This window comes from Parageobacillus sp. NEAU-HV-2, from assembly GCF_059115485.1.
In genome coordinates, this window is sequence record NZ_JBXUJJ010000001.1 from 513332 (window position 1) to 570106 (window position 56775).

General features: G+C 47.1%; 63 protein-coding genes (2 of these 63 only partly in view). 62 read left to right on the plus strand and 1 reads right to left on the minus strand.

The window, feature by feature from the left end; translation table 11 throughout:
- The 10 genes from def to spoVM form a co-directional block, all read left to right on the plus strand.
- Window positions 1-459, plus strand: partial view of a peptide deformylase gene (gene def / locus AC1WMD_RS02795; protein ID WP_494255900.1) — the 3' portion only. The gene continues 15 nt to the left of window position 1, outside the view; only the last 459 of its 474 coding nucleotides appear in the window; its start codon lies beyond the left edge, outside the window; the stop codon is at window positions 457-459.
- Window positions 460-469: 10 nt separating this feature from the next.
- Window positions 470-1438, plus strand: coding sequence for a methionyl-tRNA formyltransferase (fmt, locus tag AC1WMD_RS02800; RefSeq protein ID WP_494255901.1), 969 nt, complete (start codon window positions 470-472; stop codon window positions 1436-1438).
- Complete coding sequence (rsmB, locus tag AC1WMD_RS02805) at window positions 1416-2759, plus strand: 16S rRNA (cytosine(967)-C(5))-methyltransferase RsmB (protein ID WP_043904069.1); 1344 nt, start codon at window positions 1416-1418, stop codon at window positions 2757-2759. Before fmt ends, rsmB begins: the two co-directional genes overlap by 23 nt.
- Before the next feature lie 5 nt (window positions 2760-2764).
- Complete coding sequence (gene rlmN, locus AC1WMD_RS02810; protein ID WP_043904070.1) at window positions 2765-3859, plus strand: dual-specificity RNA methyltransferase RlmN; 1095 nt, start codon at window positions 2765-2767, stop codon at window positions 3857-3859.
- Between the two features lie 4 nt (window positions 3860-3863).
- Window positions 3864-4613, plus strand: a complete 750-nt coding sequence (locus AC1WMD_RS02815; protein WP_043904071.1) for a Stp1/IreP family PP2C-type Ser/Thr phosphatase — start codon at window positions 3864-3866, stop codon at window positions 4611-4613.
- 5 nt (window positions 4614-4618) lie between these two features.
- Entirely contained in the window at window positions 4619-6568 is a 1950-nt protein-coding gene (pknB, locus tag AC1WMD_RS02820) for a Stk1 family PASTA domain-containing Ser/Thr kinase (RefSeq protein WP_043904072.1), read from the plus strand.
- Between the two features lie 4 nt (window positions 6569-6572).
- Window positions 6573-7460, plus strand: coding sequence for a ribosome small subunit-dependent GTPase A (gene rsgA / locus AC1WMD_RS02825; RefSeq protein WP_494255902.1), 888 nt, complete (start codon window positions 6573-6575; stop codon window positions 7458-7460).
- Window positions 7457-8119, plus strand: a complete 663-nt coding sequence (gene rpe / locus AC1WMD_RS02830; protein ID WP_494255903.1) for a ribulose-phosphate 3-epimerase — start codon at window positions 7457-7459, stop codon at window positions 8117-8119. The genes rsgA and rpe overlap by 4 nt, the downstream gene beginning before the upstream one ends.
- A gap of 47 nt (window positions 8120-8166) precedes the next feature.
- Window positions 8167-8817, plus strand: a complete 651-nt coding sequence (locus AC1WMD_RS02835; protein WP_043904075.1) for a thiamine diphosphokinase — start codon at window positions 8167-8169, stop codon at window positions 8815-8817.
- An 81-nt stretch (window positions 8818-8898) separates the two neighbouring features.
- Window positions 8899-8979 (plus strand): stage V sporulation protein SpoVM, encoded by an 81-nt coding sequence (gene spoVM, locus AC1WMD_RS02840; protein WP_043904076.1) that lies wholly within the window; start codon window positions 8899-8901, stop codon window positions 8977-8979.
- A 45-nt stretch (window positions 8980-9024) separates the two neighbouring features.
- Here spoVM and rpmB read toward each other — a convergent pair whose 3' ends face one another.
- Window positions 9025-9210 carry a 50S ribosomal protein L28 gene (gene rpmB / locus AC1WMD_RS02845; protein ID WP_043904077.1) on the minus strand — a complete coding sequence of 62 codons (186 nt, stop codon included), beginning with the start codon at window positions 9208-9210 and terminating at the stop codon, window positions 9025-9027.
- A 238-nt stretch (window positions 9211-9448) separates the two neighbouring features.
- Between rpmB and AC1WMD_RS02850 the strand changes: the two genes are divergently transcribed.
- From AC1WMD_RS02850 to AC1WMD_RS03105, 52 genes are all read left to right on the plus strand, one after another.
- Entirely contained in the window at window positions 9449-9811 is a 363-nt protein-coding gene (locus AC1WMD_RS02850; RefSeq protein WP_017437126.1) for an Asp23/Gls24 family envelope stress response protein, read from the plus strand.
- 17 nt (window positions 9812-9828) lie between these two features.
- Window positions 9829-11505 (plus strand): fatty acid kinase ATP-binding subunit FakA, encoded by a 1677-nt coding sequence (gene fakA / locus AC1WMD_RS02855; RefSeq protein ID WP_494255904.1) that lies wholly within the window; start codon window positions 9829-9831, stop codon window positions 11503-11505.
- 64 nt (window positions 11506-11569) lie between these two features.
- Entirely contained in the window at window positions 11570-12232 is a 663-nt protein-coding gene (gene sdaAB / locus AC1WMD_RS02860; protein ID WP_494255905.1) for an L-serine ammonia-lyase, iron-sulfur-dependent subunit beta, read from the plus strand.
- 31 nt (window positions 12233-12263) lie between these two features.
- A complete protein-coding gene (gene sdaAA / locus AC1WMD_RS02865) occupies window positions 12264-13142 on the plus strand; it encodes an L-serine ammonia-lyase, iron-sulfur-dependent, subunit alpha (RefSeq protein WP_043904080.1) in 879 nt (292 codons plus the stop codon).
- A 2-nt stretch (window positions 13143-13144) separates the two neighbouring features.
- Window positions 13145-15193 carry an ATP-dependent DNA helicase RecG gene (gene recG, locus AC1WMD_RS02870; protein ID WP_494255906.1) on the plus strand — a complete coding sequence of 683 codons (2049 nt, stop codon included), beginning with the start codon at window positions 13145-13147 and terminating at the stop codon, window positions 15191-15193.
- 120 nt (window positions 15194-15313) lie between these two features.
- Window positions 15314-15910: a transcription factor FapR gene (gene fapR, locus AC1WMD_RS02875; RefSeq protein ID WP_043904082.1), complete on the plus strand. Its 597-nt coding sequence runs from the start codon at window positions 15314-15316 to the stop codon at window positions 15908-15910.
- A complete protein-coding gene (plsX, locus tag AC1WMD_RS02880) occupies window positions 15894-16883 on the plus strand; it encodes a phosphate acyltransferase PlsX (RefSeq protein ID WP_043904083.1) in 990 nt (329 codons plus the stop codon). The genes fapR and plsX overlap by 17 nt, the downstream gene beginning before the upstream one ends.
- 15 nt (window positions 16884-16898) lie before the next feature.
- Window positions 16899-17840, plus strand: coding sequence for an ACP S-malonyltransferase (gene fabD / locus AC1WMD_RS02885; RefSeq protein WP_494255907.1), 942 nt, complete (start codon window positions 16899-16901; stop codon window positions 17838-17840).
- Between the two features lie 4 nt (window positions 17841-17844).
- Window positions 17845-18585, plus strand: coding sequence for a 3-oxoacyl-[acyl-carrier-protein] reductase (gene fabG, locus AC1WMD_RS02890; RefSeq protein WP_494255908.1), 741 nt, complete (start codon window positions 17845-17847; stop codon window positions 18583-18585).
- Window positions 18586-18643: 58 nt separating this feature from the next.
- The gene (locus AC1WMD_RS02895) at window positions 18644-18877 is read left to right on the plus strand and encodes an acyl carrier protein (protein ID WP_003251806.1); all 234 of its coding nucleotides are present in this window, start codon (window positions 18644-18646) and stop codon (window positions 18875-18877) included.
- A gap of 131 nt (window positions 18878-19008) precedes the next feature.
- Window positions 19009-19749 carry a ribonuclease III gene (gene rnc, locus AC1WMD_RS02900; protein WP_043904086.1) on the plus strand — a complete coding sequence of 247 codons (741 nt, stop codon included), beginning with the start codon at window positions 19009-19011 and terminating at the stop codon, window positions 19747-19749.
- Window positions 19750-19829: 80 nt separating this feature from the next.
- Window positions 19830-23393: a chromosome segregation protein SMC gene (gene smc, locus AC1WMD_RS02905; RefSeq protein ID WP_494255909.1), complete on the plus strand. Its 3564-nt coding sequence runs from the start codon at window positions 19830-19832 to the stop codon at window positions 23391-23393.
- A 20-nt stretch (window positions 23394-23413) separates the two neighbouring features.
- The gene (ftsY, locus tag AC1WMD_RS02910; protein WP_043904087.1) at window positions 23414-24415 is read left to right on the plus strand and encodes a signal recognition particle-docking protein FtsY; all 1002 of its coding nucleotides are present in this window, start codon (window positions 23414-23416) and stop codon (window positions 24413-24415) included.
- A gap of 165 nt (window positions 24416-24580) precedes the next feature.
- The gene (locus AC1WMD_RS02915) at window positions 24581-24913 is read left to right on the plus strand and encodes a putative DNA-binding protein (RefSeq protein ID WP_043904088.1); all 333 of its coding nucleotides are present in this window, start codon (window positions 24581-24583) and stop codon (window positions 24911-24913) included.
- 14 nt (window positions 24914-24927) lie between these two features.
- On the plus strand, window positions 24928-26268 hold the full coding sequence (ffh, locus tag AC1WMD_RS02920; protein ID WP_043904089.1) for a signal recognition particle protein: 1341 nt from the start codon (window positions 24928-24930) through the stop codon (window positions 26266-26268).
- A gap of 94 nt (window positions 26269-26362) precedes the next feature.
- The gene (gene rpsP, locus AC1WMD_RS02925; protein ID WP_043904090.1) at window positions 26363-26635 is read left to right on the plus strand and encodes a 30S ribosomal protein S16; all 273 of its coding nucleotides are present in this window, start codon (window positions 26363-26365) and stop codon (window positions 26633-26635) included.
- Window positions 26636-26649: 14 nt separating this feature from the next.
- Window positions 26650-26886: a KH domain-containing protein gene (locus AC1WMD_RS02930; protein ID WP_043904091.1), complete on the plus strand. Its 237-nt coding sequence runs from the start codon at window positions 26650-26652 to the stop codon at window positions 26884-26886.
- A gap of 49 nt (window positions 26887-26935) precedes the next feature.
- Window positions 26936-27322, plus strand: a complete 387-nt coding sequence (locus tag AC1WMD_RS02935) for a YlqD family protein (RefSeq protein ID WP_043904092.1) — start codon at window positions 26936-26938, stop codon at window positions 27320-27322.
- Window positions 27323-27337: 15 nt separating this feature from the next.
- On the plus strand, window positions 27338-27856 hold the full coding sequence (gene rimM, locus AC1WMD_RS02940; RefSeq protein WP_043904093.1) for a ribosome maturation factor RimM: 519 nt from the start codon (window positions 27338-27340) through the stop codon (window positions 27854-27856).
- Window positions 27856-28590 (plus strand): tRNA (guanosine(37)-N1)-methyltransferase TrmD, encoded by a 735-nt coding sequence (trmD, locus tag AC1WMD_RS02945; RefSeq protein ID WP_186003950.1) that lies wholly within the window; start codon window positions 27856-27858, stop codon window positions 28588-28590. The genes rimM and trmD overlap by 1 nt, the downstream gene beginning before the upstream one ends.
- A gap of 137 nt (window positions 28591-28727) precedes the next feature.
- Window positions 28728-29078, plus strand: a complete 351-nt coding sequence (gene rplS, locus AC1WMD_RS02950; protein ID WP_043904095.1) for a 50S ribosomal protein L19 — start codon at window positions 28728-28730, stop codon at window positions 29076-29078.
- Window positions 29079-29191: 113 nt separating this feature from the next.
- Window positions 29192-29743 (plus strand): signal peptidase I, encoded by a 552-nt coding sequence (lepB, locus tag AC1WMD_RS02955; RefSeq protein WP_043904096.1) that lies wholly within the window; start codon window positions 29192-29194, stop codon window positions 29741-29743.
- A 15-nt stretch (window positions 29744-29758) separates the two neighbouring features.
- On the plus strand, window positions 29759-30616 hold the full coding sequence (ylqF, locus tag AC1WMD_RS02960; RefSeq protein WP_409994227.1) for a ribosome biogenesis GTPase YlqF: 858 nt from the start codon (window positions 29759-29761) through the stop codon (window positions 30614-30616).
- A 76-nt stretch (window positions 30617-30692) separates the two neighbouring features.
- Complete coding sequence (gene rnhB / locus AC1WMD_RS02965) at window positions 30693-31475, plus strand: ribonuclease HII (protein ID WP_494255910.1); 783 nt, start codon at window positions 30693-30695, stop codon at window positions 31473-31475.
- Between the two features lie 22 nt (window positions 31476-31497).
- Window positions 31498-33087, plus strand: a complete 1590-nt coding sequence (locus AC1WMD_RS02970; protein WP_494255969.1) for a hypothetical protein — start codon at window positions 31498-31500, stop codon at window positions 33085-33087.
- The gene (locus AC1WMD_RS02975) at window positions 33084-33356 is read left to right on the plus strand and encodes an EscU/YscU/HrcU family type III secretion system export apparatus switch protein (protein ID WP_494255911.1); all 273 of its coding nucleotides are present in this window, start codon (window positions 33084-33086) and stop codon (window positions 33354-33356) included. Before AC1WMD_RS02970 ends, AC1WMD_RS02975 begins: the two co-directional genes overlap by 4 nt.
- Before the next feature lie 141 nt (window positions 33357-33497).
- On the plus strand, window positions 33498-34658 hold the full coding sequence (gene sucC, locus AC1WMD_RS02980) for an ADP-forming succinate--CoA ligase subunit beta (RefSeq protein ID WP_494255912.1): 1161 nt from the start codon (window positions 33498-33500) through the stop codon (window positions 34656-34658).
- Window positions 34659-34675: 17 nt separating this feature from the next.
- Window positions 34676-35578: a succinate--CoA ligase subunit alpha gene (gene sucD / locus AC1WMD_RS02985; RefSeq protein ID WP_043904101.1), complete on the plus strand. Its 903-nt coding sequence runs from the start codon at window positions 34676-34678 to the stop codon at window positions 35576-35578.
- A 76-nt stretch (window positions 35579-35654) separates the two neighbouring features.
- On the plus strand, window positions 35655-36536 hold the full coding sequence (dprA, locus tag AC1WMD_RS02990) for a DNA-processing protein DprA (protein ID WP_043904102.1): 882 nt from the start codon (window positions 35655-35657) through the stop codon (window positions 36534-36536).
- A gap of 102 nt (window positions 36537-36638) precedes the next feature.
- Entirely contained in the window at window positions 36639-38714 is a 2076-nt protein-coding gene (gene topA / locus AC1WMD_RS02995) for a type I DNA topoisomerase (RefSeq protein WP_494255913.1), read from the plus strand.
- A 16-nt stretch (window positions 38715-38730) separates the two neighbouring features.
- The gene (trmFO, locus tag AC1WMD_RS03000) at window positions 38731-40056 is read left to right on the plus strand and encodes an FADH(2)-oxidizing methylenetetrahydrofolate--tRNA-(uracil(54)-C(5))-methyltransferase TrmFO (RefSeq protein WP_186003917.1); all 1326 of its coding nucleotides are present in this window, start codon (window positions 38731-38733) and stop codon (window positions 40054-40056) included.
- Window positions 40057-40095: 39 nt separating this feature from the next.
- On the plus strand, window positions 40096-40998 hold the full coding sequence (gene xerC / locus AC1WMD_RS03005) for a tyrosine recombinase XerC (RefSeq protein ID WP_043904104.1): 903 nt from the start codon (window positions 40096-40098) through the stop codon (window positions 40996-40998).
- Window positions 40999-41026: 28 nt separating this feature from the next.
- Complete coding sequence (gene hslV, locus AC1WMD_RS03010; protein WP_043904105.1) at window positions 41027-41569, plus strand: ATP-dependent protease subunit HslV; 543 nt, start codon at window positions 41027-41029, stop codon at window positions 41567-41569.
- Between the two features lie 19 nt (window positions 41570-41588).
- On the plus strand, window positions 41589-42986 hold the full coding sequence (hslU, locus tag AC1WMD_RS03015; RefSeq protein ID WP_494255914.1) for an ATP-dependent protease ATPase subunit HslU: 1398 nt from the start codon (window positions 41589-41591) through the stop codon (window positions 42984-42986).
- A gap of 25 nt (window positions 42987-43011) precedes the next feature.
- Entirely contained in the window at window positions 43012-43791 is a 780-nt protein-coding gene (codY, locus tag AC1WMD_RS03020) for a GTP-sensing pleiotropic transcriptional regulator CodY (RefSeq protein ID WP_043904107.1), read from the plus strand.
- A 205-nt stretch (window positions 43792-43996) separates the two neighbouring features.
- Window positions 43997-44389 carry a flagellar basal body rod protein FlgB gene (gene flgB / locus AC1WMD_RS03025; protein ID WP_043904108.1) on the plus strand — a complete coding sequence of 131 codons (393 nt, stop codon included), beginning with the start codon at window positions 43997-43999 and terminating at the stop codon, window positions 44387-44389.
- 3 nt (window positions 44390-44392) lie between these two features.
- A complete protein-coding gene (flgC, locus tag AC1WMD_RS03030; protein ID WP_043904109.1) occupies window positions 44393-44845 on the plus strand; it encodes a flagellar basal body rod protein FlgC in 453 nt (150 codons plus the stop codon).
- A 20-nt stretch (window positions 44846-44865) separates the two neighbouring features.
- Window positions 44866-45162, plus strand: a complete 297-nt coding sequence (fliE, locus tag AC1WMD_RS03035) for a flagellar hook-basal body complex protein FliE (RefSeq protein WP_494255915.1) — start codon at window positions 44866-44868, stop codon at window positions 45160-45162.
- Window positions 45163-45194: 32 nt separating this feature from the next.
- On the plus strand, window positions 45195-46778 hold the full coding sequence (gene fliF / locus AC1WMD_RS03040; protein ID WP_494255916.1) for a flagellar basal-body MS-ring/collar protein FliF: 1584 nt from the start codon (window positions 45195-45197) through the stop codon (window positions 46776-46778).
- Window positions 46779-46790: 12 nt separating this feature from the next.
- A complete protein-coding gene (gene fliG, locus AC1WMD_RS03045; RefSeq protein ID WP_494255917.1) occupies window positions 46791-47810 on the plus strand; it encodes a flagellar motor switch protein FliG in 1020 nt (339 codons plus the stop codon).
- Window positions 47794-48576 (plus strand): flagellar assembly protein FliH, encoded by a 783-nt coding sequence (gene fliH / locus AC1WMD_RS03050; protein ID WP_494255918.1) that lies wholly within the window; start codon window positions 47794-47796, stop codon window positions 48574-48576. The genes fliG and fliH overlap by 17 nt, the downstream gene beginning before the upstream one ends.
- Window positions 48554-49864 (plus strand): flagellar protein export ATPase FliI, encoded by a 1311-nt coding sequence (gene fliI / locus AC1WMD_RS03055; RefSeq protein WP_494255970.1) that lies wholly within the window; start codon window positions 48554-48556, stop codon window positions 49862-49864. Before fliH ends, fliI begins: the two co-directional genes overlap by 23 nt.
- A gap of 5 nt (window positions 49865-49869) precedes the next feature.
- Complete coding sequence (fliJ, locus tag AC1WMD_RS03060) at window positions 49870-50316, plus strand: flagellar export protein FliJ (RefSeq protein WP_494255919.1); 447 nt, start codon at window positions 49870-49872, stop codon at window positions 50314-50316.
- Between the two features lie 2 nt (window positions 50317-50318).
- A complete protein-coding gene (locus AC1WMD_RS03065; protein WP_494255920.1) occupies window positions 50319-50930 on the plus strand; it encodes a MotE family protein in 612 nt (203 codons plus the stop codon).
- Window positions 50927-52186 (plus strand): flagellar hook-length control protein FliK, encoded by a 1260-nt coding sequence (locus tag AC1WMD_RS03070; protein WP_494255921.1) that lies wholly within the window; start codon window positions 50927-50929, stop codon window positions 52184-52186. The genes AC1WMD_RS03065 and AC1WMD_RS03070 overlap by 4 nt, the downstream gene beginning before the upstream one ends.
- A 10-nt stretch (window positions 52187-52196) precedes the next feature.
- Window positions 52197-52622, plus strand: coding sequence for a flagellar hook assembly protein FlgD (gene flgD, locus AC1WMD_RS03075; protein ID WP_494255922.1), 426 nt, complete (start codon window positions 52197-52199; stop codon window positions 52620-52622).
- A 23-nt stretch (window positions 52623-52645) separates the two neighbouring features.
- Complete coding sequence (locus AC1WMD_RS03080; RefSeq protein WP_494255923.1) at window positions 52646-53659, plus strand: flagellar basal-body rod protein FlgG; 1014 nt, start codon at window positions 52646-52648, stop codon at window positions 53657-53659.
- 47 nt (window positions 53660-53706) lie between these two features.
- On the plus strand, window positions 53707-53934 hold the full coding sequence (locus AC1WMD_RS03085) for a flagellar FlbD family protein (protein WP_043904119.1): 228 nt from the start codon (window positions 53707-53709) through the stop codon (window positions 53932-53934).
- Complete coding sequence (fliL, locus tag AC1WMD_RS03090) at window positions 53921-54349, plus strand: flagellar basal body-associated protein FliL (protein WP_494255924.1); 429 nt, start codon at window positions 53921-53923, stop codon at window positions 54347-54349. Before AC1WMD_RS03085 ends, fliL begins: the two co-directional genes overlap by 14 nt.
- 28 nt (window positions 54350-54377) lie before the next feature.
- Window positions 54378-55382 (plus strand): flagellar motor switch protein FliM, encoded by a 1005-nt coding sequence (fliM, locus tag AC1WMD_RS03095; protein WP_494255925.1) that lies wholly within the window; start codon window positions 54378-54380, stop codon window positions 55380-55382.
- Window positions 55372-56589, plus strand: coding sequence for a flagellar motor switch phosphatase FliY (fliY, locus tag AC1WMD_RS03100; protein WP_494255971.1), 1218 nt, complete (start codon window positions 55372-55374; stop codon window positions 56587-56589). Before fliM ends, fliY begins: the two co-directional genes overlap by 11 nt.
- Before the next feature lie 22 nt (window positions 56590-56611).
- Window positions 56612-56775: the 5' portion of a response regulator gene (locus AC1WMD_RS03105; protein WP_017437076.1), read on the plus strand. 196 nt of this gene lie beyond the right edge of the window; only the first 164 of its 360 coding nucleotides appear in the window; it begins with the start codon at window positions 56612-56614; the stop codon falls past the right edge of the window.

Consider the following 56775-nt stretch of genomic DNA (forward strand, 5'->3'; position numbering starts at 1 on the left):
ATTGTGACATATCCAGCGGACATTTTAGAAAAAGAGTGCGAGCCGGTAAAACGGTTTGATCGCCAGCTTATTAAGCTGTTGAATGATATGTATGATACGATGATAGATGCCGACGGGGTCGGCTTAGCCGCCCCGCAAGTCGGCATTGCCAAGCAAATCGCCGTCGTCGATGTCGGCGATGAACATGGCTGCATTGAACTCGTTAATCCGGTTATTCTCGAAGCGCGCGGCGAACAAATCGGTCCGGAAGGCTGCTTAAGTTTTCCGGGGCTGTTTGGCGAAGTGAAACGGGCCGATTATGTCAAAGTCCGTGCCCAAGACCGCCGCGGCCGGCCGTTTATGCTTGAAGCGACAGGATTTTTGGCGCGTGCGCTCCAGCACGAGATCGATCATTTGCATGGAATATTATTTACCTCGAAAGTAATCCGTTATTATGATCCCGAAGAAATAGAAGGGTAGATGATCAAGGATGACAAGAATGGTATTTATGGGAACCCCGGACTTTGCCGTCCCGATATTAAGACAACTCATTGACAATGGATACGATGTCGTCGGTGTCGTCACCCAGCCTGACAAACCGAAAGGAAGAAAGCAGGAGCTGACGCCGCCGCCGGTGAAAGTGGAAGCACAAAAGCATGGAATCCCGGTATTGCAGCCGACAAAAATCCGCGAAAAAGAACAATATGAACAAGTGCTAGCGTTAAAACCAGATTTAATTGTGACGGCAGCATTTGGACAAATTTTGCCAAAAGCGTTGCTTGAGGCGCCGAAATACGGCTGCATTAATGTCCATGCCTCCTTGCTTCCGGAATTGCGCGGAGGCGCGCCGATTCATTATGCGATTTTGCAGGGGAAAACAAAAACAGGCGTCACGATTATGTATATGGTAGAGAAACTCGATGCCGGCGATATTTTAACCCAAGTAGAAGTACCGATTACGGAAACCGATACGGTCGGCACCTTGCATGATAAATTAAGCGTCGCCGGGGCAAAACTGTTATCAGAGACAATTCCGCAGCTGCTTGCCGGAAAGCTGACTCCGGTCAAGCAGGACGAGGAAAAAGCGACGTTTGCCTACAATATTAAACGCGAACAAGAAAAAATCGATTGGGCAAAATCGGGGGAAGAGATTTATAACCATATCCGCGGCTTAAACCCATGGCCGGTCGCTTATACGACGCAAGAGGGAAAGGTATGGAAAATTTGGTGGGGGGAAAAACTTCCTGCACCGAAAAAAGCAGAGCCAGGGACGATCATCGATATTACCGATGACGGAATCGTTGTGGCGACCGGCAATGAAACAGCAATAAAAATTACAGAGCTGCAGCCGGCCGGCAAAAAGCGGATGGAGGCAGCGCAGTTTTTGCGCGGCGCCGGCAATCATCTCACCATCGGAATGAAGCTAGGAGAGGAACATGAAAGCGAAAAACGTGCGTGAAATTGCGTTAGAAACGCTGTTAGCAATCGAAGAAAAAGAAGCGTACAGCAACTTGCAACTAAATAAAGTCATTGAGGAACATCATCTTTCTGCAAGAGATGTCGGGCTGCTGACAGAAATCGTATATGGGACGGTGCAGCGGCGCGACACGCTCGATTATTATTTGACTCCTTTTTTGGCAAAAGCGCGCAAGCTCGAACGGTGGGTCCGCATCCTGCTCCGCTTGACCCTTTATCAAGTATTATATTTAGACCGCGTTCCCGACCGCGCCGCGATTTTTGAAGCGGTGGAAATCGCGAAAAAACGTGGGCATAAAGGAACGGCTTCGCTTGTAAACGGAGTGATGCGTTCGATCCAGCGCCAAGGTGTGCCGCCGCTCGAGAACATTGAAGATGAAGTCAAGCGGCTGGCTGTTGCGACAAGCCATCCGTACTGGCTTGTCAAGCGCTGGGTCGGGCAATACGGTTTTGCTGAAGCAAAACGGATGTGTGAAACAAACCTGCTTCCGCCAAAGCAAACGGCAAGAGTGAATACGACGCGGATCACGGTGGAGGAAGCGATGGAGCGGCTCCGCCAGGAAGGAATGGAAGTCGCGCGCGGCGAAGTCGCCGTGGAGGCGATTCGTTCAGAAAGAGGAAATCTTGCCCACACCGCCGCGTTTCGCAAAGGACTCATCACGATTCAAGATGAAAGCTCGATGCTAGTGGCAAGAGCGCTAGGTCCGAAAGAACAGGAGCGCGTGCTTGACAGCTGTGCGGCTCCGGGCGGAAAATCGACCCATATCGCCGAATTAATGGATAACACGGGTCAAGTTATATCGGTAGACATTCACGACCATAAGGTGAAGCTGATCGAAGAACAGGCAAAGCGCCTGCAGCTGACCAACATTTCTACCTGTGTGCTCGACAGCAGGCGCTTAGGCGAGCGGTTTGAAAAAGAATCGTTTGATAAAATTTTAGTCGACGCGCCGTGTTCCGGATTTGGCGTCATCCGCCGCAAACCGGATATTAAATATGCAAAAACGGAAGAAGATATTCCTTCCCTCGCTAGGCTGCAACAAGAAATTTTGCGGGCAGCGGCGCCACTATTAAAAAGAGGCGGAACGCTTGTATACAGCACTTGCACGATTGACCGAGCGGAAAATGAGGAAGTCATCGCCCAATTTTTAAAGGATCACCCGGAATTTGCGCCCGATGAAACGATGCCGGAGCGGCTGCCGGAAAAAGTGCAGCCATACGTCCGCAACGGGCAGTTGCATCTCCTCCCTCACTATTTTGGCTCGGACGGATTTTTTATCGCATCATTACGAAAGAAGGTGTAGCTCCATTGGAAACAACAAAGACGACCGTACGAAAACAAAAGGAAACACCGCCGCATTTGCCATCGGTTTATTCGTTGACGTTAGAGGAGCTGAAAAATTGGCTCATCGAGCGCGGCGAAAAACCGTTTCGCGCGACGCAAATATATGAATGGCTCTACCAAAAACGGGTAACCGATTTCTCGGAAATGACGAACTTGCCAAAAGCGCTACGCGAACAATTAAGCGAGCATTTTGCTATCACGACGTTAAATACGATTGTGAAACAGACATCGAAAGACGGCACGATCAAGTTTTTGTTTGAACTGCACGACGGGTATTCGATCGAGACGGTGCTCATGCGCCATCATTACGGAAATTCGATTTGTGTGACGACACAAGTCGGCTGTCGCATCGGCTGCACGTTTTGCGCTTCAACGCTTGGCGGATTGAAGCGTCATTTAGAAGCGGGAGAAATTGTGGCGCAAGTCGTCCAAGTGCAAAAAGCGCTCGATGAGTACGGCGAGCGGGTAAGCAGCATCGTCGTGATGGGAATCGGCGAGCCATTTGACAACTACGATGAACTGATCAAGTTTTTAAAAATCGTTAATCATTCCAAAGGATTGAATATTGGCGCCCGCCATATAACCGTATCGACGAGCGGAATTATCCCGAAAATTTATCAATTTGCCGAGGAAGGAATGCAAGTCAATTTTGCCATTTCATTGCACGCCCCGACGACTGAGCTGCGCACGAAGCTCATGCCGATCAACAAGGCGTACCCGCTGCCGAAGCTGATGGAGGCGGTCCGCTATTACATTGAAAAAACGGGGCGCCGCGTTACGTTTGAATACGGACTGTTTGGCGGGGTCAATGACCAAATCGAACACGCCGAGCAGCTCGCGGAGCTGCTTAAAGGATTAAAGTGCCACGTCAACCTGATTCCGGTCAATTACGTACCAGAGCGGAATTATGTGCGCACGCCGCGCGATCAAATTTTTGCCTTTGAACGGGCGCTAAAAAAACATGGAATTAATGTGACCATTCGCCGCGAACAAGGACATGATATCGATGCAGCATGCGGGCAGCTTCGCGCGAAGGAGAGAAAAGAAGAGACGAGGTGAAAGAATGAGAGCCGTTTTTCAAACCGATATCGGTAAAATTCGCGCTCACAATGAAGACAGCGGCGGTGTTTTTCAAAATAAAGATGGTCATTATTTAGCGGTTGTCGCCGATGGAATGGGGGGGCATCTCGCTGGAGACGTTGCAAGCGAAATGACGATTTCGTATTTAAAACAGCAATGGGAGCAGTCCGAACATATTTCATCGCCCGCAGTCGCCGAACAATGGCTGAAAGATCATGTGGCAGCGGTCAACCGCATTTTGTTTGAACATTCCTTGCAGCATGAAGAATGTCAAGGAATGGGAACAACAATTGTCAGCGCGATCTGTACGGATCAGTTTGCCACCGTCGGCCATATTGGCGACAGCCGCTGCTATCTTTTCAATAAAAACGGGTTTCAACAAATAACAGAAGACCATTCACTGGTTAATGAATTGGTAAAAAAGGGACAAATTTCCAAGGAGGATGCGGAGCATCATCCGCGGAAAAATGTGTTGTTGCGCGCGCTTGGCACGGAAAGAGAAGTGAAGCTGGATATGAAAACGGTCAGCATCGATGAGCATGATATGCTGCTGTTATGTTCGGACGGTTTATCGAACAAAGTTTCCGAGGAAATGATGCTGCATATTTTGAATTCGGACGACCCGCTCGAGCATAAAGCACAGGCGCTAATTGATTTAGCTAATGAACGGGGAGGAGAAGATAATATTACGCTGGTAATTATCGATTTTTCATTGGAATGTGAAAGTAGGTGATCCGCGTGCTCATCGGCAAACGATTAAACGATCGCTATAAAATCATTAGCTTAATCGGCGGAGGCGGCATGGCCAACGTCTATTTGGCCAGAGATATGATATTGGAGCGGGATGTCGCTGTAAAAGTATTGCGTTTTGATTTTGCCAATGATGAACAGTTTATTAAGCGGTTCCGCCGCGAAGCGCAAGCGGCAACGAGCTTGAATCATGAAAACATTGTTTCCATTTATGATGTCGGTGAAGACGAGGATGTTTATTACATTGTTATGGAGTATGTGCGCGGATGCACATTAAAGCAGTATATTCATCAGCACGCCCCTTTGCCAGTTCCAAAAGCGCTTCATATTATGGAGCAATTGACTTCTGCGATTGCCCATGCTCATGAAAATGGCGTCATTCATCGCGATATTAAACCGCAAAATATTTTGATTGATGAAAACGGCGATGTGAAAGTGACCGACTTCGGTATTGCCGTGGCTCTTAGTTCGACAACCATTACGCAAACGAATTCCGTGCTTGGCTCCGTTCATTATTTGTCGCCGGAGCAAGCGCGCGGCGGAGTGACAACGGAAAAATCGGACATTTATTCTCTTGGCATTGTCATGTTTGAGCTCGTCACCGGCCGGCTTCCATTCTCCGGAGAGTCCGCCGTGTCGATTGTGCTTAAGCATTTGCAGGCGGAAACTCCCTCGCCTAAAACCTGGAATCCTAGTATTCCGCAAAGCGTCGAGAATATTATTTTAAAAGCGACGGCGAAAGATCCGTTTTATCGCTACCGTTCAGCGCGGGAAATGAATGAAGATATCCGCACCGCTTTAGATCCGGAACGGGTGAATGAGGAGAAATTCACCATTCCTGCCGATGATGAGGAAGCGACGAAAGCGATCCCAATTATAAAAGACACCCCTGTTAGTGCCGGGCTTGAGCAGGAAACGATCGTATACGAAGAAAAACCAAAAGCGGAAAAGCCAAAAACAAAACGGAAGTGGCTTGTCTGGCTTACGGCCGCCTTTTTATTTCTCGCGGCGGCTGGAGTGAGTGCGGTTACGTGGATTCCGGACTTGATTTTCCCGAAAGAAGTGACGATGCCAAACGTTGTTAACAAAGATTACGATGAGGCAATCGAGCAGTTGTCGTCGCTAGGGTTAGAGATTAAAGATACGATTGATGTCGAGGATGATAAAATAGAAGAGGGAAAGGTCGTACGTACGAAACCGGAAGCGGGCATGACTGTCAAACAAGGCTCAGGGGTGATTATTTATAAAAGCGCCGGCAAAAAGAAAATCGAATTTGGCAACTTTATCGGCGAAAATATCGACACGGCCGAGGAGCAGCTGCGCAACGAAGGTTTTACGAACATTAAGCGCAATGAACGTTATAGTGATAAACCATCTGGCACGATTATCGATCAATTTCCGTATGCTGGGGACAAAGTAGTGGCTGATGAAACGGAAGTCATTTTTACTGTCAGTATCGGTCCGGAACAAATTGTGTTAAAAGATTTGACGGGATATACGGAAAAGAGCGTGCGTGACTACGCGAACGATCAACAATTGCAGGTGGAGATAAAATACGAATATTCCGACGAGGTGCCGCAAGGGCTCGTGATTTCACAAACGCCAGCAGCGAATGAAAAAGTCGAGAAAGGGGATACGATTACGGTCGTGATTTCCCGCGGCAAAGAGCCGCTCCCGACAAAAACAGTGATCAAAGAGATTGTTATTCCATATGATCCCGCAGAAGCGGGACAGGTGGTGGAAGCACAGTTGTATATTCAAGATGCGAAACATAATATGACAACGCCGTATAAAACGTACCGTTTAACGAAGCAGGTTACAGAAACGGTGGAATTTGAAATTCCGTATAAGGAAACGGCATACTATCGAGTCATTGTCAACAATGTCGTCAAAGACGAAGGAACGATTCCATATCCAGACGATCGCGCAAAGGAGTGAGGCTATGGCAGAAGGAAAGATTATTAAGGCATTAAGCGGATTTTATTACGTATTGTCAGAAGGAAATGTGTTTCAATGCCGGGGCAGAGGAGTGTTTCGCAAACAGAAAATCACTCCTCTTGTCGGCGATCATGTTGTCTTTCAGGCGACGAGCGAGAACGAAGGATATATTTTGGAAATACACGAGCGGAAAAACTCGCTCGTCCGTCCGCCGATCGCCAATGTCGAGCAGGCGATTTTAGTGTTTTCCGCCGTGGAACCGGATTTTAGCCCGAAACTCCTCGATCGCTTTCTCGTCCTTGTCGAATCAGAGCAAATTGCCCCGATTATCGTCGTAAATAAAATGGATTTAGTGGATGACAAAGCAAAGCCGCTGATCGAACAATATATCCGTGACTATCAGCGCATAGGCTATGACGTTATTGAAACCTCTACCGTCACCAAGGAAGGAATAGAGCGGCTGCTTTCCTATTTGGAAGGAAGGATTTCCGTGGTTGCCGGACAATCCGGCGTCGGCAAATCGTCGCTGCTAAATGCGCTTCGTCCTGATTTGCAATTAAAAACAAACGATATTTCCACACATTTAGGGCGCGGTAAACATACGACCCGCCATGTCGAACTGCTGGAAATTGGCGGCGGCCTCGTCGCCGATACGCCTGGCTTTAGCGCGCTCGAACTCGATGACATCGAAATCGAGGAACTGCCGCTTTATTTTCCAGAGTTTCGCGAGCGCAGCGATGGCTGCAAATTTCGCGGCTGCCTGCATGTCGCCGAGCCGAAATGCGCCGTAAGAGAGGCGGTGGAAGCGGGGCAAATCCCTTCTTACCGGTATGAGAACTATCTGAGTTTTATCGAAGAAATGAAAGAACGAAAGCCGAGGTATGAACGATGATCAAAATTGCACCATCCATTTTATCTGCGAATTTTGCTTCTTTAGGGGAGGAAATCCGCGATGTCGAACAAGGAGGGGCCGATTATATTCATGTTGATGTGATGGACGGCCATTTTGTTCCGAATATCACGATCGGCCCGCTCATTGTCGAGGCGATACGCCCGGTTACGAATTTGCCGCTTGACGTTCATTTAATGATCGAGCAGCCGGACCGCTACATCCCTGCTTTTGCCAAAGCAGGTGCCGACTACTTATCCGTTCATGTAGAAGCGTGCCCGCATTTGCATCGCACGATCCATCTCATTAAAGAGCATGGAGTCAAAGCGGGGGTTGTGTTAAATCCGCACACGCCGGTGGAAATGATTCAACATATTATTGAAGATGTGGATTTAGTGTTATTGATGACCGTCAATCCCGGATTTGGCGGGCAGAAGTTTATTCCGTCCGTATTGCCGAAAATTCGCCAAGTAGCGCAGTATGTCAAAGAGCGGAATTTATCGGTGGAGATTGAGGTAGACGGCGGGATTAACGCGGAAACGGCGAGCCTGTGCGTAGAAGCGGGGGCAAACGTGCTTGTGGCAGGATCGGCCATTTATAATGAACAAGACCGCGCCGCGGCGATTCGCGCGCTTCGCGGACCTCATAAAGCGGAAGGGTAAATGCCTTCTGCTTTTCTTTCCGTTGAAGGAGGGAGGGGGAGAAACATATGTGGATTCACATTGTCGGCGGTGGACCAAGTGAACAGCTTCCTTCTTTGCCCGAATATGACGGCAAGCAGGTGCGGTGGCTGGGGGTGGACCGGGGGACAAAGACGCTGCTTGAGGCAGGCATCCGTCCCGTCAAAGCGTTTGGCGACTTTGACTCATTGACCGAGGAAGAAATTGTATCGCTGCAAAAAACATTAAACGATATGGACATATGGCCGGCGGAAAAAGATAAAACCGATATGGAAATTGCCCTTGACTGGGCGGTCGAGCAAGGAGCGGATAAAATCCGGATTTTCGGAGCGACCGGCGGCAGGCTTGATCATTTATTTGGCAATGTGCAATTGCTGATCAAATATGCCGATCGAGACATTGAAATCATTGACCGACAAAACGTGCTGACCGTCCATCTTCCCGGCGCGTACACCGTTTCTTATGACGAACGGTATCGCTACGTTTCTTACATTCCGATTTCCCGTGATATTAAAGGGCTGACGCTAAAAGGATTTAAATATCCGCTAACAAATTGTCATATTTTTCGTGGTTCAACATTATGTATTAGTAATGAACTTATCCAATCTTCCGGTACTTTTTCCTTTTCTGAAGGCATATTAATGATGATAAGAAGCAGTGATTTTCACCGCTGCTTGTAGGTACGATTTGCGGTTTGCAGAATATACTTAATAAAGAGATGAGGGAAAGTTCGTTACGACGGCTGTGAGGAGGGAATCGGAATGAAATTTTATACGATTAAACTGCCAAAATTTCTCGGCGGGATTGTACGCGCCATGTTAAACACCTTTAAAAAAGGATAAGAAAAAAGCACCATTCTTTGGTGCTTTTTTGTTTTAAGGAATTTATTACACGCGTTGTACTTTTCCTGATTTTAATGCGCGCGCAGAAACCCAAACACGTTTCGGTTTTCCGTCGACTAAAATACGAACTTTTTGCAAGTTAGCTTTCCATGTGCGTTTATTTGCATTCATCGCGTGAGAACGCGAATTGCCGAAAGATTTTTTCTTTCCCGTTACAAAGCATTTTGCCATCCTTTTTCCCTCCTTACTCGTCCTGCTTTCCATTGTGCGTCTAAAAACACTATTATAATTTATCATACAAACGGTTAGATTGCAATAGATGCCTTTTTCTCTTTCAAGAAAATATCCTTGACATATAATATTATTTTCGGCTAAATAATACTAGTGGGTGATGGGGGAACTTTTAAAACGGAAAGCGTTATAGTACAATGTTGGTAGCTATGCGAACTATTGCAAAGGGGGAACGAGCATGTCCATCGAATTGCAAACGAAATATGGACGAATTGAAATATCCAATGATGTTATTGCGATGATTGCTGGCGGCGCTGCGGTCGATTGCTATGGCATTGTTGGAATGGCGTCGAAAAACCAAATTAGAGATGGAATTTCGGAAATTTTGCGGAGAGAAAACTTTTCCAAGGGTGTAATCGTCCGCGAGGAAAACGGCGAAGTACATATCGATATGTACATTATTGTCAGCTATGGCACGAAAATTTCAGAGGTAGCTCATAATGTGCAAACAAAAGTAAAATATACGCTTGATCAAACGTTGGGCCTTTCTGTCCAATCGATCAATATTTACGTTCAAGGGGTTCGGGTGACGAATCCGTAGTAAGGAGGAGTTAGTTGGTGACAATTAGGACACTTGATGGAAGACGTTTTGCCGAAATGGTTTTTCAAGGGGCGGCGCATTTATCGAATAATGCAAAGGCCGTCGACGCGCTGAACGTCTTTCCAGTTCCAGACGGTGACACGGGCACAAATATGAACTTGTCGATGACTTCCGGTGCGAAGGAAGTAAAAAATAACCTTTCCGACCATATAGGCAAAGTCGCAGGCGCGCTGGCGAAAGGATTGCTGATGGGCGCACGTGGAAACTCGGGCGTCATTTTATCGCAATTGTTCCGCGGATTCGCCAAAGCGGTGGAAGCGAAAAAGGAAATTAACAGCGTCGAATTCGCTGCGGCGCTTGAAGCAGGTGTCAATACCGCTTATAAGGCGGTGATGAAGCCGGTTGAAGGAACGATTTTGACCGTGGCGAAAGATGCAGCAAGACGGGCGGCCGAAGTGGCGAAAAAAGAACGGGATATCGCTGTTGTCATGGAGGAAGTCGTGAAGGAAGCGAAAGCATCATTGCGGCGCACGCCGGAGTTGCTGCCGGTATTAAAAGAGGTAGGCGTTGTGGACAGCGGCGGTCAAGGCCTTGTTTACGTGTATGAAGGGTTTTTAAGCGAACTAAAAGGAGAAAACGTGGTCGAACGGAAATCGGCAGAAGTTTCGATGGAAGAATTGGTGAAAGCGGAACATCATAAAAGCGCGCAAAGCCATATTCATACCGATGAAATTGAGTTTGGCTACTGCACGGAATTTATGGTGCGGCTCGAGCCGGAAAAATTGCAGAAACATCCGTTCTCGGAAGATGTGTTTCGTCAAGATTTAAGCCGATTCGGCGATTCATTGCTCGTCATAGCAGATGACGAGCTCGTTAAAGTTCACATTCATTCCGAGCAGCCTGGCGAAGTATTGACATACGGACAGCAATACGGCAGCTTAATCAACATTAAAATTGAAAATATGCGCCAGCAGCACGCCAACATTATAAACGAAGACCGCCAGACCGCTTCCGGTGCAGAAAAGCCAAAACGGACGGAAAAATACGGAATCGTGACCATCGCAATGGGATCCGGCGTTGCCGAGTTGTTTAAAAGCATCGGCGCTCACGCCGTCATTGAAGGCGGGCAAACGATGAACCCGAGCACGGAGGAGATCGTAAAGGCCATTGAAAGCATCAACGCGGAAGTCGTATTTGTGCTGCCAAATAATAAAAACATTATTATGACAGCAGAGCAAGCGGCGACGGTCGTCAGCCAAAAAGTGGTCGTCATTCCGTCGAAAACCGTTCCGCAAGGCATGGCGGCACTGCTAGCGTTTAATCCGACGCTTTCCGAAGAGCAAAATGAAAAAGCGATGACTGCTGCTTTAGCGCGCGTGAAAACAGGGCAAGTAACGTTTGCCGTGCGCGATACGACTATCGACGGAGTAGAAATTGAAAAAGACGATTACATGGGGTTGGCGGACAATAAAATTATTATCGCAGAAAAAGACAAGCTTTCCGTAACGAAGCAATTGCTTGATGCGTTAATCGATGAAGAAAGTGAAATCGTTACGATGATCTACGGGGAAGAGGCGACGGAAGAGGAAGTGGAAGCGATCGTTTCCTATATTGAGGAAACGTATCCGGACGTTGAAGTGGAAGTGCATGACGGAAAACAGCCGCTATATCCGTTTATCTTTTCTGTTGAATAATATGTTAGAATAGTAGAAGGGAGTTTCCCTTCTATTTTATTGTGAAGTGAAGGAGCAGAGAAACATGAAATATAAAAGCGTTTTCGATATTATTGGACCGGTTATGATCGGACCGTCGAGCTCCCATACAGCGGGAGCGGCGCGCATCGGGCGGGTGGCGCGCAGTTTATTTGGCAGAAAGCCAAAGTGGGCGCAAATTTCGTTTTATGGCTCGTTTGCGCAAACGTATAAAGGACATGGGACGGATGTCGCCATTGTCGGCGGCCTCCTTGATTTCGATACATTTGATGAACGAATTCCGCGTTCGCTTGAAATTGCGAAAGAAGAAGGAATGGAAGTCGTTTTTCACGAAGAAGATGCGATTCCGAATCACCCAAACACCGCACGGGTGCGGATTGGGGATGAACGGGGAGAGCTAGAGCTTGTCGGAATTTCGATCGGCGGCGGGAAAATTGAAATTACCGAACTCAATGGATTCGAACTGAAATTGTCGGGCCATCATCCAGCACTTTTGATTATGCATAATGACCGGTACGGAACGATCGCCGCGGTAGCTAACGTGCTGGCAAAATATGCGATTAATATCGGACATATGGAAGTGTCGCGGAAAGAAAAAGGAAAAGAGGCGCTGATGACGATCGAGGTTGACCAACCGCTGGACGATCATGTGATCAGCGAGCTCGAAACATTGCCGCATATTATTCAAGTAACAAAGCTTGTCGACTAACGAAAGCGTTTGCAAAAAAGGAGGACGTCGAATGTTTCGCAACGTTGCAGAACTAGTGGAATTGGCGGAAAGCCAAAACATTAAAATTGCCGAAGTAATGATTCGCCAAGAAATCGAGGTGACGGGGAGAAGCCGTGAGGACATTTTCGCACAAATGGATAAAAATTTACAGGTAATGGAGCAGGCGGTGGAAAAAGGATTAGCCGGCGTCGTTTCGCGGTCAGGGCTGACCGGCGGGAGTTCAGTATTATTGCAGCAATATATTAGCCAAGGAAACTTTTTATCAGGAGAAACGATTTTAGATGCCGTCAGCAAAGCGATGGCCACGAACGAAGTGAACGCGGCGATGGGTGTGATTTGCGCGACGCCGACGGCGGGGTCGGCCGGAGTCGTTCCTGGCACGCTTTTTGCCGTAAAAGAGAAATTAAAACCGACGCGTGAGGAAATGATCGAATTTTTGTTTACCGCTGGCGCGTTCGGCTATGTAGTGGCCAATAACGCTTCGATTTCCGGCGCTGCCGGAGGCTGTCAGGCGGAAGTCGGCTCCGCTGCCGGAATGGCGGCGGCCGCGCTCGTTGAACTGGCCGGCGGAACGCCAAGCCAGGCGGCAGAAGCGATGGCGATTGCCTTAAAAAATATGTTAGGATTAGTATGTGACCCTGTTGCTGGTTTGGTGGAAGTGCCATGTGTGAAGCGAAACGCCATGGGGGCGGCAAATGCGATGGTGGCGGCGGATATGGCGCTTGCCGGCATTAAAAGCCGCATTCCGTGCGACGAGGTGATTGAAGCGATGTACCGCATCGGCGAAACGATGCCGACCGCATTAAAGGAAACTGCACAAGGGGGGTTAGCAGCAACGCCGACGGGCCGCGTCTTAGCGGCGAAAATTTTCGGCGTTTCCGCGAAATAACGGTGAATCGTGAGTTGCAACAGCCTGTAACAGCGATTAAAGGAATTGGCGAAGAGACGGGTGCGGCGCTCGAGGAAATGGGAATTACGACGATCGAGCAACTGCTTATGCATGCTCCATATCGCTATGAAGATTATGAACGAAAAGATTTGGCAGAGGTCCAGCATGACGAAAAAGTAACAGTCGAAGGGAAGGTTCATAGCGAGCCTTCTCTTACGTATTATACGAAAAAAAAATCGCGCCTAGCGTTTCGCCTTCTTGCCGGACGGTATTTAATCACGGTCGTTTGTTTCAACCGCCCTTATTTAAAAGAAAAAATCGCGATGGGCGATACGATAACAGTCATTGGCAAGTGGGATCAGCACCGCCAGACGATTACCGCTTATGAAGTGAGGCTTGGGCCGCTCCCGCAAGCAAAAGAAATAGAGCCGGTTTACTCCGTGCGCGGCTCGCTTACGGTGAAAGGAATGCGGCGCTTCATCAAGCTAGCACTTGCGCAATACGGCGCGGCGATCGTCGACCCGCTTCCGCTCTCTATAAGGCGCGCCTACCGGCTCATTTCGAAGCAGGAAGCGGTTCGCGCCATCCACTTCCCGCGTTCTCATGAAGAGTTAAGACAGGCGAGACGGCGGTTGGTATATGAAGAATTTTTGCTGTTTCAATTAAAAATTCATGCGCTGCGCAAAGTAGCACGCGAATATTCGCAAGGAATCGCCCATTCGTTTTCCAAAGAGAATCTAGACGCTTTTATAGGGCAGTTGCCATTTTCGCTAACGAATGCGCAGCGGCGCGTCATTGCGGAAATTCTCGCCGATATGCGCTCGCCGTACCGCATGAATCGCCTGCTTCAGGGGGATGTCGGTTCAGGAAAAACGGCCGTAGCCGCCGTCGTCTTATACGCCACTGTTCTTTCCGGCTACCAAGGGGCGCTGATGGTGCCTACGGAAATTTTGGCGGAACAGCACGCCCGCTCGCTGCAGCAGTTGTTCGCTGCCACCGACGTCACGGTTGCGCTGTTGACGAGTTCGGTGAAAGGAAAGAAACGAAGAGAAATTTTAGAGCAGCTCGCCGTCGGCGACATTGATATTATGATCGGCACCCATGCGCTTATTCAAGAAGAAGTGAATTTTAAGAAACTTGGTTTAGTCATTACCGATGAACAGCATCGGTTTGGTGTGGAACAGCGCCGCATTTTGCGCGAAAAAGGACAATCGCCCGATGTATTGATGATGACGGCCACTCCGATTCCGCGCACCCTCGCCATCACCGCGTTTGGCGAAATGGATGTGTCGGTGATTGATGAAATGCCGGCAGGAAGAAAAAAGGTGAAGACGTATTGGGTCAAACATCATATGTTCGAGCGGGTGCTTGATTTTATCGAAAAGGAAATTCAAAAGGGGCGGCAGGCTTATGTCATTTGTCCGCTGATTGAAGAATCGGAAAAGTTAGATGTGCAAAATGCGATTGATGTCCATAGCATGCTCACGCATTATTACAGAGGAAAATACAACATCGGACTGATGCACGGGCGGCTTTCCGCGGAAGAAAAAGAAGGAGTGATGAAGGCGTTTAGCGAAAACCGCGTGCAAGTGCTAGTTTCCACCACGGTCGTAGAAGTAGGTGTCAATGTGCCGAACGCCACCGTGATGGTCATTTATGATGCCGAACGCTTTGGCTTGGCGCAGCTCCACCAATTGCGAGGCCGGGTCGGCCGCGGCGACGAGCAGTCGTATTGTATTTTAATCGCTGACCCGAAATCGGAAATCGGAAAAGAGCGCATGCGCATTATGACGGAAACGACAGACGGATTTGTGCTGTCGGAAAAAGATTTAGAGCTGCGCGGCCCGGGCGATTTTTTTGGCACCAAACAAAGCGGCATGCCGGAGTTTCAATTTGGGGATATTGTGCACGATTATCGCATTTTAGAAGTCGCCCGCAGCGATGCGGCGAAACTGATTGAATCGAAAGCGTTTTGGCACGATGAGCCGTATCAATGCTTGCGCCTTTATTTGCAAGAGTCGGGCGTATTGGACGGCGAAAAATTAGATTAATAGAAAAAGCGAGCGGTCTGTCTTTTATGCGGCAGGCCGCTTTTTTTGCTTGCATTCTTTTTTTTGATATTATATATTACTTTTAGTACCTAGTCATAAAACTGGACGGTGTAAACATAGATGAGAAAAAGCAAACGGGAGAGACAACGGCTTTTGCAAGAGACGATTCGCGAAAATCCGTTTATTACCGATGAAGAATTAGCAGAAAAATTTTCGGTCAGCGTCCAGACGATCCGTTTGGACCGGCTCGAGCTATCGATACCGGAGCTGCGCGAGCGGATCAAGCATGTTGCCGAGCAGTCGCTGGCAGATAAAGTTAGGGCGCTTCCGCTGGAGGAAGTGATTGGCGAAATTATTGATATCGAGCCAGATCATAGCGCGATTTCCATTTTTGATGTGAAAACGGAACATGTGTTTAGACGAAACCGCATTGCCCGCGGCCATCATTTGTTTGCCCAGGCCAACTCGCTTGCCGTTGCCGTCATCAACGATGAGCTTGCCTTGACGGCTAAAGCAAATATCCGCTTTACGAGACAAGTAAAAGAAAATGAACGGGTAGTTGCAAAAGCGAAAGTGGTCGGGAAAAAGGAGAATGGCCGGACGATCGTCGAAGTCAACAGCTATGTCGGGCAGGAGCTTGTTTTTTCCGGAACGTTTGAAATGTATCGTTCCAACAATGAGAAAAGGGATGGAGACAGCTATGAAGATCGCAATTGATGCAATGGGAGGAGACCACGCTCCAAAAGAAATCGTGCTCGGGGCGATAAAAGCGGTGCAGCATTTCACCGATGTACATATTACGCTGTTTGGCGATGAAGCGCAAATTCGCTCGCACCTTACGAATGATGAACGAATTACGATCATTCACACCGATGAAGTGATTGAGGCGACCGATGAACCGGTGCGAGCGGTGAGAAGAAAGAAGAACGCGTCGATGGTGCTGATGGCGCAAGAAGTGAAAGAAGGGCGAGCCGACGCCTGCATCTCGGCTGGCAATACGGGCGCATTAATGGCGGCAGGGCTGTTTGTCGTCGGACGGATCGCCGGAATTGATCGGCCGGCGCTCGCTCCGACGCTTCCGACCGTCGGCGGTGAAGGATTTTTATTTTTAGATGTCGGCGCCAACGTCGATGCCCGTCCGGAACATTTGCTGCAGTATGCGTTAATGGGACATGTATACGCCCAAAAAGTAAGAGGCATCTCCCAGCCGCGCATTGGCTTGTTAAATGTGGGAACAGAAGATCAAAAAGGAAACGATGTCGCCAAACGCGCATTTCAGCTCCTAAAAGAAACGAACCTTCATTTTATCGGCAATGTCGAAGCGCGCGATTTATTGCAAGGTGTCGCTGATGTCGTCGTCACCGACGGGTTTACCGGCAACGTCGCGCTCAAAACGATCGAAGGCACGGCGATGTCTGTATTTTCACTGTTAAAGCAGGCGATGACAAGCAGTTTATCAAGCAAATTAGCGGCAGCCGTGTTAAAGCCGAAACTCGTTCAATTAAAAAAGATGATGGATTATTCCGAATATGGCGGAGCGGCGTTGTTTGGCTTAAGCGCTCCGGTGATTAAAGCGCACGGTTCGTCCGATGCCAACGCGATCTTTCACGCGGTGCGCCAGGCGCGGGAAATGGTGGCCAACGACATCATCGCTACCATCAAAGCGGCGGTTGAACAAAATCATTCGTAAAGGAAGGGAAAACGTATGGGGAAAATCGCTTTTATTTTTCCAGGACAAGGATCGCAAACGGTAGGCATGGGAAAAGATATTGCCGAAAGCGATGCCAATGCGCGGGCTCTGTTTCAAGCCGCCGATGAACGTTTAGGCTTTTCGCTTTCCTCGCTTATTTTCGAAGGCCCGCAGGAAACGCTGACGTTAACGTACAACGCCCAGCCGGCTTTATTGACGACAAGCATCGCCCTGCTTGAAAAAGTAAAAGAGGCAGGGATTACAGCCGATTATGTTGCCGGCCATAGTTTAGGAGAATATACAGCGCTGGTGGCGGCAGGTGCGCTTTCGTTTGCCGATGCGGTCTATGCGGTGCGAAAACGCGGCGAGTTTATGGAAGAAGCGGTGCCGGCCGGCGAAGGAACGATGGCGGCCGTATTAGGAATGGACGCCGCGGCGCTTGAAGCGGTGACAAACGAAGTATCAGCGCAAGGAGACCCAGTACAGTTGGCCAATTTAAACTGCCCGGGCCAGATTGTTATCTCCGGGTCGAAAGCAGGCGTGGAAAAAGCCGGTCAGCTGGCGAAAGAACGCGGCGCCAAACGGGTGATTCCGCTTGAGGTAAGCGGGCCGTTTCATTCGTCTTTAATGAAACCGGCAGCTGGCAAATTGCAAGAAGTGCTAAACGGCATTACTATTGGCGATGCGAAAATTCCGGTTATCGCCAATGTGACTGCGGAGCCGGTTGTGAAAAAAGAAGAGATTTCGCGCTTACTAATCGAGCAGTTATATTCCCCGGTACGTTGGGAAGAATCGGTGCAAACGATGATCGCTCTAGGAGTGGATACGTTTATTGAAATCGGTCCAGGGAAAGTGCTATCCGGGCTAGTGAAAAAAATTGACCGCAACGTGCGCGTGCATGCCGTCAATGATCTAGAAACACTGAAATCAACCGTTGCGGCAGTGAAAGGAGAATAAAAGAATGTTGCAAGGAAAAGTAGCGCTTGTCACGGGAGCGTCGCGCGGCATCGGTCGGGCGATTGCGCTCGAACTTGCCCGCCAAGGGGCAAAAGTAGCCGTCAATTACGCCGGCAGCGAAGCAAAAGCGAATGAAGTGGTCGAAGAAATCAAAAAGATGGGCCAAGAGGCGGTGGCGATCCAAGCGGACGTTTCCAGCGCCGAAGCTGTCGAGCGCATGGTAAAAACGGTGCTAGAGCAGTTTAGCCGCATCGATATTTTAGTGAACAATGCCGGCATTACCCGCGATAATTTATTGATGCGCATGAAAGAGGAAGAATGGGATCAGGTGATTAATACGAACTTAAAAGGGGTATTTCATTGTATAAAGGCGGTGACACGGCCGATGATGAAACAGCGCTATGGCCGCATCGTCAACATCGCCTCCATCGTCGGCATTAGCGGCAATCCGGGACAAGCAAACTATGTCGCCGCTAAAGCAGGGGTCATCGGATTGACGAAAACGGCGGCACGGGAACTCGCCAGCCGCAACATTACGGTTAATGCCGTCGCCCCAGGGTTCATCACGACGGACATGACCGACAGTCTTAGCGACGAATTAAAAGCGGAAATGTTAAAACAAATTCCGCTCGCTCGCTTCGGCGAGCCGGAAGACATCGCCAAAGTCGTTGCCTTTCTCGTATCGGATGCAGCCAGCTACATGACCGGACAAACGCTCCGTGTCGACGGCGGAATGGTAATGTAAATTTCAAGCTAGTATTTTCTAGCTGAATCTACTATAATCATGAAGGGAGGTGAATCAAATGGCAGACGTATTAGAACGCGTAACAAAAATCATCGTAGACCGTCTAGGTGTCGAAGAATCGCAAGTAACGCTGGATGCATCTTTCAAAGATGATCTTGGCGCTGACTCCCTAGATATCGTTGAACTCGTAATGGAATTAGAAGATGAATTTAATATGGAAATTTCCGATGAAGAGGCGGAAAAAATTGTCACAGTAGGAGACGCTGTGAACTACATAAAAAGCCACATGTAATATCTAGAAAAGTCCCGTTGCCTAGACGGGGCTTTCTCTGCTTTTTTATCTGTGTAACGCACGGATGAGCGGATATAATAAAGAAGTATACGATTGATTTTTTCGTCGAATGAAGTCGGAGGGCTTTCTATATGTCAAAACCAAAAGATAAAGAGCGAACCCATGAAAAAAGGAGAGCGAAATTTAAAGAGTTGCAGGAAAAAATCGGGATTTTTTTTACGAATGAAAAGCTTCTCATTCAGGCTTTTACTCATTCATCGTATGTGAATGAGCATCGGAGACGGCCGCAGGCAGACAACGAACGGCTCGAATTTTTGGGCGATGCGGTGCTTGAGCTTACCGTTTCGCAATATTTGTTTAAAAAGTTTCCGCATATGAGCGAAGGGGAACTAACGAAATTGCGGGCCGCGATTGTTTGTGAGCCTTCGCTTGTCAAGTTTGCCAACGCTTTGTCGTTCGGCGAGCTCGTTTTGCTAGGAAAAGGAGAAGAACTGACAGGCGGACGGACGAGACCGGCGCTGTTGGCAGATGTATTCGAGGCGTTTATCGGCGCGCTCTATTTAGACCAAGGAATGGATGCGGTCGTCCAATTTTTGGGACAAACGATTTTCCCGAAAATTGATGAAGGTGCTTTTTCTCATGTGATGGATTTTAAAAGCCAATTGCAGGAGCTTGTGCAGCGCGATGGCATCGGTGTGCTGGAATATACGATTTTAGAGGAAAAAGGTCCAGCGCATAATAAAGAATTTGTTTCGCGCGTTTCGCTAAACGGAAAGGAGCTTGGCATCGGCGTTGGCAAGTCGAAAAAAGAGGCCGAGCAGCATGCGGCGCAGATGGCGCTCGAAACATTAAGAACACCAGAGAAGCAATAAAGGGTTGGCTCTTACAATAGTCAGCCCTTTTTGCGGCTATGTATCGCACAACATAGGAAAGATTGTGAGGCGTGGTATGGATGTTCCTCAAACGTTTAGATATTATCGGATTTAAATCGTTTGCCGATCGCGTATCGATCGAATTTGTTCCCGGAGTGACGGCGGTTGTCGGTCCAAACGGGAGCGGAAAAAGCAACATTACCGATGCGATCCGCTGGGTGCTTGGCGAACAGTCCGCAAAATCATTGCGCGGGGCGAAGATGGAAGATATTATTTTTGCCGGCAGCGATTCGCGCAAACCGCTTAATGTTGCGGAAGTGACGATCACTCTTGATAATGAAGACCAGTTTCTGCCGCTTGATTATCAAGAAGTGAGCATTACGCGCCGGGTGTATCGTTCAGGAGAAAGCGAATTTTTTATTAATAAGCAGCCTTGCCGTTTAAAAGATATTGTCGATTTATTGATGGATTCCGGGCTTGGAAAAGAAGCGTTTTCGATTATCGGCCAAGGCCGCGTCGAAGAAATTTTAAGCAGCAAGCCGGAAGAACGGCGCACGATTTTCGAAGAGGCAGCCGGCGTGCTAAAGTATAAAATCCGCAAGAAAAAGGCAGAAACAAAGCTTGCCGAAACGCAGGAAAACTTGCATCGCGTCAGCGACATTTTACACGAACTTGAACAGCAGCTTGAGCCGCTGAAAATGCAGGCGTCGATCGCGAAAGACTATTTGGAAAAACGCGATGAGCTGGAACGGTTTGAAGTCGCGCTGATGGTGCATGATATTGAGCAGCTTTATGGGCAGTGGACATCGCTAAAACAGCAGCTTGAGCAGCATCAAAACGAAGAAATCGAGCTCTCTAGCACGCTGCAAAAAGCGGAAGCGGACATCGAACAGCTCCGCGACCACATTACCGCGCTCGATGAATCAATTGACGGGCTGCAGCAAGTGCTGCTTGTCGCGAGCGAGGAATTAGAAAAACTTGAAGGAAAGAAAGAAGTGTTAAAAGAGCGCAAGAAAAATGCGGCCCAATACCAGAAACAGCTCGAAGAGGCGATTGCCTCCCTTGCCGAGAAAAAGGAACGCATCGAACAAGCATTAAACCGCGAACAGACGCAGCTTGCCGAGCTGCAAACGGCAGCGTCCAAGCTGCAGGCCGAACTAAAGGAAAAACAAGCTTCCCTTTCGGCCTATGATGTGAATATTGAAGAAAAAATCGAACAATTAAAAAGCGATTATATTGAATTAGTCCATGAACAAGCCGCCTTAAAAAACGAGCGCGCCCATCTGCAAACGCTGCTAGAAAAGTTGCGGGCCAAACAAGCGGCGCTTGCTGAAGCAAACCGGAAATATTTGGACGAACGGAAAAAACTGCGGCAACAATATGCGTCGTTAGATGAAAAGCGTATGCAGCTCGAGAAGGAACTCGGGCAGGCGGAAGCGCTGCTAAGGCAAAAAACAAACGAAATGGCGGTGCTGAAGTCCGATTTGGAAAAGAAAGAAGCGATGCTGTACCAAGCGTACCAATATTTGCAGCAGACAAAGTCGAGAAAAGAACTGCTTGAGGAAATGCAGCAAGACTATGCGGGATTTTTCCAAGGGGTAAAAGAAGTGTTAAAAGCGCGCGCGCAGTTCCCGGGAGTTCATGGTGCAGTGGTGGAGCTGATCCAAGTTCCCGACCGCTACGAAACAGCGATCGAAATTGCGCTTGGCGGCGCGATGCAGCATATTGTCGTCGAAAATGAAGAAGTGGCGCGCAAGGCCATTCACTATTTAAAAACGAATGCGTACGGCCGTGCGACTTTTTTGCCGATGAATGTCATACAGGCGAAAACGGTTCCGGCCGAACAGCTTGCCTTGGTGAAAAGCCATCCGGCATTTGTCGGAATCGCCAGCGAGCTGATTCATTATGAAAACATCTACCATTCTGCCATCGCTAACTTGCTTGGAAACGTCATCATTACGACCGACTTAAAAGGAGCGAATGAATTGGCGCGCCTGCTTCACTATCGCTACCGCCTTGTCACGCTCGATGGCGATGTCGTCAGCCCCGGCGGCGCGATGACTGGCGGCGGCGTTGCGAAAAAGGCGAATTCGCTGTTAAGCCGAAATCGCGAGCTGGAGACGATTGCGGCGAAATTGCGCGAAATGGAGGAAAAAACGGAGCAGCTCGAACAGTTTGTGCAAGCGAAAAAGAAACAAATTCACCAGGAAGAAACGAATTTGGCCGCGCTCCGTGAGCAAATAGAAGAGCAGCGTTTTGCGCTTCAGGACGTAAAAGGCGAATTGCGCGAACTGCAATTGCAAGAAAAAAATATGAACGAACGCCTCGCCCTTTATGACCATGAAAAAGCGAATGATGAACAAGAAGCAAAACAGATGACAGAGCGGCTCGCCGTCATCAGAGAGCAGCTTGACCATCTTGAAGGGAAACTGCGGGAAATGGATGAGGAAATCAATAAGCTGCAAACGCAAAAGCAAACGGAACAAACGTCAAAAGAAGCGTTGCAGACGGCGATGACCGAGCAAAAAATCGCCCTTGCCGAAACGCAGCAGCGGTTGAAAAACGCGCAAGAAAAAGTAGAGCAGCTTACCAGTGAGCTTGCCGATACGAAAAAGCAGCTGCAGACGGCCAAGCAAGAACTTGCCGTTTTAATAGAGGAGATGAATTCCAGTCATTCTAGCGAAGAAGAATTAGAAGAATTGCGGAACAAAAAGCTAGAGGATAAGCAAAAAACGGTCGATCTCATCGCAAGCCGCCGCGAACAGCGACTTCAGTACCAGGCACAGCTAGAACATTTAGAGCGGGAATGGAAGGAAAAGAAGCGGCAGCATAAACAGCTCACCGACATCGTGAAAGATGAGGAAGTAAAGCTAAACCGCCTCGATGTCGAGCTCGAAAATTTATTAGCCCGCCTTCGCGAAGAATATACCCTTTCGTTCGAAGCGGCGAAAGCAGCCTATCCGTTGACAGTCGATGTCCAGGAAGCACGCAAACGAGTTAAGTTAATCAAGCTGGCGATCGAAGAGCTCGGCACGGTAAATTTAGGCGCGATTGATGAATATGAGCGGGTATCGGAGCGCTATCAGTTTTTAAGCGAACAAAAAGCCGATTTGCAGCAGGCAAAAGAAACGCTCCATCAAGTGATCGACGAGATGGACCAAGAGATGAAAAAACGGTTTTTATCAACGTTTGAACAAATTCGCGCCCATTTTGGCGACGTCTTCTGCCAGCTGTTTGGCGGCGGCAATGCCGATTTGCGCCTGACCGATCCAAATGATTTGCTTGAGACCGGCATTGATATTGTCGCACAGCCGCCAGGGAAAAAGCTGCAGCATTTAAGTCTGCTTTCCGGCGGGGAACGGGCGCTGACAGCCATCGCCTTGCTGTTTTCCATTTTAAAAGTGCGCCCGGTGCCGTTCTGCGTGCTCGACGAGGTCGAAGCGGCGCTCGATGAGGCGAACGTGTATCGCTATGCGCAATATTTAAAACAGTTCAGCAACCAGACGCAATTTATCGTCATCACCCATCGAAAAGGCACGATGGAAGAGGCGGATGTGCTGTATGGGGTGACGATGCAAGAATCGGGCGTGTCGAAGCTCGTTTCCGTCCGTTTGGAAGATTCGAAACAACTCGTTAAGTCATGACAAGAAAGGATGGCGTCGATATGAGTTTTTTCAAAAAGCTAAAAGAAAAAATTACAAAGCAAGCCGATTCGGTTACCGAAAAGTTTAAGCAAGGGCTTTCGAAAACGCGTGATTCGTTTGCAGGGCGCGTCAACGACTTAATCGCCCGTTATCGCAAAGTTGATGAAGAGTTTTTTGAGGAACTGGAAGAAATTTTAATTAGTGCCGATGTCGGTGTGACGACGGTCATGGATTTAATTGATGAGCTAAAAATGGAAGTGAAGCGCCGCAATATACAGAACCCGCAAGAAATGCAAGAAGTGATTTCCGAAAAGCTTGTCGAGATTTATCGCGGCGATGACGAAGAATATGGAAAGTCAGCGGCGTTAAATATCCAGAAAGACGGTTTGACGGTCATATTGTTTGTCGGAGTGAACGGCGTCGGAAAAACGACGACAATCGGCAAGCTTGCTCATAAGCTGAAAACGGAAGGAAAAACGGTGATGCTCGCGGCCGGCGATACGTTCCGCGCCGGTGCGATTGAACAGCTCGAAGTTTGGGGCGAGCGCGTCGGCGCCGAAGTGATTAAGCAATCGGCCGGCTCTGACCCGGCAGCGGTTGTTTATGACGCTATCCAGGCGGCGAAAGCGCGCGGGGTGGACGTGCTTTTATGCGATACGGCCGGACGCTTGCAAAACAAAGTCAATTTAATGAAAGAACTTGAAAAAGTAAAACGTGTCATTGAACGGGAAGTTCCGGGAGCGCCGCATGAAGTATTGCTCGTGCTTGACGCGACAACCGGACAAAACGCCATGAGCCAGGCGAAAATTTTTAAAGAAGCAACGAACGTCACTGGCATCGTGCTGACGAAACTTGACGGCACGGCAAAAGGCGGCATCGTGCTGGCGATTCGCAACGAGCTTCATATTCCGGTGAAGTTTGTCGGCCTTGGCGAAAAAATGGATGATCTGCAGCCGTTTGATCCAGAAAAATATGTATATGGATTGTTTGCCGATTTATTTGAGGAGAAAAGCGGGCAATAAGGCGGCTTAGATTGGCGAAAAATGCGACAGGCTGGCTGAAGGCGGAGATGGCGCCTTTTTAGCCAGCCTTGTTTTTGTAAAGATAAAATCTTGACAGAAATAAGAAAAAAAGCTACACTAATCATCTGTAAAGGTGTTTCACTTAACAAGAGAGGAGGGAGTTTCATGCTCGAAAAAACGACGCGAATGAATTATTTGTATGATTTTTATCAGGCGTTGCTGACGCCAAAACAGCGCAGCTATATGTCGCTTTACTACTTAGATGATTACTCCCTCGGCGAAATTGCAGAGCAGTATGAAGTCAGCCGCCAGGCTGTTTATGATAATATCAAAAGAACGGAAGCAATGCTAGAAGAATACGAGCAAAAATTGGCGCTCTTTCAGAAGTTTCAAAAACGAAAGCAGCTTATGAATCAATTAAAAGAATATATTTTACAAAAATACGGGAAAGATCAGCCGCTTTTGGATCTTATTCAACAACTAGAGGAATTAGAATAAGGAGGTGAAAACAGATGCCGTTTGAAGGGTTATCGGAACGTTTGCAAAACGTGATGAACAAAATCCGCGGCAAAGGAAAAGTAACGGAGGCGGATGTTAAGGAAATGATGCGCGAAGTTCGCCTTGCCCTTCTCGAAGCGGACGTAAACTTTAAAGTCGTCAAAGACTTTGTCAAGCGGGTCAGCGAACGCGCAGTCGGGCAGGAAGTGTTAAAAAGCCTGACACCAGGACAGCAAGTCATTAAAGTTGTCAAAGAAGAGCTGACCGAGCTGATGGGCGGCGAACAAAGCAAAATTGCCGTCGCCAGCCGTCCGCCGACCGTTGTGATGATGGTTGGGTTGCAAGGTGCCGGAAAGACGACGACAACGGGAAAATTAGCGAATTTGCTGCGAAAACGGTACAATCGCAAGCCGCTTTTAGTCGCGGCCGATATTTATCGTCCGGCGGCAATTAAACAGCTTGAAACGCTCGGAAAACAGCTCAATATGCCGGTTTTCTCTTTAGGCGATCAGGTCAGTCCGGTGGAAATCGCCAAACAGGCGCTCGAAAAAGCAAAAGAAGAACATTACGATTACGTGCTCATTGACACCGCCGGCCGCCTTCATGTTGACGAGGCGTTAATGGATGAGTTAAAACAGATGAAAGAAGCAGCAAAGCCGGATGAAATTTTCCTCGTCGTCGATGCGATGACCGGTCAAGACGCGGTAAACGTCGCGCAAAGCTTCCATGAACAGCTCGGCATTACCGGCGTCATTTTAACAAAGCTCGACGGCGACACGCGCGGCGGGGCGGCGCTGTCGATTCGGGCGGTTACGAACACACCGATCAAATTCGTCGGGATGGGCGAAAAGTTAGACGCGCTCGAGCCGTTTCATCCGGAGCGCATGGCTTCGCGCATTTTAGGAATGGGCGATGTATTGACCCTCATTGAAAAAGCGCAAGCCGCCGTTGACGAAGAAAAAGCGAAAGAGCTCGAGCAAAAAATGCGTACGGCGACATTTACGCTCGATGACTTTTTAGAGCAGCTCGGGCAAGTGCGCAAGCTTGGGCCGCTTGATGAAATTTTAAAAATGCTGCCGGGTGCCAATAAAATCAAAGGATTGAACAACATCCAGATCGATGAAAAACAAATTAGCCGCGTCGAGGCGATTATTCGCTCGATGACGAAAGAAGAAAAAATGCATCCGGAAATTATTAACGGCAGCCGGAAAAAGCGGATTGCCAAAGGAAGCGGCACGTCCGTGCAGGAAGTCAACCGGCTGTTAAAGCAGTTTGACGAAATGAAAAAGATGATGAAAATGATGACCAATATGCCAAAAGGCAAGAAAAGAGGGTTTAAATTCCCATTTATGTAGGAAATGATGTGTTAAGAAAAAACCCTTTACAAACTACACAATTATTGTTAATATACTATCTTGTGTGAACTATTTACGGAGGTGCGAAATTAACATGGCAGTAAAAATTCGTTTAAAACGCATGGGTGCAAAGAAAAAACCTTTCTACCGTATCGTAGTTGCGGACTCTCGTTCTCCGCGCGACGGCCGTTTCATCGAAACGATCGGTACGTATAATCCGGTTGCGGAACCAGCAGAAATCAAAATTGATGAAGAGCTTGCACTGAAATGGCTGCAAAACGGCGCAAAACCATCTGATACGGTCCGCAATCTTCTATCCAAACAAGGAATTTTAGAGAAATTCCATAACTTAAAATACGGCAAATAAAGTTTGGGATGCGCATGAAACAATTAATTGAAACGATCGTTCAAGCGCTTGTCGATCATCCGGAAGAGGTATCAGTGACGAACAGCGAAGATGAACAGTCCATCACGTATGAATTATCGGTGCACAAAGAAGATATCGGAAAAGTGATTGGCAAACAAGGTCGCACGATTCATGCCATCCGCACGGTCGTTTACGCTGCTTCGGCGAAGCAGCCAAAAAGAGTGATCGTGCAAGTGAAAGAAAAAGGGTGAGGTCATTTCCTCTCCCTTTTTCTATATCCTTTTTGTTAGGAGTGACGCTATGAAAATCATTCAAACGATTGAAGTGCGGCAAATCGTCACAGAAAAAAGCAAACAGGCGCTCGCGAAAGCGTTCATGGCGCAAAAACAGCAGCTTATGCGCGAATGTGACCAATTGCGGTTTGAACAGAAACGTCTTGAAAAAACCGGAAAATATTCCTCTTCCCTTCTAAAGCAGTATTTTGCGAAAGAAATGGATGCGAGGCTGGAGAAGATCAAGCTTCTTGATTTTCAACTTGAACAATTACACATTCTACCGTTAGGAAGCGAATTAAAAGAGCGCGAAGTGCAGGCGCTCGTTGACGTACAGGTTGGTGACAATTGGGAAAGCGTCATGTCCAAACGTGCGATTATCATTGAAGACGGTATTGTCAAAGAAATTCGTTAAGAAGGGATGGATGAGATGGAAAGATGGTTTAACGTCGGCAAAATTGTCAACACGCATGGAATTCGCGGCGAAGTGCGCGTCATTTCACGGACCGATTTTCCAGAGCAGCGCTATAAAAAAGGAAATACGCTTTATATTTTTACCGAACAATCCAAAGAGCCGATTGCGGTGACGGTCAAAAGCCACCGCGTCCATAAATCGTTTGATTTACTTTCTTTTGAAGGATATGACGACATTAATCTTGTCGAGAAGTTTAAAGGAGCGATGTTAAAGGTGCCGGAAAGCCAGCTTGGCGAGCTGGATGAAGGAGAATATTATTTTCATGAAATTATCGGCAGTACGGTCGTTACTGAAGAAGGAGAAACGATCGGAATCGTGAAAGAAATTTTAACTCCGGGCGCCAACGATGTATGGGTGGTAAAACGGAATAACGGAAAAGAAGTGCTTATTCCGTATATAGAAGACGTTGTGAAAAATGTCGATGTAGAAACGAAAACCATTACCATTCGCCCGATGGAAGGGCTGCTCGAATGATGAGAATCGATATATTAACGTTATTTCCAAATATGTTTACAGGCGTGTTGAATGAGTCGATTTTGAAAAAAGCACAAGAGAAAAAGGCTGTTTCGCTTAATGTGATTAATTTTCGCGATTTCGCGGATAACAAGCATAAAACAGTGGATGATTATCCGTATGGCGGCGGAGCGGGAATGGTATTAAAGCCGCAGCCGATTTTTGACGCTGTCCATCATGTCACAAAAGATTCCCCGCATCCGCGCATCATTTTGCTTTGCCCGCAAGGTGAGCGCTATACGCAAAAAAAGGCGGAAGAGCTGGCGAAAGAGGAGCATTTGGTGCTCATTTGCGGCCATTATGAAGGCTATGATGAGCGCATTCGCGAATATTTAGTGACAGATGAAATTTCCATTGGAGACTACGTATTAACAGGCGGAGAACTAGGAGCGATGGTCATCGTGGACAGCGTTGTTCGTTTGCTTCCCGGTGTGCTTGGCAACGAAGCTTCCCCTGTTCATGATTCGTTCAGCTCAGGACTTTTGGAGTACCCACAGTATACGCGTCCCGCTGATTTCCGCGGCATGAAAGTCCCTGATGTGCTTTTGTCGGGCAATCATCGCCTGATCGAAGAATGGCGGGAGCAACAATCGCTAAAGCGTACGTTTTTGCGCCGCCCTGATTTATTGGAAAACTATCCGTTAACGGAAAAACAAAAACGATGGCTTGAACAGTGGAAAAAAGAGAAACGGTAACTATTGCACACGATGCGAGTTTATGTTAGTATATTCCTTGTGTGACTTAAGCAGTTCGCTTAAGGCAGGAAAACGATGTTCCGCTGCAATGATGGATAAGCATTGTCATGAACATCTGTTGGAAGGAGTGGAAAATGATGCATCATTTAATCCAAGAAATCACGAAAGAACAATTGCGGACTGATTTGCCAGACTTCCGCCCTGGCGATACGGTGCGCGTTCACGTGAAAGTTGTCGAAGGAAACCGTGAACGTATCCAAGTGTTTGAAGGCGTAGTAATTAAACGCCGCGGTGCTGGCATCAGCGAAACATTTACCGTCCGCAAAGTGTCTTACGGGGTTGGCGTAGAGCGCACGTTCCCAGTGCATACGCCGAAAATCGCGAAGTTAGAAATTGTTCGCCGCGGTAAAGTACGCCGTGCGAAATTGTACTACTTGCGTCAACTTCGCGGTAAAGCAGCACGCATTAAAGAAAAAACGGTTCAATAATGGACATAGCGGGTTAGTTTTCATTGCGGAAAAGGAGCTTGATGGCAAGCTCCTTTTTTCACATATGTATATATGTCATAATAGATAAAAAAAGATGTTTAGGTGGGAGAAAAATGGAAACGAAAAAAAGCGAATTGAAGGAATGGATGAAAGCAATCGTGATTGCCGTGTTGCTGGCGGGAGGCATTCGTTATTTTATTTTCGCGCCGATTATTGTCGACGGCCAGTCAATGATGCCAACCCTGCACAATCACGACCGTATGATTGTCAATAAGCTCTCTTATAAAATCGGTACGCCTCATCGTTTTGACATTGTTGTTTTTCATGCCGAAGAGGGAAAAGACTATATTAAGCGGGTCATCGGCTTGCCCGGCGACCATATTGAATACAAAAACGATACGCTATATGTAAACGGAAAGCCGTACGAGGAACCGTACCTAGAAGAATATAAAAAACAAGTGGTCGATGGTCCATTGACCGAACCGTTTACTTTAGAGGAAATTACCGGCCGGAAGACAGTACCGGAAGGCCATCTGTTTGTGATGGGCGATAACCGCCGTTTTAGCAAAGATAGCCGCCATATTGGGTTTATCCCAATGGACAAAATTGTTGGCAAGGCCAGCATCGTCTATTGGCCGCTGTCTGACGCACGGATTGTGAAATAACGCGATAAATGGGTGATGCACATGACGATTCAATGGTTTCCCGGCCATATGGCGAAAGCGAAACGGGAAGTACAAGAAAAATTAAAATTAATCGATATCGTGTTCGAATTGCTCGATGCCCGTATTCCGCTGTCATCGAGAAATCCGATGATTCATGAAATTCTCGGCAACAAGCCGCGCATCGTTTTACTAAATAAAGCGGATATGGCTGATGAGACGGTGACGGAGCAATGGATTGCCTATTTCGAACGGCAGCAGTTGCGTGCGCTGGCGATCGATGCGCAAACAGGCACGGGAATTAGGCAAATTGTATCGACAGCAAAGGAAATGTTGAAAGACAAATTTGCGAAAATGGCGGCAAAAGGAATTAAAAACCCGCGGCCGATGCGCGCGTTGATCGTCGGCATACCCAATGTGGGGAAATCAACGCTTATCAATCGGCTTGCCGGCAAAAATATCGCGAAAACGGGCGATAAGCCGGGAGTGACAAAAGCGCAGCAATGGATTAAAGTCGGCAAGGAAATGGAGCTTTTGGATACGCCGGGAATTTTATGGCCTAAATTTGAGGATGAAGAGGTCGGCTTGAAACTGGCTGCGACCGGTGCGATCAAAGATACGATTTTAAATTTGCAGGATGTGGCGGTATACGCGCTAAACTTTTTGAAGGAACATTATCCGGAACGGTTGAAGGAACGATATTCGCTCGATGATATTCCTGAAGAAATGGTGGCATTGTTCGATGCGATCGGCAAGCGGCGCGGCTGTCTCGTGAGCGGCGGAGCGGTTGATTACGACAAGGTAGCGGAAATTGTACTTCATGACATTCGCACCGAAAAACTAGGAAGAATTAGCTTCGAATCTCCAACTGCATAAAAGCCCGCTTGACCCGGGCTTTATTTTTTATGCATTGATGCCGATATAAATGATAGAAAAGGAGAGAGGAAGCAGTATGGAGCAATATACGGTCAAAGAGATACAGGCACTGTTGCGGCAAATCGATGACGAACATGACCCGTTGCTTGAAGCGATCGTGCAAGATGAACGGAAAAGCGTGCAGCAACTGGTGGCACGCTGGCGGAAACAAAAAAAACAGGAAGAACAAGCAAAAAGGCAATGGGAAGAAATGACCCGCTATGAGAGGCAATTGTATGAGAAAGGAATCGAATGGATTGCCGGCATTGATGAAGCAGGAAGGGGGCCGCTTGCCGGTCCGGTCGTGGCCGCGGCGGTTATTTTGCCAAAAGACGCCTATATTCCCGGCTTAAATGATTCAAAAAAGCTGTCGGAAGCAAAGCGGGAAACGCTGTTTCACGCGATTCAATCATGCGCTGTTTCGATCGGTATCGGCGTTGTCACCGCAGCGGAAATCGATGAAATCAACATTTATGAAGCGACAAAGAAAGCGATGGTCAAGGCGGTACAGCAGCTTTCTCCGCAGCCGCACTATTTATTCATTGATGCGATGACACTTCCTGTCCCGACTCCGCAGCAAAGCATTATTAAAGGTGATGCCAACAGTGTTTCGATCGCTGCTGCCTCCATTATTGCCAAAGTGACGCGCGACCACTTTATGAAACAGCTGGCAAAGCGTTATCCGCAATACGGATTTGACAAAAATATGGGATATGGCACGCGGCAGCATTTGGAAGCTATTCGTGCGTACGGCGCCATTGAAGAGCATCGCCGATCATTTTCGCCGGTAAAAGAGGTGCTTGAAGAAGCGAACAAATGAAGCGAGGGGGTCCAGAAAAGTGATGGAGCGCATCGACAAAACTTTACCCGTTTCTCCTGCCCCTGATGCCACCTATCACCGTTTTCGCCACGGACAGGTGATTGTCGGAAAAATTGAAAGCATACAAGAAGAGACACAGAAAGGAAAAACAGCGCTTGTACGCGTCGGCGAGCAGCTCGTTGCCGCGCGCCTGCAAACTTCGTTACAAGCTGGGGATTCTTACTTGTTTGAAGTAAAGAACGAAAATGGCGAAATTTATTGGAAACCGATCGCCAAACAGTCGAAGAGCCATCTGCCGTCTTCCATCCAAAACGATGAAGCGGCGCAATATTTGCTGCAAAAATGGAAGCTGCCAAAAGATTTATATCCGCTTTTGCGTTTTGCGTTGGCGGAAAAAATACCGATTACGAAAGAAGAACTGATTTCTATCGCTTCGTTAGTAGAGACGCTCGAACATAAAAAAGAGGGGTTATCTGTTTTGGGATATATGTTGGCCCAGCGCCTCCCGTTGACAAAAGACATTTTCTTTTCTCTGCTTGCGGTAAAAACGAATCCGCCGCTTTTTCAGCAGTTGCAATACGTTGAAAGCCGCCTCGCTTCACTGCCGCCGCACCAGCCGGAGCCGGTCGAGGCGCTGCGCCGCTACATTCAGCAAATGTTCCACACGCCGGCTCACGCCTATGAAAGCCTTGTCAAATTGCTGCAATCACTACAGCAGCAGGAGCCAAACGCGGCGTTGCAATTGTTGAACAGGCTGGGGGTGGTGTCCGTGTCGGAAATTGCCGCAGACGAGCTAGCCAAACTGCAAGCGGCGATGGAAAAAAGAGATTTCGCGCAAGTCAAGCAGCAACTGCAGCTATTATTCGCTCCATTTGATGAACAAGCGTTTCTAGAACGATTTCAAGCCGCTTTTGTCTCTTATCAGGCCGGTTTGCTTCCGGATGAGGAACAGCGGCTTTTTTCTGCGGCGTTGGCTGACACTGATATTGCGTTATCGATGTTTCATCTGCTAAAACAATCGTTGCTAAAGCTTGGGTTTAGCGATGAAGCGAAAATTCGCCGCGCGTTAAAAACAAACACTTTCCATGAGGCGGCGTTTTCATCATTAAAGTCGCTTCTTTTGCAAGCGTTAGAAGATGTGAATGATCCGGTATTAAAAGAACAGCTGCAAACGCTTCTGCACCATATTAATGGCCAGCAGTTGCTATCGGACATCGAAGGGCCCATCCAGCATCTATTTGTACAAATTCCGTTTCAGCTCGGCCAGCAGCACACGGATGTCACGATTTATTGGCAAGGAAAAAGAGAAAAAGATGGAAAAATCGATCCTAATTACTGCCATATTGTGTTTTGCTTATTTCTTGATCACTTAAAAGAAACCGTTGTCGACGTGCGCGTTCAGCAGCGGATCGTTCACGTTTCTGTTTTCAATCCTGACCCGCGCTTGCCCGAGCTAGCAAACGCCTTGCAACCGCTGCTGAAAGAGCGGCTTGCCGCGCATGGCTATACGCTGTCGGCTTTAAAAGTGGAAGCACCGGCAGCAAAAAAGCCGCTGATGCCTATCGATGCCGCGTTTGACAAGCGCTATAGCGAGGTGGATTACCGTATATGAAAAACGAAAAAAAGCAGGCGGTAGCTCTTTCCTATGACGCGAACGTGCACGAGGCACCGGTGGTAGTGGCGAAAGGAAAAGGATACGTCGCGGAAGCAATCATTGCCGCGGCCAAACAGCACGGCATTCCGATCCAGGAAGATCCGTCCCTTGTCCAATTATTAAGCGAATTGGAAGTCAATGAAATGATTCCCGAAGATTTATATGCCCTTGTTGCCGAATTGTTTGCTTTTATTTATCGTTTAGACCGGCAGGCAAAAAAGGAATAAACCTGCTTCCAGCAAGGGATTGGGAGATTTTGCTGTTTTTAAATTTTTCAATTTTGTGTCGAAAAGGTGGACAATATAGAAAGTGTCAGTATAAAATGAAAGCGCTAGAATTTTTTTAGTTTTTACATAGGAGGTTGGCGCATGAATATTCATGAATATCAAGCAAAAGAAATCCTCAGAAGCTACGGCGTTAGCGTGCCAAACGGCCGCGTAGCATTCACTGTTGAGGAAGCGGTAGAAGCGGCAAAAGAATTAGGGACTCCTGTCTGCGTCGTTAAAGCGCAAATTCATGCCGGCGGACGCGGAAAAGCCGGAGGGGTAAAAGTAGCGAAAAGCTTGGATGAAGTTCGTACATATGCGAACGAACTGTTAGGAAAAGTGCTTGTCACCCATCAAACAGGTCCGGAAGGGAAAGAAGTAAAGCGCTTGCTTATTGAAGAAGGCTGCGACATTAAAAAAGAATATTACATCGGCTTAGTCGTCGACCGCGCAACTTCCCGCGTTGTTTTAATGGGTTCGGAAGAAGGCGGAACCGAAATCGAAGAAGTAGCGGCAAAAACGCCGGAGAAAATTTTTAAAGAATATATCGACCCGGCCGTAGGGTTGCAAGTGTTTCAAGCGCGCCGTTTAGCGTTTAACATCAATATTCCAAAAGAGCTTGTCAATCAGGCGGTCAAATTTATGATGGGGCTTTACCAAGTGTTTGTTGACAAAGACTGCTCGATCGCCGAAATCAACCCGCTTGTTGTCACCGGCGACGGCAAAGTAATGGCGTTGGATGCCAAACTGAACTTTGATTCGAACGCACTGTTCCGCCATAAAGATATTTTAGAATACCGCGACTTAGATGAAGAAGATCCGAAAGAAGTCGAAGCGTCGAAATATGATTTAAACTATATCGCGCTTGACGGCAATATCGGCTGCATGGTCAACGGTGCCGGTTTGGCGATGGCGACGATGGACATTATCAAATACTACGGCGGCGAGCCAGCAAACTTCTTGGATGTCGGCGGCGGCGCGACCGCGGAAAAAGTAACGGAAGCGTTTAAAATCATTCTTTCTGACCCGAACGTCAAAGGCATTTTTGTCAATATTTTTGGCGGCATCATGAAATGCGACGTGATCGCCAGCGGCATTGTTGAAGCAACGAAACAAGTCGGTCTCAATCTTCCGCTTGTCGTCCGTCTCGAAGGAACGAACGTCGAGCTGGGGAAAAAGATTTTGCAAGAATCAGGTCTAAACATTACCGCTGCTGATTCGATGGCAGACGGCGCACAAAAAATTGTCGAGCTAGTACGTTAAGAAAGTGAGGGAGAAACGTGAGCGTTTTTGTTAACAAAGACACAAAAGTCATCGTTCAAGGGATTACAGGTTCGCAAGGGCTATTCCACACAAAACAAATGCTTGAGTACGGAACAAAAATTGTCGGCGGCACTTCGCCTGGTAAAGGTGGAATGGAAGTTGAAGGTGTTCCTGTATTTAACACAGTTGAAGAAGCGGTAAAGGCGACAGGAGCCAACGCGTCTGTTATTTATATTCCAGCCCCGTTTGCCGCTGACGCGATTATGGAAGCAGTCGATGCGGAATTAGACCTTGTCGTTTGTATTACCGAAGGCATTCCGGTTTTGGATATGGTAAAAGTAAAACGCTACATGGAAGGCAAAAAAACGCGCCTCATCGGTCCTAACTGCCCAGGCGTCATCACGCCGGAAGAATGCAAAATCGGCATCATGCCTGGCTACATTCATAAAAAAGGTCATGTCGGCATCGTTTCCCGCTCTGGCACGTTAACGTACGAAGCGGTTCATCAATTAACGCAGGCAGGCATCGGCCAATCGACAGCGGTCGGCATCGGCGGCGACCCGGTCAACGGCACGAACTTTATCGACGTGTTAAAAGCGTTTAACGAAGATGAAGAAACATATGCCGTCATCATGATTGGCGAAATCGGTGGTACGGCCGAAGAAGAAGCGGCAGAATGGGTAAAAGCGAACATGACCAAACCGGTCGTCGGCTTTATCGGCGGTCAAACAGCGCCTCCAGGAAAACGGATGGGACATGCCGGTGCGATCATTTCCGGCGGTAAAGGAACAGCGGCGGAAAAAATTAAGAAAATGAACGAATGCGGCATTAAAGTGGCAGAAACGCCGGCCGTCATCGGTGAAACGCTAATTTCCGTCTTAAAAGAACGCGGACTTTACGAAAAATGCAAAACCCACTAATAAATATTCATCGTCCCGCATTGTTTTTCATGCGGGACGATATTTTATATAAAACATGGATAGAAAGGAGAATAAGATGTACGATTCTGTTCGCGAACGGCTCATTCATCTGCATCATTGCCGCGGTGCGGGATGGAAAACGATCCGCCGTTTATTTGACATAGATCCAACCTTTTCCTCCCTCTTCGACTTATCCCCTGATGTTTTGCAAACATACCTGTCTTTATCCCCGCAGCAGCGCACCGCCTTTTTCCAAGATTTATATTCCCCTCAGATTGAAAGTATGGTAAAAACATATAAGGACAAAAATATTCACATCATCACTATTTTTGACTTAGACTATCCTCCTTTGTTAAAACATATATACGAGCCACCATGGGTGCTGTATGCAAAAGGAAATACGAAGCTTTTGTCTAATTTAAAAATGATTAGCATCGTTGGCACAAGGCGGCCGACAAAAGAGGGGGCCGAATCGCTGCGTCAATTAGTTCCGCCGTTGGCGGCTGATGGTTGGGTCATTGTCAGCGGCCTGGCCGCAGGAATCGATACGATGGCCCATGAAATGGCGGTCGAAAGCGGTGGAAAGACGATCGCTGTAATTGGCGGAGGATTGGATCATATATATCCGCGGCAAAATGAAAAACTAGCAAAGCAATTAATGGAGGAACATCTCGTTTTAGCGGAGCATCCTCCGCATATTCGGCCGCAAAAATGGCATTTTCCATCACGCAACCGGATTATTAGCGGACTATCGCTTGGAACGGTCGTTGTCCAAGCGAAAGCGAGAAGCGGCTCGTTAATCACCGCTCTCTTTGCCTTGGAGCAAGGGAGAGAAGTTTTTGCCGTACCCGGGCCGATTTTTTTAGAGCAAGCGAAAGGACCGAACATGCTCATCCAGCAAGGAGCAAAATTAGTTCAGTGTGCGGCCGATATAGCGGCGGAATTCCCTTACCTTTGAGACGAATCAACAACAATTTTTTTCATATCTCGTTTGACAAATATCATAAGAATCATTAATAATAATGAAGATTTAAATTTACCTCTTAGGGGAGGAAGGTTGATGTCAGATTACCTTGTCATCGTGGAATCGCCAGCGAAGGCGAAGACGATTGAGCGATATCTAGGCAAAAAATATAAAGTAAAAGCTTCGATGGGACATGTTCGAGATTTGCCAAAAAGCCAAATGGGCGTTGATATAAATAACGGCTATGAGCCAAAATACATTACGATTCGCGGAAAAGGCCAGATTATTAAAGAATTAAAAACAGCGGCAAAAAAAGCGAAAAAAGTGTTTCTCGCCGCCGACCCGGACCGCGAAGGGGAAGCGATCGCCTGGCATTTAGCGAACATGCTTGATCTTGACATACATTCCGACTGTCGCGTTGTCTTTCATGAAATTACAAAGGATGCCATTAAAGAGTCGTTTCAGCATCCGCGCGCGATCAATATGAATCTTGTCGACGCACAGCAGGCGCGTCGCGTTTTAGATCGCCTTGTTGGGTATAACATCAGCCCGCTGCTTTGGAAAAAAGTCAAGAAAGGATTAAGCGCAGGACGTGTTCAGTCTGTTGCCTTGCGCCTTATTATCGACCGCGAAAAAGAAATTAAACAGTTTCAGCCAGAAGAATATTGGACGATTCAAGCGGAATTTTTGAAAGGAAACGAAACATTTATCGCTTCTTTTTACGGTGTCGATGGGGAAAAGAGCGATTTGAAAAAAGAAGCGGATGTTGCTTCTGTTTTAGAGCGGCTGAACGGCAACCATTTTGTTGTGACAACGGTGACAAAGAAAGAGAGGAAGCGAAACCCTGTTCCGCCGTTTACTACATCTTCCTTGCAGCAAGAAGCGGCGCGCAAATTGAATTTTCGCACGAAGAAAACGATGATGATCGCCCAGCAGCTGTATGAGGGAATCGACCTTGGCAGCGAAGGAACGGTCGGGTTGATTACATACATGCGTACGGACTCGACAAGAATTTCCGAAAGCGCTCAACAGGAAGCAATAGCTTATATTGAATCAGCATTTGGCAAAGAATTTGTCACACAAGAAAAACGAAAAGAAAAGAAAAGCGCGAATGCGCAGGACGCCCATGAAGCGATCCGCCCGACATCTGCGTTTCGCGATCCGGAAAAGGTAAAACCGTATTTAACGCGTGACCAGTTTCGACTGTACAAGCTGATTTGGGAACGTTTTATCGCCAGTCAAATGGCAGCTGCTGTATTGGATACGATGAGCGTCGAGCTCGAAAACGCCGGGGTTGTCTTTCGCGCCAGCGGTTCCAAAGTCAAATTTCCGGGATTTATGAAAGTATATGTAGAAGGAACGGACGATCAGACAGAGGAACAAGACCGGCTTCTTCCCGATTTGCAGGAAGGGGAGACTGTAGTCAGCAACACGATTGAGCCGAAGCAGCATTTTACTCAGCCGCCGCCGCGCTATACGGAAGCAAGGCTTGTCAAGACGCTAGAAGAGCTTGGCATCGGCCGGCCGTCTACGTACGCGCCGACGCTCGATACGATTCAAAAGCGAAACTACGTCGTTCTGGAAAATAAGCGCTTTGTTCCGACTGAACTCGGAGAAATCGTGCACGAGCTTATGTTAGAGTTTTTCCCGGAAATTATTGATGTTGAGTTTACGGCAAAGATGGAGAAAAATTTGGATGAAATTGAAGAAGGCAAAGTAGAATGGATCAAAGTCGTCGACGAATTTTACCGCGAATTTGAAAAACGGCTGCAAATCGCGGAAAAGGAAATGAAAGAAGTCGAAATTAAAGATGAGCCGGCGGGAATCGACTGCGAAGTGTGCGGAAGCCCAATGGTATATAAAATGGGCCGTTTCGGCAAGTTTGTCGCCTGCTCGAATTTTCCGGAATGCCGCAATACAAAGCCGATCGTCAAGGAAATTGGCGTCAAATGTCCGAAATGCCATGAAGGCAATATTGTCGAGCGCAGCAGCAAGAAAAAGCGGATTTTTTACGGCTGCGACCGCTTTCCGCAATGCGACTTCGTTTCATGGGATAAGCCGCTCGCCCGTCCGTGTCCGAAGTGTGGCGGACTATTGGTGGAAAAGAAACTGAAAAAAGGCGTGCAAGTGCAATGCACGGCATGCGACTACGGAGAAGAACCGCAATCGTAAGCGAATAAGGAGGAATATGATCGTGAGCGAAAAAACAGTAAATGTGGTAGGTGCAGGGCTGGCCGGCAGCGAGGCGGCATGGCAGCTTGCCAACCGGGGCGTCCATGTCCGTCTTTATGAAATGCGGCCGGTGAAACAAACGCCTGCCCATCATACCGATAAATTTGCCGAATTAGTTTGCAGCAACTCGTTGCGCGCGAATTCGTTGACGAACGCGGTCGGCGTATTGAAGGAAGAAATGCGCCGACTGAACTCCGTCATTATCCAAGCGGCGGATGCCTGCGCTGTTCCGGCGGGAAGCGCTTTGGCCGTTGACCGGCACGAGTTTGCCGAGCGCGTCACGAATCTTGTGCAAGGCCATCCAAACGTAACGGTCATTCGCGAAGAAGTGACCGACATTCCAAATGGTCCGACGATTATCGCCACCGGACCGTTAACGTCGCAAGCTTTGTCGGAGCGACTTAAAGAGCTAACGGGCGAAGAGTATTTGTACTTTTACGATGCCGCTGCTCCGATTATTGAAAAAGATAGCATTAATATGGAAAAAGTGTATGTGAAATCACGCTATGATAAAGGGGAAGCCGCCTACATCAACTGCCCGATGACAGAGGAAGAGTTCAACCGCTTTTACGAAGCGCTTATTTCGGCGGAAACAGTGCCGTTAAAAGAATTTGAAAAAGAAATTTATTTTGAAGGATGCATGCCGATTGAAGTGATGGCGCAGCGCGGAAAACAGACGCTTCTCTTTGGTCCGATGAAACCGGTCGGCTTAGAAGACCCGCGGACAGGAAAGCGGCCATACGCGGTCGTTCAGCTGCGTCAGGACAATGCGGCGGGCACATTGTATAATATCGTCGGCTTCCAAACTCACTTGAAATGGGGGCCGCAAAAAGAAGTAATCCGCCTGATTCCAGGGCTCGAAAACGCGGAAATCGTCCGCTATGGCGTCATGCACCGCAATACGTTTATCAACTCCCCAAAATTATTGCGGCCGACGTATCAGTATAAGGAACGCGACGATTTATTTTTCGCCGGGCAAATGACCGGAGTCGAAGGGTATGTCGAATCGGCGGCATCCGGACTTGTCGCCGGCATCAATGCGGCGCGGCTCGTATTGGGGCAAGAGCTTGTCGTCTTTCCACCGGAAACGGCTATCGGCAGCATGGCCCATTATATTACGTCGGCAGATCCAAAGCATTTTCAGCCGATGAATGCCAATTTCGGTTTATTTGCCCCGCTTGGGGAAAAGATCAAAGATAAGCAACGGCGCAATGAACGTTACGCACAACGCGCATTGGACACAATTCAGAATTTTGTAAAAAATGATTGCAAGGGCTACTAATATATGTTACTATTTAGTAGCCCTTGTGAGGTGTGAAAAATGGAAAATTCGAAAATTGCGTTACAATTGTTCATAGAATATTTACAAATCGAAAAAAATTATTCACAATATACTATTGTGTGTTACCGCCAAGATATCGAACAGTTTTTCGAATTTATGCATGAGCAGGGGATCGAGCATTTACATGAAGTAACATATAGCGATGTTCGTCTTTATTTAACGAAACTCTATAACCAAAAGCAGTCAAGCCGCTCCATTTCGCGGAAAATTTCCAGCCTGCGCAGTTTTTATAAGTTTTTGCTACGGGAGCGGAAAGTGAAGGAAAATCCGTTCGCGCTTGCAGCGCTGCCGAAAAAAGAACAAAAAATTCCTAATTTTTTATATCCGCAGGAATTAGAATGCCTTTTTCGTGTCAATGATATAAATACGGCGATCGGACAGCGCAACCAAGCGCTGCTCGAACTTCTTTACGCAACCGGCGTTCGCATTAGTGAATGTTGTCACATTCAGCTTTCCGACATCGATTTTTCTGTGTCAACGATTTTAATCCATGGCAAAGGAAGTAAACAACGCTATGTTCCGTTCGGCCGTTTTGCGAAAGAGGCGTTAGAACGCTACATCCGCCAGGGGCGGCGAGAGCTTCTTGAAAACGCGAAAACCGATCATGCGTATTTGTTTGTCAACGCCCGCGGCAATCCGTTGACACCTCGGGGGGCACGTTATATTTTGGATGAGATCGTCAAAAAGGCGGCGCTTACGCAACATATTAGCCCGCACGTATTAAGGCATACGTTTGCGACCCATTTATTAAATGAAGGAGCGGATATGCGTACCGTTCAAGAATTGCTCGGACATGCGCACCTTTCATCGACGCAAGTGTATACCCATGTCACGAAAGACAGACTTCGCCACATTTATTTACATACGCATCCGCGGGCATAACTTTGCCGCCGGCAAGGAGGGAAAGGGAATGGAACAGTTTCACGCGACGACGATTTTTGCGATCCGCCATAACGGAAAAGCGGCGATGGCAGGGGACGGTCAAGTCACATTTGGAAACGCGGTGGTCATGAAACATACGGCCAAAAAAGTGCGGCGGTTATTTCAAGGAAAAGTGTTGGCCGGATTTGCCGGATCTGTAGCCGACGCCTTTACATTGTTTGAAATGTTTGAAGGAAAGCTGGAAGAGTTTAATGGCAACTTGCCGCGCGCTGCCGTGGAGCTGGCGAAAGAGTGGCGCAGTGACAAAGTGTTGCGCCGTCTCGAAGCGATGTTAATTGTCATGGATGAACGCCATTTACTGCTCATATCGGGAACAGGCGAAGTCATCGAGCCGGATGACGGCATTTTAGCGATCGGCTCCGGCGGAAACTATGCACTGGCGGCAGGGCGTGCGTTGAAGCAATACGCCGGAGATCAATTGTCGGCGAAAGAGATTGCCAAAGCGGCGCTAGAAATAGCGGCCAATATTTGTGTGTATACGAACGATCACATTATTGTGGAGGAATTGTAAAACGGGAGGAGGGGCAGCGATGTCGGAAGCACTTACACCTCGGCAAATTGTCGAGAAGCTCGATCAATTCATCGTCGGGCAAAAAGAAGCGAAAAAAGCGGTGGCGATTGCGTTAAGAAACCGATACCGCCGCAGTTTGCTTGACGAAAAATTGCGCGACGAGGTAGTCCCGAAAAATATTTTGATGATCGGTCCGACAGGGGTCGGCAAAACGGAAATTGCGAGACGGCTGGCAAAGCTGGTCGGGGCGCCGTTTGTGAAAGTGGAAGCAACGAAGTTTACCGAAGTCGGATATGTCGGCCGCGACGTCGAATCGATGGTGCGCGACCTTGTCGAAACGTCCGTGCGGCTCGTGAAGGAGCGGAAATTGAACGAAGTGAAAGACCGCGCCGAACAGCAGGCCAATAAGCGGCTTGTCGAGCTGTTAGTGCCAGGAAAACAAAAGCAAACGCTCAAAAACCCTCTTGAATTATTATTTGGCGGTGGGCAATCGTACCAGCAAGAGACGAATCACGGGCATGAAGATGAGCATATTGAACAAAAACGGAAACAAGTCGCCTGGCAGCTTGCCAACGGTCAGCTAGAGGATGAAATGGTGACGATCGAAGTGGAGGAGCAGCAGCCGATGCTGTTTGATTTCCTGCAGGGAGCCGGCGTCGAGCAAATGGGGATGAACATGCAGGATGCGCTCAGCAGCCTCATTCCGAAGCGCCGCAAGAAAAGAAGACTAAAAGTGAGCGAGGCGCGCAAAGTGCTGACGAATGAGGAAGCGCAAAAGCTCATTGATATGGACGAAGTCACGCAAGAGGCAGTTCGCCTCGCCGAACAATCCGGCATCATTTTTATCGACGAAATCGATAAAATTGCGCGCAGCGGGCCGTCGACGTCTTCCGCCGATGTGTCAAGGGAAGGGGTTCAGCGCGATATTTTACCGATTGTCGAAGGTTCGACGGTCATGACCAAATACGGTCCGGTAAAGACCGATCATATTTTGTTTATTGCTGCCGGGGCGTTTCATATGGCGAAACCGTCCGATTTAATCCCTGAACTGCAAGGGCGTTTCCCGATTCGCGTCGAATTAACGAAACTTTCGGTGGATGATTTCGTAAGGATATTGGTAGAGCCTCATAACGCGCTCATTAAACAATATAAGGCGCTTTTGGCAACAGAAGGTATAAATCTTGAATTTTCTGACGATGCTATTCGTAAGATTGCTGAAGTGGCCTTTGAAGTGAATCAGGCGACCGATAATATCGGGGCAAGACGCTTGCACACGATCATGGAAAAACTGCTCGAAGATTTATTGTTTGAAGCCCCGGATATTACGCTCGACAAAGTGGTGATAACACCGCAGTACGTTGAGCAAAAGTTAGGCAATATTGTCAAAAACAAAGATTTAAGTGAATTTATTTTGTAACAATAAAAAGGAGGAGAATTAATCAATGAATTTATTAGAGAAGACAAGAAAGATTAACGCAATGCTGCAAAGAGCAGCAGGACGACCAGTAAACTTTAAAGAAATGGCGGAAACGCTCTGCGAAGTTATCGAAGCAAACGTATTCGTCGTCAGCCGCCGCGGCAAGCTGCTTGGCTTTGCCATTAAACAATCGATTGAAAATGAACGAATGAAAAGAATGCTCGAAGAGCGTCAATTCCCGGAAGAATATACGAAAAACTTATTTAACATTACGGAAACATCCCCTAATATCGATATTAATAGCGAATATACCGCATTTCCAGTAGAAAATCGTGACTTATTTAAAACGGGCTTGACGACGATCGTGCCAATCAACGGCGGCGGCGAACGTCTTGGAACGCTCATTTTATCGCGGTTAGATCGCGAATTTAACGATGACGACCTTATTTTGGCGGAGTACGGCGCAACGGTAGTCGGAATGGAAATTTTGCGCGAGAAAGCGGAAGAAATTGAAGAAGAAGCACGCAGCAAAGCGGTTGTGCAAATGGCGATCAGCTCCTTGTCTTACAGCGAGTTAGAAGCGATTGAACATATTTTTGAAGAATTAGAAGGTACGGAAGGGCTGCTTGTCGCAAGCAAAATTGCCGACCGCGTCGGCATTACCCGCTCGGTCATCGTCAATGCCCTCCGCAAACTAGAAAGCGCCGGCGTTATTGAATCGCGTTCGCTTGGTATGAAAGGAACCTATATTAAAGTCTTAAATGATAAATTTTTGACGGAATTAGAAAAATTGAAATCGAGCTAATAATAAAATGGACCTAAAGGCATGTGCTGCCTTTAGGTCCATTTTATTGCTAATATAATGAACGAGCAAAAAACAAAATTCGCCAACTTCTCTATTATTATGATAAAAAATAGTACAATATTCCGGCTATACAATATTTTTGCATTCTCGTAAAATGAATATTAGCATATCTTGTCGAAAAAATAGGATAAAAGAGGGGATACCTTTGTCACTGTTTTCACATACAATCAGGATGTTAGAACAGGGGCTTGATTATGCGGCATTGCGGGAAAAAGTGATTGCCAACAATATCGCCAATGCAGACACGCCAAATTATAAAGCGAAAGACGTTCAGTTTAAGGCGGAACTAGATCGCGCGATGAATTCGCTCGAGGCAAAACGGACAAATCCAAAACATTTGCCATTTTCCCATTCGGTGAATGAGAAATTTGTCGTAGCGACAAGAGGCAATCTGGTTTACAATCATAATGGAAACAATGTCGACATTGATCAAGAAATGTCAGATTTAGCAGAAAATCAAATTTATTACAATGCGTTAATCGAACGGCTGAATGGAAAATTGACAACGTTAAAAACCGTCATTAAGGGAGGAAAATAATCCATGTCTATTTTCCAAAGTTTAAATATTACCGCCTCGGCGCTGACGGCCCAGCGGCTGCGCATGGATGTGATTTCTTCCAATATGGCTAACATAGATACGACGCGGGCGCGTTTCGTCAATGGAGAGTGGGAGCCGTATCGCCGCAAACTAGTGGTAATGGAACCGCGTCAGGAAGGTTTTTCTACATATTTACAAGCAGCAATGAATCGCTCGGATTCGGTAGGAAGTGGAGTAAAAGTAACAAAAATTATAGAGGACTCGACTCCTTTTAAACTTGTTTACGACCCTTCCCATCCTGATGCAGGACGCGACGGCTATGTCCGTCTGCCTAATGTCGATCCGCTGAAAGAAATGGTTGATCTCATCGGTGCAACAAGGTCCTATGAAGCGAATGTCACCGTTTTTAATGCATCGAAAGGAATGTTAATGAAAGCGTTAGAGATTGGCAAATAATCATAAAGGGGATAGACAAGATGATACAAGGAATCGAACGCGCGTTGTTTTCGCAAGCAGCGAATGCTGCTAAGCAGACAAAGCCGATAGAGGCGCAAAAACAGTTTTCTGCCTTTTTAAAAGAAGCGCTCAATAAAGTCAATGAGGAGCAAGTGCAGGCAGACCGGCTGACCGAAAAGTTAGTGAAAGGCGAAAACGTCGATTTACACCAAGTGATGATCGCTTCGCAAAAAGCGAGCATTTCCTTGCAGCTTACGTTAGAAATCCGCAATAAAGTGGTTGAAGCATATCAAGAAATGATGCGGATGCAAATATAGTGCATCGATTGTGACATAACCGGGGGAATAATATGAGCAATAAATTAAAGGAATGGATCAATCGTTTTACTTTATTTTGGAAAGAAAGAACAAAAAAACAAAAATGGATGGCTATTTCCGGCCTTATTCTTTTCATTACGGCCGTCAGCGCGGTCGTCTTTTTCACGACGAGAACCGAGTTTGTGCCGCTATACAGCAATTTAACGCCGCAGGAGGCAGGGCAGATTAAGGCCACGCTTGATCAACGAGGCATTAAATCGGAAATAGCTGATAACGGCACGACGATCAAAGTGCCAAAAGAACTGGTCGATTCGCTAAAAGTAGAATTAGCGGCAGAAGGAATACCAAACAGCGGCGTCATTGATTATTCTTTTTTTGGGAAAAATGCCAGCTTTGGCATGACCGATAACGAATTTAACATGGTCAAGCTGAAAGCGATGCAAAATGAGCTTGCTAATTTAATGAAAAGCATTGACGGTGTGGAAGATGCGAAAGTAATGATTAATCTTCCGCAACCGAGCTTGTTTGTTTCCGATGATAAAGAGGAAGCATCCGCTTCGATCGTATTGAAAACAAAACCGGGATACCAGTTTAGCGATCAGCAAATTAAAGCATTGTATCATCTTGTTGCGAAAAGCGTTCCTAATCTTCCTACAGATAATATCGTTATTATGAATCAATTTTTTGAGTATTTTGATTTAAAAAATGATGAAAAGTTTTCGACAGGTACAACATTTGCCGCCCAGCAAGAAATAAAAAAACAAATTGAACGCGATATCCAGCGGCAAGTCCAGCAAATGTTAGGAACGATGATGGGGCAGGATAAGGTCGTCGTATCGGTAACGGCAGATGTCGACTTTACTCAAGAAAAGCGGGAAGAAGATCTTGTCGCCCCTGTCGATGAAAAAAACAATGAAGGCATTGCCGTAAGCGTGCAGCGTATTAAAGAAACGTATTCCGGCAATGGCGCCCGTCCTGGTGGAACCGCCGGTACAGGCGAAAACGAGGTGCCGAGCTATCAGGCCGGTACAGGTGAGACAAACGGCGATTATGAGCGGACGGAAGAGACGATTAACAACGAAGTGAATAAAATTAAAAAACATATTGTCGAAAGCCCCTATAAAATTCGCGATCTAGGCATTCAAGTGATGGTAGAGCCTCCTGACCCGAAAAATCCGAACTCGCTGCCGCCGCAGACGATCAGCGACATTCAAAAAATATTAGGAACGATCGTGAGAACGTCGATTGATAAAGAAGATGGACAGACATTAACCGATCAAGATATTAATAACCGCGTCGTTGTTTCAGTGCAAAAATTCAACGGAAAAACAATGTTTGCCGAACCAAAACAGACGATCCCTATGTGGGTCTATATTGCTGGTGGCGCAGCGCTTGTTCTGCTTATTGTTCTGGCTGTTTTATTGTGGCGCCAGCGCCGGGAAGACGAGGAAGAGGAAGAAGAAATGTTCGAGCAGCCGGTTGTGCAGCAAATTCCGGACATTCATGAAGAGCATGAGACGGAAGCAACGATGCGCCGCAAACAGTTAGAACGACTCGCCAAAGAAAAGCCGGATGAATTTGCAAAACTGCTAAGAACGTGGTTATCGGAAGAGTAGGAGGAACGGCAAATGGCAAAGCATGACAAAAAAGGGGGGCTGACGGGCAGACAAAAAGCAGCCATTCTGCTCATTTCCCTTGGCCCCGATGTTTCCGCCTCCGTTTATAAACATTTATCGGAAGAAGAAATTGAGAAACTGACGCTGGAAATTTCCAATGTTCGTCAAGTAACGACGGATGCGAAAGAAGAAGTGCTAGAGGAATTTCATCAAATTGCACTGGCACAAAATTATATTGCCCAAGGCGGAATCGCTTATGCGAAGGAAGTGTTAGAAAAGGCGCTCGGTCCGGAGAAAGCGATGAACATCATTAACCGGCTCACATCCGCTTTGATGGTGCGACCGTTCGATTTTGCGCGCAAAGCTGACCCGATGCAAATATTAAACTTTATTCAAAACGAACACCCGCAAACTATTGCGCTTATTCTTTCGTATCTGGAACCTGCGCAGGCCGGACAGATTTTGTCGGCCTTGCCGCAAGAAATGCAGGCTGATGTGGCGCGGCGCATCGCCATAATGGATAGCACCTCGCCAGACATTATTAACGAAGTGGAACAAATTTTAGAACGACGGCTATCGACAACAGTAGTGCAAGACTATACGCAGGCGGGCGGCATCGAAGCAGTCGTTGAAGTATTGAATCAAGTCGACCGCAGCACGGAGCGAACGATTCTCGATGCTCTGGAAATTCAAGATCCGGAACTGGCCGAGGAAATTAAAAAGCGGATGTTTGTCTTCGAAGATATTGTCGCTCTTGATAATCGCGCGATCCAGCGCGTCATTCGCGAAGTGGACAACAATGATTTAATGTTGGCGCTGAAAGTAGCGAGTGACGAAGTAAAAGAAGTTGTGTTCCGCAATATGTCGACGCGCATGGCCGAAACGTTTAAGGAAGAAATGCAGTATATGGGACCTGTCCGTCTGCGAGATGTGGAAGAAGCTCAGTCACGGATTGTCGCTGTAATCCGCCGTCTCGAAGAAGCAGGAGAGATTGTCATTGCCCGCGGGGGAGGGGATGATATCATTGTCTAACGTCATTAAAGCACTGTCACTGAAAAATCGCGTTGGTAAAAAAACGATTGAAATTAAGCACATTTTTCATGAACCGCCGTATGAAACGACAAAACAGCAAGAAGACTACGAAATGGTCATGGAACAAGTGAAACAGGAAGCAGCGCAAATCAGGCAGGAAGCAGAGCAATATTATGAAACGATGTATCAGCAAGTGCTGAAAGAAAAAGAGGAGTGGCGCATCGAAAAGGAGCAGCTTGTTCAATTAGCGCGGGAGGAAGGATACCAAGCCGGATTCGAAAAAGGCCGTCAAGAAGCGCTAGAGCATTATGACGAGCTGATCGCAAAAGCCCGTCATATTACCGAATTGGCGAACGTCCAATTTTACGAACAAATCAACGCATCGGCGGAAACGATTCTTCGCATTGGCATGAAAGTGGCGGAGCGCATTATCGGTGAGGAGTTAGGAAAAGATCAAAATTATTTTTTCTCACTTGTAAAACGGGTGCTTAAAGAAGTCCGCGAGCAAACGGAAGTGACGATTTACGTCCATCCGCTTTCCTATGAAATAGTGGCAAGACAAAAAGAAGAGTTAGAATCGCTATTTCCTCATGAAGTCGATTTATTTATCCATCCAGACGATGAGCTCGAAGAGTATGGCTGTCTTATCGAAACGCCGTTCGGGCGCATCGATGCGAGCGTCGATACGCAGCTTGCGCAAATAAAAGAGAAGCTGTTCGAGCGGATAAAGGAGGGAATGTCCACTGAACTGGCAAGCTGTCCTTGATGAGATTGACAAGCTCGATTCGTATAAACGGTTTGGCAAAGTGTCGCGCGTCATCGGCTTAATGATTGAAGCAAAAGGACCGGAAAGTTCGGTTGGCGACCTCTGTTATATTCACGTCGGCAGCGGCAGACAAAAAATCGCGGCAGAAGTAGTCGGGTTTAAAGAGCAGCATGTATTGCTCATGCCGTTTTCGACCATTCAGCATATTTCGCCGGGATGTATGGTGGAAGCAACAGGGAAGCCGCTGCAGGTGTACGTCGGCTCTTCGTTAATAGGCCAAGTGCTTGGCCCGCTTGGGCTCCCTCTTGACGGCAGCCCATTGCCGCAAGGATTGCGGCCGATTTCCATCGAACGCAATCCACCCAATCCGCTCACAAGGCCGCCGATCGCGGAACCGATTGAAGTAGGAGTGCGTCTCATTGACAGCTTGCTTGCCGTCGGCAAAGGACAGCGCGTTGGCATTTTTGCCGGCTCCGGCGTCGGCAAAAGCACGCTGATGGGGATGATCGCCCGCCATACGAACGCCGATATAAATGTGATCGCGTTAATTGGCGAACGCGGGCGTGAAGTACGTGAATTTCTTGAACGTGACCTTGGTCCGGAAGGATTAGCGCGCTCGATTGTCGTTGTCGCCACCTCTGATCAGCCAGCGCTGATGCGCGTAAAAGGAGCGTATACCGCCACCGCGATCGCCGAATATTTCCGCGACCAAGGAATGGATGTCATGTTTATGATGGATTCGGTGACGCGCGTGGCGATGGCACAGAGGGAAATCGGGCTGGCGATCGGCGAGCCGCCGACAACAAAAGGCTATACGCCGTCCGTGTTTGCGGTTTTGCCCAAACTGTTAGAGCGTACAGGGACAAACTCGTACGGCACGATCACCGCTTTTTATACGGTGCTTGTCGACGGTGACGATATGAATGAACCGATCGCCGATACGGTACGCGGCATTTTGGACGGTCATTTCGTCCTCGAGCGCCACTTAGCCAATAAAGGGCAGTACCCGGCGATTAACGTATTAAAAAGCGTAAGCCGCGTGATGAACCATATTGTTACTCCGGAACACCGGCAAGCGGCAGACAAACTGCGTCAGCTTCTGTCTACTTATACAGATTCGGAGGACTTAATCAATATAGGGGCGTACAAGCGCGGATCTTCAAAAGAAATTGATGAGGCGATTCGGTTTTACCCGAAAATTATGTCGTTTTGCAAACAAGATGTGCATGAAAAAATGACGAGGGATGAAAGTATTGAAATGCTGCTTCATCTCGTGCAAACAGGGTGAAGAACATGGAATATGCGTTTAAGCTGCAAAAAGTACTGACGATGAAAGAAAACGAAAAAAATTTGGCGATGAGAGAATACAATGAAGCAGTGCGTCGCTTTGAGGAAGCGGCGGAAAAATTATATCACTTGCTGAAACAAAAAGAAGAACACGAAGACATGCATAAGCAAAAACTTCAATTAGGGCTGTCCGTTCAAGACATCCGCCATTTTCAACAGTATATCGCCAGTCTAGAGCGAACGATTCATCATTATCAAATTTTAGTGATGCAGGCTAGGGAACAAATGCAGCGCAAACAAATAAAACTGACCGAGCTGAATGTGGAAGTAAAAAAGTACGAAAAAATGAAAGAAAAGTATATACAGGCCGTTCAGCACGCGGAAAAAATGCAAGACAGCAAATGGATGGACGAAATTTCTGTTCAACGCTTTGTATATCGGGGAGATTCATGAAGATGGAAAGAAACCAAGAAATAGAGAAAGAGAGCAAACTTCAATGGTTTTTACTCATCATTGTCATCCCAGCATTGTTTGCGATCATGTTAACCGTTGTCATCATGACGGTTGCCGGGGTAAATGTGATGGATGCGGTAAAAACATACACTAACAACATCCCGATTATCTCGCAATATATCGATGTGCAAAAAATGCAAAAGAAATTAGGAGCGACGATTGAGAAGCAAAACGAAATGATCGCCAAACAGAAGAAACAAATCCGCAGCCTAGGAAATCAATTGTCGGCGAAACAGCAAGAAGTGGATCAATTGAAACAGGAACTGGAATATTTACAACAGTCAAAGCCATTTGCGGAAGAGACAGCGGCGGAAGATGAAACGGTCACAGTGGAAGACGTTGCAAATATATATAACACCATGTCAGAGAAAAATGCCGCAGCGATTTTGACTACGATGTCGGAAAGCGATGTGTTCACGATTTTATCAGCATTGGATAGCGACAAAGCGGCGGCGATTTTAGAAAAAATGCCGCCTGATCAGGCAGCCAAATATACGTCCATGTTGGCAAGACGTGCAGAAGAAAATCAACTAGCAGAGGGGGCGGCCCGGTGAAAGTTGCAGCCAACTATCCACCGTTAGGACAATCGATGGCAGGATCAGCGGAAAAACCCGCTGCGAAACTGGCGGGAAAAGAAGGGGAATGGAGCCCGTTTCAGCAGCTGCTTGCCATAGCCAAAGCGGATGCAAAAGATAAAGCAGAAAACGCAGCTCTGTCAGGGAAACATTCTCTTTCATCGGCTGAAGGAGAAAAAGGTGCAGTACGCCAAAGCGAGATGGAAGAATGGACAGCATATCTTCTTTTTCTGCTTAACGGCATGCTAGAGGCCAAGGAAGCGGACTTTTTCCCGTCTTTTCCTAGCGATGCAAATCATCATATCAGAAATAAGGAAATGATTGCATCATTCATTCAGCAAATCAATAACAGCACGGATCCAAACGCGCTAATGAAACAAATCCGCAGCATCATAACGGATGAACTAGCATTGGATAAAGATTTGTTCCAGCCATTATTGCAAAACGGCATAATGGAAGAAGAATCGTACGCGTACACTTTCAGGCCATCGACCATATCATTATTGCAAAACGGCATCATGGAGGAAAGTGAAGGAAAGAAAGATGTACAAGCAGTTTGGCAAGAATGGCTGAAAACATTTTTGGAACAGGAAAAGAAAGGGGAAGGAGTCTCCTATCACAGCAGAAAACTAGAAAGACCGCTGTCGCAGCATCCGTTTTCCTTTTCATCTAATGATATTTCTTCTTCAATAACGGTTGCCGGCAATGTAGAAAGAAAAAACTTTACACAATTGTTTCCGATGCTGCCACTGAACGGAACGATGGTGGCGCCGCAAGAGAATATCCCTGTGATCACAGTGGAGCAAACGCTGCCGGAACAAAAGGTAAGCGAACCGTTTCTTCAGCAACTGGCGAATGTGCTTCAATCAGGCCGCTTTACCCGTTTTCAAAATGGAAATGCGCAGCTAGTCATTCGCCTTCATCCGGAGCATTTAGGAACATTGACGGTAAAGATGGTACGGGAACAAGGAGCATTGACCGCCAAGCTTATCGTATCGACCGATTCCGCCAAAGCGCTGTTGGATGCCAATTTGCCGCAACTCTATCAAATATTGGACACCCAGCATATAGCGGTCGAGAAATGGAATGTATGGACGGAACACCACTATACGCCTAGATTTTATCAAGGAGAGCAGGAACAAGGACAAAAACAACAACAGCAGCGAAAAGAAGAGAAACCGAAAAAACAGCCGCTTTCCCATTTCACCGTGGAAATGTTGGATGCGGAAGCATAGGGGGAGAAAAATGACGACAAATGGCATTGATGCTAGCTTGCTGCTTAGCAGCTACAAGCCGCCGGAGCGGAAAACAGGAAATCAAATATTAGGAAAAGATGACTTTTTAAAAATATTGCTTACCCAATTGCAAAACCAAGATCCGCTAAACCCAATGGAAGATAAAGACTTTATTGCGCAAATGGCGACATTTTCTTCGTTAGAGCAGATGGTCAATATTTCGAGCATGTTGGAACAATGGATGCAAACGACGCAGCACGATGCGCTTCTTCGCTACAGCGAGTGGATCGGCAAAAACGTCTATTGGCAAGACGGAGAGGCGGTCAAAAACGGGACAGTAAAATCGGTATCACAAAAAGATCAGCAAATTTTTCTCGAACTCGATAATGGCACCGTGATTGCTGCCGATGTAGTTGTGAAAGTCGAATCGAAATAAATAAACAAAAGGGAGAGGATACTATGCTTCGTTCGATGTATTCAGGCATTGGCGCCATGAGAAATTTCCAAACGAAATTAGATGTCATTGGCAACAACATTGCAAATGTTAATACATATGGATTTAAAAAGGGAAGAACGATTTTCCAGGATTTAATTAGTCAAACGCTCTCTGGAGCAAGCGGGCCAAGTGAAGGGCGTGGGGGAACAAACCCTCGTCAAGTGGGATTAGGCTCGCAATTAGCTGCTATTGATACGATTCATACAACCGGCAGCACGCAAACAACAGGCCGTGTGCTTGACTTAGCAATTTCCGGAGATGGATTTTTTCAAGTTGCTAAAACCACCGATACAGCCAAATTTACTAATCAACCATATTATACTAGGGCGGGGAATTTTTATTTAGATAAAGATGGTTACTTAGTCACGAGTGATGGATATTATGTGGTTGGGTTTGCAGCGTATGCCACGGGGGATTATACTCCACCAGGAAGCACTTCCTCGATCAAAATAACACTAAGTCCTAGTTTAGAAGATGTTAATAAGAATATCGATAAGACAAAATTTCAATTTAATGGCACTTCTTCTACTTATAGTGGAAATGCTATTGGAATTACTGTACCAAATGGAACGTTTAATATTAGTCAAACGAATATTCAATACAAACCGATAAAAATTCCAACAGATGCACAAAGTATGAGCATTGGTCCTGATGGTACAGTTACATATGTCGATCAATTTGGGGTTTTAAGATGGGCGGGGCAACTCGTGTTGGCCAAATTTCCGAATAACGGCGGATTGGAGAAAGTAGGTGGCAATTTATTCCAAGAAACGATGAACTCGGGAACAGCAGTTTTGAATTTTCCTGGTGCGTCAGGTATTGGAACGATTCAGTCCGGCGCTCTGGAAATGTCCAACGTCGACCTTTCTGAAGAATTTACGGAAATGATTGTCGCCCAGCGCGGCTTCCAGGCAAATGCCCGCATTATTACGACATCGGATGAAATTTTGCAGGAGCTTGTGAATTTGAAGAAATAGTGAAGGAGGGAGGGTACTAGTTGCCGTCTAGTACCCTAAATACATACATGATTGCACTGACGAGGCTGAATGGCAAAAAGTTTGTGCTCAACGCGATTTATATTGAACAAGTTGAGGCATTTCCGGATACGACAATCACACTAACGAATGGAAAAAGATTTGTTGTCCGCGAATCCGTACAGGAGGTTGTTGATTTAGTCAGCGATTTTTATCGGCAAGCCGCGGTGTTGCGTTTACCGCGAGATTTAGGAGGATCCGAAAGTGAAAAGCAATAAATTAATCAAAACGATGGTCACTATCCTTGTGGTGATTGCTCTCATCGGTACAGTAGCGCTAATTGCAGTGATGAAACTGACCGGTCAAAAAGAAACAGGAGCGCCAAGTGTGGATGAAATTGTCGAAAGTTCGATCGATATCCCAGAAATTACAACTAACCTAGCAGATGGGAGCTATGTAAAAGTTTCTTTTAAAATTCAAACCGACAGCAAAGATGGCAAGGAAGAAGCAGAAAAACGCGATTTTCAAATTAAAAACATTATTATCGAAGAACTTGCGGAAATGAAGGCGGAAAACTTTAAAGGAAAAAAAGGAATGATCGCGTTAGAGGAAAAGCTGAAACAGCAAATTAACCAAGTCATGCAAGAAGGAAAAGTGGAGCAAGTATATATTACCTCCTTTATCCTCCAATAGCCTGTACCGCAAAGGGGGAACGACCATAATGACGAATGGGGAAGTATTGTCACAGAGCGAAATAGACGCGCTTTTGGCGGCGCTGTCCACCGGGGAAATGAGCGCGGAAGAATTAAAAAAAGAAGAAGAAGGCAGACGTGTCAAAGTCTATGATTTTAAGCGGGCGCTTCGTTTTTCGAAAGACCAAATTCGCAGTTTAACGCGCATTCACGAAAATTTTGCTAGATTATTAACGACATTTTTCTCTGCGCAACTGCGGACATATGTGCAAATATCAGTGGCATCGGCCGATCAAATTCCGTATGAGGAGTTTATCCGTTCCATTCCGAAAATGACGATCATCAACGTTTTTGAAGTTCCGCCGCTAAACGGGCATATCTTAATGGAAGTAAATCCAAATATCGCGTATGCCATGCTTGACCGCGTCATGGGCGGCAGAGGAACAAGCATAAATAAAGTAGATAATTTGACAGAAATTGAAACGCGGATCATGTCCAATTTGTTCGATAAAGCGTTTGTCAATTTGCGCGATGCCTGGGAATCGGTGGCCGACATCGATCCCGTTTTAGCCGATTTCGAAGTAAATCCGCAGTTTTTACAAATGATATCACCGAATGATACGGTGGTCGTCATTTCGCTAAACACACAAATCGGCGAAACGAGCGGGATGATGAATATTTGCATACCGCACGTCGTGCTCGAGCCGATTATGCCAAGACTATCGGTTCATTATTGGATGCAAACGCAAAAAAAAGAAAGTTCTCCGGAGGAAGAAAAAGCGCTCGAGGAGCGAATTCGTTTGGCGAAGCTGCCGATTATTGCCGAACTTGGCACGGCAGCGATTACGATTGAAGAATTTTTGCAGCTTGAAGTCGGCGATGTCATTGAACTCGAGCAGTCGATTCACCAGCCGCTTTTAGTGAAAGTCGGCAATATTCCAAAATTTATTGGACAGCCGGGAAAGAGAAATAAAAAGCTGGCGGTTCAAATTTTAGGTATGGTTAAGGGGGACGAAAATGACGATGATGAATGACGGCATGCTATCGCAAGATGAAATCGATGCGCTGCTGCGCGGAGTAGGCGGAAACGATGATATTCCAGCATTAGAGGACATATTGTCCCCATTAGAACAAGATGCGCTCGGGGAGATTGGCAACATTTCATTTGGAAGCTCGGCAACAGCGCTGTCGATGCTGTTAAATCAAAAGGTAGAGATTACGACGCCAAGCGTTTCCATCATTGAACGAAAAAATGTGGCCAATGAATTTCCGCTGCCGTATGTAGCCATTCAAGTAAATTATACAGAGGGATTTTTAGGAACGAATTTGCTTGTTATTAAACAAGAGGATGCGGCGATTATTGCCGATTTAATGCTAGGCGGGGACGGGAAAAGCACAGGCGATTCTTTGGGAGAAATTCAGTTAAGCGCGGTGCAGGAAGCGATGAACCAAATGATGGGTTCGGCAGCAACATCGATGTCGACTGTTTTTGGAAAACGCGTCGATATTTCTCCCCCGACCATTCATTTGTTGGACATAAAGGAAGGGGAAGGGCTCGAGTATTTACCGGATGAAGAGATATTGATTAAAGTGTCGTTTCGCTTAAAAATTGGCAGTTTAATAGATTCGAGCATTATGCAGCTATTGCCTGTCGATTTCGCAAAAGAGATTGTCCAACAGCTTCTTCAGCCTGCCGGCCATGAAGAAGAGCCTTCCGAGAGGGCCTTATATGCAGGGCAAAAAGATGACGCGCGGGAAGAAAAAGTGCCGCAATGGGAAACAGCAGAGGCAAGCGGAACGCAGCCAGCCCCTTCGGCCCATTATGCTGCCGGTGCAGCAGCTTCCTCTTCCAATCATGAGGTTGAACGGTCTATTGCACCGCATTCGAGCCGTTTTGCCGGAAGCGGGAGAGCAATGGAGCGGAACATTCAGACGGCCGATTTTGCCGAATTTGAACCTTCCCCGCCAGCGGAAGCAGAGGTGAAAAACTTATCGCTTCTTCTCGATGTTCCGCTTCAAGTAACGGTCGAATTAGGGCGGACGAAGCGCTCCGTCCAGGAAATTCTAAATTTATCGACCGGATCGATTATTGAATTGGATAAACTGGCCGGGGAACCTGTCGATATATTGGTCAATAATAAGTTGATCGCTAAAGGAGAAGTGGTCGTAATTGACGAAAATTTTGGTGTGCGCGTGACCGATATTATTAGCCAAAGCGATCGTTTAAAAAGATTAAAATAGTCATTTAGGAGGTTTGTAGGCAATGGCAAGAATATTAGTGGTAGATGACGCAGCATTTATGAGAATGATGATTAAAGACATTTTAACGAAAAATGGACACGAAGTAGTAGCAGAAGCGGCGGACGGACGCCAGGCGATTGAAAAATATAAGGAAACCCGTCCGGATATTGTTACGATGGATATTAC

Bases quoted from the DNA above. Each gene is read 5' to 3' on its own strand.
- fmt (WP_494255901.1), top strand. From the start codon at position 470: ATGACAAGAATGGTATTTATGGGAACCCCGGACTTTGCCGTCCCGATA.
- rsmB (WP_043904069.1), top strand. From the start codon at position 1,416: ATGAAAGCGAAAAACGTGCGTGAAATTGCGTTAGAAACGCTGTTAGCA.
- AC1WMD_RS02815 (WP_043904071.1), top strand. From the start codon at position 3,864: ATGAGAGCCGTTTTTCAAACCGATATCGGTAAAATTCGCGCTCACAAT.
- rsgA (WP_494255902.1), top strand. From the start codon at position 6,573: ATGGCAGAAGGAAAGATTATTAAGGCATTAAGCGGATTTTATTACGTA.
- rpe (WP_494255903.1), top strand. From the start codon at position 7,457: ATGATCAAAATTGCACCATCCATTTTATCTGCGAATTTTGCTTCTTTA.
- AC1WMD_RS02835 (WP_043904075.1), top strand. From the start codon at position 8,167: ATGTGGATTCACATTGTCGGCGGTGGACCAAGTGAACAGCTTCCTTCT.
- spoVM (WP_043904076.1), top strand. From the start codon at position 8,899: ATGAAATTTTATACGATTAAACTGCCAAAATTTCTCGGCGGGATTGTA.
- rpmB (WP_043904077.1), bottom strand. From the start codon at position 9,210: ATGGCAAAATGCTTTGTAACGGGAAAGAAAAAATCTTTCGGCAATTCG.
- AC1WMD_RS02850 (WP_017437126.1), top strand. From the start codon at position 9,449: ATGTCCATCGAATTGCAAACGAAATATGGACGAATTGAAATATCCAAT.
- sdaAB (WP_494255905.1), top strand. From the start codon at position 11,570: ATGAAATATAAAAGCGTTTTCGATATTATTGGACCGGTTATGATCGGA.
- sdaAA (WP_043904080.1), top strand. From the start codon at position 12,264: ATGTTTCGCAACGTTGCAGAACTAGTGGAATTGGCGGAAAGCCAAAAC.
- fapR (WP_043904082.1), top strand. From the start codon at position 15,314: ATGAGAAAAAGCAAACGGGAGAGACAACGGCTTTTGCAAGAGACGATT.
- plsX (WP_043904083.1), top strand. From the start codon at position 15,894: ATGAAGATCGCAATTGATGCAATGGGAGGAGACCACGCTCCAAAAGAA.
- fabD (WP_494255907.1), top strand. From the start codon at position 16,899: ATGGGGAAAATCGCTTTTATTTTTCCAGGACAAGGATCGCAAACGGTA.
- fabG (WP_494255908.1), top strand. From the start codon at position 17,845: ATGTTGCAAGGAAAAGTAGCGCTTGTCACGGGAGCGTCGCGCGGCATC.
- AC1WMD_RS02895 (WP_003251806.1), top strand. From the start codon at position 18,644: ATGGCAGACGTATTAGAACGCGTAACAAAAATCATCGTAGACCGTCTA.
- rnc (WP_043904086.1), top strand. From the start codon at position 19,009: ATGTCAAAACCAAAAGATAAAGAGCGAACCCATGAAAAAAGGAGAGCG.
- smc (WP_494255909.1), top strand. From the start codon at position 19,830: ATGTTCCTCAAACGTTTAGATATTATCGGATTTAAATCGTTTGCCGAT.
- ftsY (WP_043904087.1), top strand. From the start codon at position 23,414: ATGAGTTTTTTCAAAAAGCTAAAAGAAAAAATTACAAAGCAAGCCGAT.
- AC1WMD_RS02915 (WP_043904088.1), top strand. From the start codon at position 24,581: ATGCTCGAAAAAACGACGCGAATGAATTATTTGTATGATTTTTATCAG.
- ffh (WP_043904089.1), top strand. From the start codon at position 24,928: ATGCCGTTTGAAGGGTTATCGGAACGTTTGCAAAACGTGATGAACAAA.
- rpsP (WP_043904090.1), top strand. From the start codon at position 26,363: ATGGCAGTAAAAATTCGTTTAAAACGCATGGGTGCAAAGAAAAAACCT.
- AC1WMD_RS02930 (WP_043904091.1), top strand. From the start codon at position 26,650: ATGAAACAATTAATTGAAACGATCGTTCAAGCGCTTGTCGATCATCCG.
- AC1WMD_RS02935 (WP_043904092.1), top strand. From the start codon at position 26,936: ATGAAAATCATTCAAACGATTGAAGTGCGGCAAATCGTCACAGAAAAA.
- rimM (WP_043904093.1), top strand. From the start codon at position 27,338: ATGGAAAGATGGTTTAACGTCGGCAAAATTGTCAACACGCATGGAATT.
- trmD (WP_186003950.1), top strand. From the start codon at position 27,856: ATGAGAATCGATATATTAACGTTATTTCCAAATATGTTTACAGGCGTG.
- rplS (WP_043904095.1), top strand. From the start codon at position 28,728: ATGCATCATTTAATCCAAGAAATCACGAAAGAACAATTGCGGACTGAT.
- lepB (WP_043904096.1), top strand. From the start codon at position 29,192: ATGGAAACGAAAAAAAGCGAATTGAAGGAATGGATGAAAGCAATCGTG.
- ylqF (WP_409994227.1), top strand. From the start codon at position 29,759: ATGCACATGACGATTCAATGGTTTCCCGGCCATATGGCGAAAGCGAAA.
- rnhB (WP_494255910.1), top strand. From the start codon at position 30,693: ATGGAGCAATATACGGTCAAAGAGATACAGGCACTGTTGCGGCAAATC.
- AC1WMD_RS02970 (WP_494255969.1), top strand. From the start codon at position 31,498: ATGGAGCGCATCGACAAAACTTTACCCGTTTCTCCTGCCCCTGATGCC.
- AC1WMD_RS02975 (WP_494255911.1), top strand. From the start codon at position 33,084: ATGAAAAACGAAAAAAAGCAGGCGGTAGCTCTTTCCTATGACGCGAAC.
- sucC (WP_494255912.1), top strand. From the start codon at position 33,498: ATGAATATTCATGAATATCAAGCAAAAGAAATCCTCAGAAGCTACGGC.
- dprA (WP_043904102.1), top strand. From the start codon at position 35,655: ATGTACGATTCTGTTCGCGAACGGCTCATTCATCTGCATCATTGCCGC.
- topA (WP_494255913.1), top strand. From the start codon at position 36,639: ATGTCAGATTACCTTGTCATCGTGGAATCGCCAGCGAAGGCGAAGACG.
- trmFO (WP_186003917.1), top strand. From the start codon at position 38,731: ATGATCGTGAGCGAAAAAACAGTAAATGTGGTAGGTGCAGGGCTGGCC.
- xerC (WP_043904104.1), top strand. From the start codon at position 40,096: ATGGAAAATTCGAAAATTGCGTTACAATTGTTCATAGAATATTTACAA.
- hslV (WP_043904105.1), top strand. From the start codon at position 41,027: ATGGAACAGTTTCACGCGACGACGATTTTTGCGATCCGCCATAACGGA.
- hslU (WP_494255914.1), top strand. From the start codon at position 41,589: ATGTCGGAAGCACTTACACCTCGGCAAATTGTCGAGAAGCTCGATCAA.
- codY (WP_043904107.1), top strand. From the start codon at position 43,012: ATGAATTTATTAGAGAAGACAAGAAAGATTAACGCAATGCTGCAAAGA.
- flgC (WP_043904109.1), top strand. From the start codon at position 44,393: ATGTCTATTTTCCAAAGTTTAAATATTACCGCCTCGGCGCTGACGGCC.
- fliE (WP_494255915.1), top strand. From the start codon at position 44,866: ATGATACAAGGAATCGAACGCGCGTTGTTTTCGCAAGCAGCGAATGCT.
- fliF (WP_494255916.1), top strand. From the start codon at position 45,195: ATGAGCAATAAATTAAAGGAATGGATCAATCGTTTTACTTTATTTTGG.
- fliG (WP_494255917.1), top strand. From the start codon at position 46,791: ATGGCAAAGCATGACAAAAAAGGGGGGCTGACGGGCAGACAAAAAGCA.
- fliH (WP_494255918.1), top strand. From the start codon at position 47,794: ATGATATCATTGTCTAACGTCATTAAAGCACTGTCACTGAAAAATCGC.
- fliJ (WP_494255919.1), top strand. From the start codon at position 49,870: ATGGAATATGCGTTTAAGCTGCAAAAAGTACTGACGATGAAAGAAAAC.
- AC1WMD_RS03065 (WP_494255920.1), top strand. From the start codon at position 50,319: ATGGAAAGAAACCAAGAAATAGAGAAAGAGAGCAAACTTCAATGGTTT.
- flgD (WP_494255922.1), top strand. From the start codon at position 52,197: ATGACGACAAATGGCATTGATGCTAGCTTGCTGCTTAGCAGCTACAAG.
- AC1WMD_RS03080 (WP_494255923.1), top strand. From the start codon at position 52,646: ATGCTTCGTTCGATGTATTCAGGCATTGGCGCCATGAGAAATTTCCAA.
- AC1WMD_RS03085 (WP_043904119.1), top strand. From the start codon at position 53,707: ATGATTGCACTGACGAGGCTGAATGGCAAAAAGTTTGTGCTCAACGCG.
- fliM (WP_494255925.1), top strand. From the start codon at position 54,378: ATGACGAATGGGGAAGTATTGTCACAGAGCGAAATAGACGCGCTTTTG.
- fliY (WP_494255971.1), top strand. From the start codon at position 55,372: ATGATGAATGACGGCATGCTATCGCAAGATGAAATCGATGCGCTGCTG.